This window comes from Pseudomonas sp. LRP2-20, from assembly GCF_024349685.1.
Classification (GTDB): domain Bacteria; phylum Pseudomonadota; class Gammaproteobacteria; order Pseudomonadales; family Pseudomonadaceae; genus Aquipseudomonas.
Genome location: NZ_AP025944.1, coordinates 4,691,081 through 4,746,304, shown reverse-complemented (window position 1 = coordinate 4,746,304; position 55,224 = coordinate 4,691,081). Strand labels below are relative to the sequence as shown.

At 64.2% G+C, this 55,224-nt stretch carries 57 protein-coding genes and 1 riboswitch (2 of these 58 only partly in view); of the genes, 39 read left to right on the top strand and 18 right to left on the bottom strand.

The genetic code is table 11. From position 1 onward, the window contains the following. On the bottom strand, window positions 1-1,301 hold the start of the coding sequence (locus OCX61_RS21285; protein WP_261941256.1) for a ribonucleoside-diphosphate reductase subunit alpha. 1,579 nt of this gene lie to the left of the window's left edge; the window shows 1,301 of its 2,880 coding nt (coding positions 1-1,301); its start codon is at window positions 1,299-1,301; its stop codon lies beyond the left edge, outside the window. A 661-nt stretch (window positions 1,302-1,962) separates the two neighbouring features. Here OCX61_RS21285 and OCX61_RS21280 point away from each other — a divergent pair. Together OCX61_RS21280 and OCX61_RS21275 are read left to right on the top strand one after the other, a co-directional pair. Continuing rightward, on the top strand, window positions 1,963-2,661 hold the full coding sequence (locus tag OCX61_RS21280) for a response regulator (protein WP_261941255.1): 699 nt from the start codon (window positions 1,963-1,965) through the stop codon (window positions 2,659-2,661). After that, window positions 2,658-4,259 (top strand): ATP-binding protein, encoded by a 1,602-nt coding sequence (locus OCX61_RS21275; protein WP_261941254.1) that lies wholly within the window; start codon window positions 2,658-2,660, stop codon window positions 4,257-4,259. Before OCX61_RS21280 ends, OCX61_RS21275 begins: the two co-directional genes overlap by 4 nt. Window positions 4,260-4,262: 3 nt before the next feature. Here the strand turns inward: OCX61_RS21275 and OCX61_RS21270 are convergent, their stop codons facing one another. Then, window positions 4,263-4,964: a 4'-phosphopantetheinyl transferase family protein gene (locus OCX61_RS21270; RefSeq protein WP_261941253.1), complete on the bottom strand. Its 702-nt coding sequence runs from the start codon at window positions 4,962-4,964 to the stop codon at window positions 4,263-4,265. Window positions 4,965-4,983: 19 nt separating this feature from the next. Here OCX61_RS21270 and OCX61_RS21265 point away from each other — a divergent pair, with 19 nt between their 5' ends. After that, window positions 4,984-5,139, top strand: a complete 156-nt coding sequence (locus OCX61_RS21265; RefSeq protein WP_261941252.1) for a hypothetical protein — start codon at window positions 4,984-4,986, stop codon at window positions 5,137-5,139. Here the strand turns inward: OCX61_RS21265 and OCX61_RS21260 are convergent. Beyond that, window positions 5,132-5,926 (bottom strand): dienelactone hydrolase family protein, encoded by a 795-nt coding sequence (locus OCX61_RS21260; protein WP_261941251.1) that lies wholly within the window; start codon window positions 5,924-5,926, stop codon window positions 5,132-5,134. The two genes, OCX61_RS21265 and OCX61_RS21260, sit on opposite strands and share 8 nt — an antisense overlap. 129 nt (window positions 5,927-6,055) lie before the next feature. Between OCX61_RS21260 and OCX61_RS21255 the strand changes: the two genes are divergently transcribed. The 4 genes from OCX61_RS21255 to OCX61_RS21240 all read left to right on the top strand — a co-directional run bounded on the left by OCX61_RS21255 (window position 6,056) and on the right by OCX61_RS21240 (window position 10,544). After that, entirely contained in the window at window positions 6,056-6,661 is a 606-nt protein-coding gene (locus tag OCX61_RS21255) for a porin family protein (RefSeq protein ID WP_261941250.1), read from the top strand. 124 nt (window positions 6,662-6,785) lie between these two features. Continuing rightward, window positions 6,786-7,463: a response regulator gene (locus OCX61_RS21250; RefSeq protein ID WP_261941249.1), complete on the top strand. Its 678-nt coding sequence runs from the start codon at window positions 6,786-6,788 to the stop codon at window positions 7,461-7,463. Continuing rightward, window positions 7,460-8,806, top strand: coding sequence for an ATP-binding protein (locus OCX61_RS21245; RefSeq protein ID WP_261941248.1), 1,347 nt, complete (start codon window positions 7,460-7,462; stop codon window positions 8,804-8,806). Before OCX61_RS21250 ends, OCX61_RS21245 begins: the two co-directional genes overlap by 4 nt. 415 nt (window positions 8,807-9,221) lie before the next feature. Next, window positions 9,222-10,544, top strand: a complete 1,323-nt coding sequence (locus OCX61_RS21240; RefSeq protein ID WP_261941247.1) for a dicarboxylate/amino acid:cation symporter — start codon at window positions 9,222-9,224, stop codon at window positions 10,542-10,544. A gap of 57 nt (window positions 10,545-10,601) precedes the next feature. On the opposite strand, the gene OCX61_RS21235 is transcribed toward OCX61_RS21240, so the two are convergent. Both OCX61_RS21235 and OCX61_RS21230 read right to left on the bottom strand, forming a co-directional pair. Then, the gene (locus tag OCX61_RS21235) at window positions 10,602-11,096 is read right to left on the bottom strand and encodes a SprT family zinc-dependent metalloprotease (RefSeq protein WP_261941246.1); all 495 of its coding nucleotides are present in this window, start codon (window positions 11,094-11,096) and stop codon (window positions 10,602-10,604) included. Window positions 11,097-11,241: 145 nt separating this feature from the next. Then, a complete protein-coding gene (locus OCX61_RS21230) occupies window positions 11,242-11,841 on the bottom strand; it encodes a Yip1 family protein (RefSeq protein ID WP_261941245.1) in 600 nt (199 codons plus the stop codon). Window positions 11,842-12,104: 263 nt separating this feature from the next. On the opposite strand from OCX61_RS21230, the gene ttcA reads away from it, so the two are divergent. Together ttcA and OCX61_RS21220 are read left to right on the top strand one after the other, a co-directional pair. Continuing rightward, window positions 12,105-12,929, top strand: coding sequence for a tRNA 2-thiocytidine(32) synthetase TtcA (gene ttcA / locus OCX61_RS21225; protein ID WP_027918067.1), 825 nt, complete (start codon window positions 12,105-12,107; stop codon window positions 12,927-12,929). Between the two features lie 4 nt (window positions 12,930-12,933). Continuing rightward, window positions 12,934-13,605: a DNA-3-methyladenine glycosylase I gene (locus OCX61_RS21220; RefSeq protein ID WP_261941244.1), complete on the top strand. Its 672-nt coding sequence runs from the start codon at window positions 12,934-12,936 to the stop codon at window positions 13,603-13,605. Between the two features lie 103 nt (window positions 13,606-13,708). Here OCX61_RS21220 and OCX61_RS21215 read toward each other — a convergent pair whose 3' ends face one another. Genes OCX61_RS21215 through arsC form a run of 3 tightly spaced genes read right to left on the bottom strand, consistent with a single transcriptional unit; the run spans window position 13,709 to window position 15,070 of the window. Further along, complete coding sequence (locus OCX61_RS21215) at window positions 13,709-14,122, bottom strand: DUF2069 domain-containing protein (protein WP_261941243.1); 414 nt, start codon at window positions 14,120-14,122, stop codon at window positions 13,709-13,711. Further along, window positions 14,115-14,720, bottom strand: coding sequence for an NAD(P)H:quinone oxidoreductase (gene wrbA / locus OCX61_RS21210; RefSeq protein WP_054885569.1), 606 nt, complete (start codon window positions 14,718-14,720; stop codon window positions 14,115-14,117). The genes OCX61_RS21215 and wrbA overlap by 8 nt, the downstream gene beginning before the upstream one ends. After that, entirely contained in the window at window positions 14,717-15,070 is a 354-nt protein-coding gene (gene arsC / locus OCX61_RS21205) for an arsenate reductase (glutaredoxin) (RefSeq protein WP_261941242.1), read from the bottom strand. The genes wrbA and arsC overlap by 4 nt, the downstream gene beginning before the upstream one ends. 85 nt (window positions 15,071-15,155) lie before the next feature. Between arsC and OCX61_RS21200 the strand changes: the two genes are divergently transcribed. Beyond that, a complete protein-coding gene (locus OCX61_RS21200) occupies window positions 15,156-15,620 on the top strand; it encodes a TlpA disulfide reductase family protein (RefSeq protein WP_261941241.1) in 465 nt (154 codons plus the stop codon). Between the two features lie 36 nt (window positions 15,621-15,656). On the opposite strand, the gene OCX61_RS21195 is transcribed toward OCX61_RS21200, so the two are convergent. The 4 genes from OCX61_RS21195 to OCX61_RS21180 form a co-directional block, all read right to left on the bottom strand. Then, a complete protein-coding gene (locus tag OCX61_RS21195; protein WP_261941240.1) occupies window positions 15,657-16,061 on the bottom strand; it encodes an META domain-containing protein in 405 nt (134 codons plus the stop codon). Further along, on the bottom strand, window positions 16,058-16,495 hold the full coding sequence (locus tag OCX61_RS21190; RefSeq protein ID WP_054885565.1) for a hypothetical protein: 438 nt from the start codon (window positions 16,493-16,495) through the stop codon (window positions 16,058-16,060). The genes OCX61_RS21195 and OCX61_RS21190 overlap by 4 nt, the downstream gene beginning before the upstream one ends. 31 nt (window positions 16,496-16,526) lie before the next feature. Continuing rightward, window positions 16,527-17,516 carry a 2-hydroxyacid dehydrogenase gene (locus OCX61_RS21185; RefSeq protein ID WP_261941239.1) on the bottom strand — a complete coding sequence of 330 codons (990 nt, stop codon included), beginning with the start codon at window positions 17,514-17,516 and terminating at the stop codon, window positions 16,527-16,529. A 162-nt stretch (window positions 17,517-17,678) separates the two neighbouring features. Next, complete coding sequence (locus tag OCX61_RS21180; RefSeq protein ID WP_261941238.1) at window positions 17,679-20,438, bottom strand: response regulator; 2,760 nt, start codon at window positions 20,436-20,438, stop codon at window positions 17,679-17,681. Between the two features lie 194 nt (window positions 20,439-20,632). Here OCX61_RS21180 and OCX61_RS21175 point away from each other — a divergent pair, with 194 nt between their 5' ends. The 7 genes from OCX61_RS21175 (at window position 20,633) to OCX61_RS21145 (ending at window position 28,982) form a co-directional block, all read left to right on the top strand. Next, entirely contained in the window at window positions 20,633-21,349 is a 717-nt protein-coding gene (locus OCX61_RS21175; RefSeq protein WP_261941237.1) for a response regulator transcription factor, read from the top strand. A 3-nt stretch (window positions 21,350-21,352) separates the two neighbouring features. After that, on the top strand, window positions 21,353-22,747 hold the full coding sequence (locus tag OCX61_RS21170; protein WP_261941236.1) for a sensor histidine kinase: 1,395 nt from the start codon (window positions 21,353-21,355) through the stop codon (window positions 22,745-22,747). Window positions 22,748-22,862: 115 nt separating this feature from the next. After that, window positions 22,863-23,762 carry a cysteine synthase CysM gene (cysM, locus tag OCX61_RS21165; RefSeq protein WP_261941235.1) on the top strand — a complete coding sequence of 300 codons (900 nt, stop codon included), beginning with the start codon at window positions 22,863-22,865 and terminating at the stop codon, window positions 23,760-23,762. Beyond that, the gene (gene rlmD / locus OCX61_RS21160; RefSeq protein ID WP_261941234.1) at window positions 23,763-25,121 is read left to right on the top strand and encodes a 23S rRNA (uracil(1939)-C(5))-methyltransferase RlmD; all 1,359 of its coding nucleotides are present in this window, start codon (window positions 23,763-23,765) and stop codon (window positions 25,119-25,121) included. A gap of 96 nt (window positions 25,122-25,217) precedes the next feature. Then, window positions 25,218-27,458, top strand: a complete 2,241-nt coding sequence (relA, locus tag OCX61_RS21155; protein ID WP_261941233.1) for a GTP diphosphokinase — start codon at window positions 25,218-25,220, stop codon at window positions 27,456-27,458. A gap of 124 nt (window positions 27,459-27,582) precedes the next feature. Next, on the top strand, window positions 27,583-28,416 hold the full coding sequence (mazG, locus tag OCX61_RS21150) for a nucleoside triphosphate pyrophosphohydrolase (RefSeq protein ID WP_261941232.1): 834 nt from the start codon (window positions 27,583-27,585) through the stop codon (window positions 28,414-28,416). A gap of 26 nt (window positions 28,417-28,442) precedes the next feature. Continuing rightward, window positions 28,443-28,982, top strand: a complete 540-nt coding sequence (locus tag OCX61_RS21145) for a DUF2058 domain-containing protein (protein WP_261941231.1) — start codon at window positions 28,443-28,445, stop codon at window positions 28,980-28,982. Window positions 28,983-29,034: 52 nt separating this feature from the next. On the opposite strand, the gene OCX61_RS21140 is transcribed toward OCX61_RS21145, so the two are convergent. The 4 genes from OCX61_RS21140 to purM all read right to left on the bottom strand — a co-directional run bounded on the left by OCX61_RS21140 (window position 29,035) and on the right by purM (window position 31,852). After that, entirely contained in the window at window positions 29,035-29,217 is a 183-nt protein-coding gene (locus tag OCX61_RS21140; RefSeq protein ID WP_085675339.1) for a hypothetical protein, read from the bottom strand. 204 nt (window positions 29,218-29,421) lie between these two features. Beyond that, window positions 29,422-30,132 (bottom strand): DUF3108 domain-containing protein, encoded by a 711-nt coding sequence (locus OCX61_RS21135; RefSeq protein ID WP_261941230.1) that lies wholly within the window; start codon window positions 30,130-30,132, stop codon window positions 29,422-29,424. An 8-nt stretch (window positions 30,133-30,140) separates the two neighbouring features. Then, window positions 30,141-30,794, bottom strand: coding sequence for a phosphoribosylglycinamide formyltransferase (gene purN, locus OCX61_RS21130; protein ID WP_261941229.1), 654 nt, complete (start codon window positions 30,792-30,794; stop codon window positions 30,141-30,143). Further along, on the bottom strand, window positions 30,794-31,852 hold the full coding sequence (gene purM / locus OCX61_RS21125) for a phosphoribosylformylglycinamidine cyclo-ligase (RefSeq protein WP_261941228.1): 1,059 nt from the start codon (window positions 31,850-31,852) through the stop codon (window positions 30,794-30,796). Before purM ends, purN begins: the two co-directional genes overlap by 1 nt. 255 nt (window positions 31,853-32,107) lie before the next feature. Between purM and OCX61_RS21120 the strand changes: the two genes are divergently transcribed. From OCX61_RS21120 to OCX61_RS21095, 6 genes are all read left to right on the top strand, one after another. Further along, window positions 32,108-33,178, top strand: a complete 1,071-nt coding sequence (locus tag OCX61_RS21120; RefSeq protein WP_261941227.1) for a DUF2066 domain-containing protein — start codon at window positions 32,108-32,110, stop codon at window positions 33,176-33,178. A 12-nt stretch (window positions 33,179-33,190) separates the two neighbouring features. Next, window positions 33,191-34,264, top strand: coding sequence for an AI-2E family transporter (locus tag OCX61_RS21115; RefSeq protein ID WP_261941226.1), 1,074 nt, complete (start codon window positions 33,191-33,193; stop codon window positions 34,262-34,264). A gap of 153 nt (window positions 34,265-34,417) precedes the next feature. Next, on the top strand, window positions 34,418-35,125 hold the full coding sequence (gene hda / locus OCX61_RS21110; protein WP_008092169.1) for a DnaA regulatory inactivator Hda: 708 nt from the start codon (window positions 34,418-34,420) through the stop codon (window positions 35,123-35,125). Between the two features lie 127 nt (window positions 35,126-35,252). Then, complete coding sequence (locus OCX61_RS21105) at window positions 35,253-35,891, top strand: C40 family peptidase (protein WP_261941225.1); 639 nt, start codon at window positions 35,253-35,255, stop codon at window positions 35,889-35,891. A gap of 139 nt (window positions 35,892-36,030) precedes the next feature. After that, complete coding sequence (locus OCX61_RS21100) at window positions 36,031-36,564, top strand: C40 family peptidase (RefSeq protein ID WP_261941224.1); 534 nt, start codon at window positions 36,031-36,033, stop codon at window positions 36,562-36,564. A gap of 122 nt (window positions 36,565-36,686) precedes the next feature. Further along, complete coding sequence (locus OCX61_RS21095) at window positions 36,687-39,233, top strand: dermonecrotic toxin domain-containing protein (protein WP_261941223.1); 2,547 nt, start codon at window positions 36,687-36,689, stop codon at window positions 39,231-39,233. 12 nt (window positions 39,234-39,245) lie between these two features. On the opposite strand, the gene OCX61_RS21090 is transcribed toward OCX61_RS21095, so the two are convergent. Continuing rightward, window positions 39,246-40,163 carry a LysR family transcriptional regulator gene (locus OCX61_RS21090; RefSeq protein WP_261941222.1) on the bottom strand — a complete coding sequence of 306 codons (918 nt, stop codon included), beginning with the start codon at window positions 40,161-40,163 and terminating at the stop codon, window positions 39,246-39,248. Between the two features lie 124 nt (window positions 40,164-40,287). Between OCX61_RS21090 and OCX61_RS21085 the strand changes: the two genes are divergently transcribed. From OCX61_RS21085 to OCX61_RS21010, 16 genes are all read left to right on the top strand, one after another. Further along, window positions 40,288-41,349 carry a tartrate dehydrogenase gene (locus tag OCX61_RS21085; protein ID WP_261941221.1) on the top strand — a complete coding sequence of 354 codons (1,062 nt, stop codon included), beginning with the start codon at window positions 40,288-40,290 and terminating at the stop codon, window positions 41,347-41,349. Between the two features lie 130 nt (window positions 41,350-41,479). Continuing rightward, window positions 41,480-41,701: riboswitch (cobalamin riboswitch) on the top strand. Window positions 41,702-41,820: 119 nt separating this feature from the next. Continuing rightward, entirely contained in the window at window positions 41,821-42,432 is a 612-nt protein-coding gene (cobO, locus tag OCX61_RS21080) for a cob(I)yrinic acid a,c-diamide adenosyltransferase (protein ID WP_152954129.1), read from the top strand. After that, entirely contained in the window at window positions 42,429-43,724 is a 1,296-nt protein-coding gene (locus OCX61_RS21075; protein WP_261941220.1) for a cobyrinic acid a,c-diamide synthase CobB, read from the top strand. Before cobO ends, OCX61_RS21075 begins: the two co-directional genes overlap by 4 nt. Continuing rightward, entirely contained in the window at window positions 43,721-44,371 is a 651-nt protein-coding gene (gene bluB, locus OCX61_RS21070; RefSeq protein WP_261941219.1) for a 5,6-dimethylbenzimidazole synthase, read from the top strand. The genes OCX61_RS21075 and bluB overlap by 4 nt, the downstream gene beginning before the upstream one ends. After that, the gene (cbiB, locus tag OCX61_RS21065; protein WP_261941218.1) at window positions 44,368-45,276 is read left to right on the top strand and encodes an adenosylcobinamide-phosphate synthase CbiB; all 909 of its coding nucleotides are present in this window, start codon (window positions 44,368-44,370) and stop codon (window positions 45,274-45,276) included. Before bluB ends, cbiB begins: the two co-directional genes overlap by 4 nt. After that, window positions 45,269-46,261, top strand: a complete 993-nt coding sequence (gene cobD, locus OCX61_RS21060; RefSeq protein ID WP_261941217.1) for a threonine-phosphate decarboxylase CobD — start codon at window positions 45,269-45,271, stop codon at window positions 46,259-46,261. Before cbiB ends, cobD begins: the two co-directional genes overlap by 8 nt. Then, window positions 46,258-47,712, top strand: a complete 1,455-nt coding sequence (locus OCX61_RS21055; protein ID WP_261941216.1) for a cobyric acid synthase — start codon at window positions 46,258-46,260, stop codon at window positions 47,710-47,712. Before cobD ends, OCX61_RS21055 begins: the two co-directional genes overlap by 4 nt. Before the next feature lies 1 nt (window position 47,713). Next, a complete protein-coding gene (cobU, locus tag OCX61_RS21050) occupies window positions 47,714-48,235 on the top strand; it encodes a bifunctional adenosylcobinamide kinase/adenosylcobinamide-phosphate guanylyltransferase (protein ID WP_261941215.1) in 522 nt (173 codons plus the stop codon). After that, on the top strand, window positions 48,232-49,287 hold the full coding sequence (gene cobT, locus OCX61_RS21045; protein ID WP_261941214.1) for a nicotinate-nucleotide--dimethylbenzimidazole phosphoribosyltransferase: 1,056 nt from the start codon (window positions 48,232-48,234) through the stop codon (window positions 49,285-49,287). Before cobU ends, cobT begins: the two co-directional genes overlap by 4 nt. Next, window positions 49,284-49,841, top strand: coding sequence for a histidine phosphatase family protein (locus tag OCX61_RS21040; RefSeq protein ID WP_261941213.1), 558 nt, complete (start codon window positions 49,284-49,286; stop codon window positions 49,839-49,841). Before cobT ends, OCX61_RS21040 begins: the two co-directional genes overlap by 4 nt. Window position 49,842: 1 nt before the next feature. Continuing rightward, entirely contained in the window at window positions 49,843-50,571 is a 729-nt protein-coding gene (locus OCX61_RS21035) for an adenosylcobinamide-GDP ribazoletransferase (protein WP_261941212.1), read from the top strand. Window positions 50,572-50,783: 212 nt separating this feature from the next. Next, window positions 50,784-51,896 carry a glycoside hydrolase family 5 protein gene (locus OCX61_RS21030; RefSeq protein ID WP_510177788.1) on the top strand — a complete coding sequence of 371 codons (1,113 nt, stop codon included), beginning with the start codon at window positions 50,784-50,786 and terminating at the stop codon, window positions 51,894-51,896. 42 nt (window positions 51,897-51,938) lie between these two features. Beyond that, window positions 51,939-52,343 carry a MarR family winged helix-turn-helix transcriptional regulator gene (locus tag OCX61_RS21025; RefSeq protein WP_261941210.1) on the top strand — a complete coding sequence of 135 codons (405 nt, stop codon included), beginning with the start codon at window positions 51,939-51,941 and terminating at the stop codon, window positions 52,341-52,343. A gap of 63 nt (window positions 52,344-52,406) precedes the next feature. Beyond that, window positions 52,407-53,609, top strand: coding sequence for an MFS transporter (locus tag OCX61_RS21020; protein WP_409261116.1), 1,203 nt, complete (start codon window positions 52,407-52,409; stop codon window positions 53,607-53,609). After that, window positions 53,606-53,728: a hypothetical protein gene (locus OCX61_RS21015; RefSeq protein WP_261941209.1), complete on the top strand. Its 123-nt coding sequence runs from the start codon at window positions 53,606-53,608 to the stop codon at window positions 53,726-53,728. The genes OCX61_RS21020 and OCX61_RS21015 overlap by 4 nt, the downstream gene beginning before the upstream one ends. A 46-nt stretch (window positions 53,729-53,774) precedes the next feature. Then, window positions 53,775-54,326, top strand: a complete 552-nt coding sequence (locus OCX61_RS21010; RefSeq protein ID WP_261941208.1) for a glutathione peroxidase — start codon at window positions 53,775-53,777, stop codon at window positions 54,324-54,326. An 816-nt stretch (window positions 54,327-55,142) separates the two neighbouring features. On the opposite strand, the gene OCX61_RS21005 is transcribed toward OCX61_RS21010, so the two are convergent. Further along, window positions 55,143-55,224 carry the 3' end of a DUF2798 domain-containing protein gene (locus tag OCX61_RS21005; RefSeq protein WP_261941207.1) on the bottom strand. It continues 179 nt past the right edge of the window, so only the last 82 of its 261 coding nucleotides appear in the window; the start codon falls outside the window, past its right edge — the gene reads right to left on this strand; the stop codon is at window positions 55,143-55,145.

The window sequence follows — 55,224 nt, the reverse complement described above, 5'->3', positions numbered from 1 at the left end:
TTGACCACTTTCAGGAACGGTACCACGCCCTGGGACTTGCCGTTGGTGCCCTTGATGTAAGAGCCCAGTGCGCGCACAGGGGTCCAGTCGTTGCCCAGGCCACCGGCGAATTTCGACAGCATGGCGTTGTCGTGGATCGCGTGGTAGATGCCCGACAGGTCATCCGGCACGGTGGTCAGGTAGCAGCTCGACAGCTGCGGACGCAGGGTACCGGCGTTGAACAGGGTCGGGGTCGACGCCATGTAGTCGAACGACGAGAGCAGGTTGTAGAACTCGATCGCACGGGCTTCTTTGTCTTTCTCTTCCAGCGCCAGGCCCATGGCCACACGCATGAAGAACACCTGCGGCAGCTCGAAGCGCACGCCATCCTTGTGGATGAAGTAACGGTCGTACAGGGTCTGCAGGCCCAGGTAGGTGAACTGCTGGTCGCGCTCGTGGTTGATCGCCTTGCCCAGTTTTTCCAGGTCGAAGTCGGCCAGTGCCGGGTTCAGCAGCTCGAACTCGATACCTTTGGCGACGTAGGCCGGCAGGGCCTTGGCGTACAGGTCGGCCATCTCGTGGTGGGTGGCGCTGTCGGCGACGTTGAGGAAGCCCAGGCCTTCGGCGCGCAGGGTGTCCATCAGCAGGCGGGCGGTGACGAACGAGTAGTTCGGTTCACGCTCGACCAGGGTACGGGCGGTCATCACCAGGGCGGTGTTGACGTCCTTGATGGCCACGCCGTCGTACAGGTTCTTCAGGGTTTCGCGCTGGATCAGCTCGCCATCGACTTCGGCCAGGCCTTCGCAGGCTTCGCTGATGATGGTGTTCAGGCGCGCCATGTCCAGCGGCGCCAGGCTGCCGTCGGCCAGGGTGATGCGGATGCTCGGGTGCGGCTCGACCACGGACTCGGTGTTGACACGGGTGGCACGCTCCTTGGCGCGCTGCTCGCGGTAGATCACGTAGTCACGGGCGACTTTCTGCTCGCCGGCACGCATCAGGGCCAGTTCGACCTGGTCCTGGATTTCTTCGATGTGGATGGTGCCACCCGATGGCATGCGACGCTTGAACGTGGCGGTGACCTGCTCGGTCAGGCGCGCGACGGTGTCGTGGATGCGCGACGAGGCAGCGGCGGTGCCGCCTTCAACTGCGAGGAACGCCTTGGTGATGGCAACGGTGATCTTGTCGTCGGTGTAGGGGACGACAGTGCCGTTGCGCTTGATCACGCGCAGTTGGCCCGGAGCGGTGGCGGCCAGATCCTGGTTGGAATCGGCGGCCTGCGGCGCCTTGGCCTGCGGGTTCTCGCGAGTTGTGTCGGTTTGCATGGGTGGGTGTCTCCACAGTTTCTATAGTGTTCAGGCGCCTTTTGGGCGCCCACCGTTCCGTCCGCTTGCTCGATGGCCTTCACGGGGATGCGGCATGCACGCGCATCCGCCCGCTCGGGCGTACCGACTTCGGGACAGATCAGGAATATGGGGCAATAACCTGCCGCTCCCTGGCCGAAGTCAAATGCTCAAGGGGCTGACCCCTAAAGCTGTTGCTCTCAATGCTTCCGCTGGAGCGGTTTGGCTGATGAAACCACGTAAAGTTCTGCCAGAAATTTCGCTTGAATTTCTGTGCTGACTGGTGTTGGAGACTGGAGGTCAAACCCAACATCTAGTGGTTCGTTGCGATGGGGATACAAGATAATGCGGTATCAGGCCCTTTGCAAGGCGATCGCCTGTGGATAAGTTGTGCGTACTTTGTGAGTGAATAGTGGGTATTCGCTGTAGGCCTTGTGCCAAGAGGTTTGCACTATTTTTCACAGGGCTGCAGGCCCTAGGCAGAAATTTTCGGGGGCGCACCTTATCACAAGAATCGCTTCAGTCGAGGCTGGGCCAGGCAGGTTGGCAGTGCCTGGGGACGGCACGTAGTATCCGGGGGTGGTGTTGCCTTTTGGTTAAAGGCCGGTACCGACAGAAAAACAACAAGCAAAAGGCAGGGGCCATGGACCAACCCAGCAACCGCATCCTTATCGTCGAAGACGACCAGCGCCTGGCTGAACTCACCGCCGAATACCTGCAGGCCAACGGCTACGAGGTCGCCGTAGAGGGTGATGGCGCCCGGGCCGCCCGGCGCATCATCGACAGCCAGCCGGACCTGGTGATTCTCGACCTGATGCTGCCCGGCGAAGATGGCCTGAGCATCTGCCGGCGCGTCCGCGGCCAATACCCCGGTCCGATTCTGATGCTGACGGCCCGTAGCGACGAACTTGATCAGGTCCAGGGCCTGGACCTGGGGGCCGACGACTATGTGTGCAAGCCGGTGCGCCCGCGCTTGCTGCTGGCGCGGATTCAAGCCCTGCTGCGGCGCAGCGAAAGCCCGGACAGCAAGCGCCACGACCTGGCCTTCGGCCCGCTGCGCATCGACAACCGACTGCGCGAAGCCTGGCTCGACGCGCAGCAGATCGACCTCACCGGCGCTGAGTTCGACCTGCTCTGGCTGCTGGCCAGCAACGCCGGGCGGGTGCTGTCGCGCGAGCAGATCTTCACTGCATTGCGCGGGGTCGGCTACGACGGCCAGGACCGCTCCATCGACGTGCGCATTTCCAGGATTCGCCCGAAGATCGGCGACGACCCGATCCACCCGCGGCTGATCAAGACCCTGCGCAGCAAGGGCTACCTGTTCGTTGGCGATGCCCCATGAACCACTCGATCTTCCTGCGCATCTACGGCGGCATGCTGGCCGTGCTGGTGCTGGTGGCCCTGCTGGGCGTGCTCAGCCTGCACCTGGTCAACGAAGTGCGCGCAGCCCAGCACCGCGAGCGCCTGGCCCAGGGCACGTTCAGCCTGATGGCTGACAACCTGGCGCAGCAGAACGACACCGAGCGCAAGCGTTCATTGCTGATGTGGGAGCGTTTGCTGGGCGTGCCGCTGGCGTTGCAGCCCATGTCGGCCCGCTCGCTGGAGGGTGGCCAGCGCGCGCGCCTGTACCGCGGCCTGGTGGTGGTGGAGAAGACCGGGCCGCACGCCGCCCAGGTGCTGCGCAAGGTCGGCCAGGAAGACCTGTTGCTGGTGGCCCAGGTCAAGCAGATCAGCGAGCAGCTGGCGCGTGCCACGCTTTATCTGCTGGCCGATGAACTGGTGCGCTACCCGGTGACCGAGCAGCAGCAGCGCCTGGCGGAAATCACCCAGAGCAAGGGCTTCGGCTTCGGCGTCGCCCTGCAGCGTATCGAGCGGGTCGGCCTGGACGATGACCAGCGGCGCCGGGTGGAGGAGGGCGACACAGTGATGGCGCTGGGCGGCGACGGTGATTCGATCCGTGTGTTCGCCGGCCTGCCGGGCTCGCCGCTGGTGCTGGAGATTGGCCCGCTGTATCAGCTCAACCCCTATCCGCCGCAGTTGCTGATCCTGATCGCCTTCCTCGGCCTGTGCCTGATTGGCCTGGTGGTGTACCTGCTGGTGCGCCAGCTGGAGCGGCGCGTGTCGGGCATGGCAATCGCCGCCACACGCATCGCCCAGGGCAGCCTGGACACGCGCGTGCCGGCCGGTGATGCCGATTCGGTGGGGCGCCTGGCCGCTGCGTTCAATGGCATGGCCGAGCACCTGCAGCGCTCGCTGAACATGCAGCGCGAACTGGTGCGCGCGGTGTCCCACGAACTGCGCACCCCCGTGGCACGCCTGCGCTTTGGCCTGGAGATGATCGAAAGCGCGACCACCGAGCAGGCCCGCGCCAAGCACCTGGCCGGCATGGATGGCGATATCCAGGACCTGGACAAGCTGGTCGACGAGATGCTGACCTACGCACGCCTGGAGCAGGGCGCCCCGGCGTTGAAGTTCCAGCGTGTCGAGCTGGATGCCTTGTTCGACCGGGTGATCGAAGAGCTGGCGCCGCTCAACAGCAAGGTCCGCTTGTTGCGTGGGGCGTGCCAGGGCAACGATGGCTGCTGGGTCGAGGCCGAACCGCGTTACCTGCACCGCGCGCTGCAGAACCTGGTGAGCAACGCCCTGCGCCATGCCGGCAGCGAGGTGCGCCTGAGCTACCAGCTGGGCCAGCAGCGTTGCCGTATCGATGTGGACGACGATGGCCCGGGCATCCCGGAAGGTGTCTGGGATCGCATCTTCACCCCCTTCACCCGGCTCGACGACAGCCGTACCCGCGCTTCCGGCGGGCATGGCCTGGGCCTGTCGATCGTGCGGCGGATCATCTATTGGCACGCTGGCCGCGCTACGGTGGGGCGCAGCGAGGCGCTGGGCGGTGCCTGCTTCAGCCTCAACTGGCCGCGCGAGCAGGCGCCGCAGTAGGGCTCAGACGCTTATCAGGCTGAGCAGGTGGCCGTCTTGCAGGCAGAACTGGCCTTCGACCTCGGCGCCGTCTCGCCATTGCGCTGACAGGTCGGTGAGCAGGCGCAGGCGCGCCAGGCCATCGGCAGACCACGCCAGTACCTCGGCGTGCTCGAAATAGAAGCGCTGCCGGGTCAGTGGGTAGAGCGCCTTGAACAGGCTTTCCTTGAGCGAGAAGGTCAGGGTGACTGTCAGGCCAAGCTGGCTGCGGTCCAGGCGCTCGCGTTCGGCGGGCGTCAGGATCTCGCCCATCAGCCGTTCGGCGCGCGCGTCATCGAGCAGCGCTTCCTGATCCAGGCCCAGGCTGCGGCACGCGCCATCGGTTGCCACCACAGCCGCAGCCCAGCCTTTGCCATGGGTGATCGAGCCATGGATGCCTGGGGGCCAGATCGGCGAGCGGTCCTCGTGGGTGCCGGGAACGTAGTCGCGGCCATCCAGGCGCTGCAGCGCAGCACGGGCGCAGACCCGCCCGGCCAGGTATTCCGCCTGGCGTTTGGCCACCGAGCGCTGCAGGCTGGCGCTGGGCACGATGCCAGCTCGCTGAAAGTCATCGGCGTCCAGGTGGGCGGGGTCGAAGGCACAACTGACCAGCACCGCACCGGGCAGCGGGCGGGGCAGGGGCCAGTGGTGCTGGAGTGGGGCGCAGCAGGCGGGGAGTCTGTTCATGGCGGGTATTGTGCCAGCCGTGAGTCCTGTGTGGGAGCCGGGGGCTGCTTCGCACCCCATCGCCGGCAAGCGCGGCACCCACAGGGAATCACCGACCCCGGGCATGATGCAGTACCTGTGGGAGCCGCGCTTGCCGGCGATGGGGTGCGAAGCAGCCCCGGCGTTCGTCACTTGAACACTTGCTTGAAGAACGCCTGCATGTCCGCCCAGGAACTTTTGTCTGCCGCCTCGTTGTAGCCAATGTCAGGCCCACCATGTTCGCCATGGCTCAGGCGGTCCGCATCCGGGTTGGTGAACCCGTGCTTGGCCCCGGGAATACTGACGAACTGATAGTTGACCTTGGCCGCGTCCATTTCTTTCTTGAATGCGTCCACCTGCTGCGGGGTGACCATGCTGTCTGCAGCACCGTGTTCGACCAGCACGTAGGCTCGCACAACGCCTGGCTTGGTGACCGGTGTCTGGGTGGCCAGCGCGCCATGGAAGCTCACCACGCCATCAAGCCTGGCGCCGCGGCGTGCGGCATCGAGCACCACCTTGCCACCGAAGCAGTAACCCACCGCGCCGAGCTTGTGTTTGTCGGTGTAGGGCTGTTTCTTCAACAGGTCCAGCCCGGCGTCGAAGCGCTTGGCCGATGCTGCCGCATCCTTCATCGCCTCGGCCATGAACTTCTGGGCATCCTGTGGATGCTCGGTGTGCTTGCCATCGCCATACATGTCGATGGCCAGCGCGCTGTAGCCCAGCGCGGCAAGGTCGCGGGCACGGCGTTTGGCATAGTCGTTCAGCCCCCACCATTCGTGCACCACCAGTACGCCTGGGCGCTCGCCCTTCACGGCATCGTCGTAAGCGTAGTAGCCGATCAGCGCGGTGCCGTCGGCATCCTGGTAACGAATTTCACGGGTCTGCACTGCCGCTTGGGCGAGGGCGGCGCTGCACATCAGGGTCAGGGCCAGCAGGGCGCGCATGTTCACTACTCCTTGTTTTGCAAACAGATCGTTCAGCCGAGGTTCAGTCAAGGTTCAGCCGCGGTTCAGGGCACCCTGCTTACTCTAGCTTCCAGACCGCAACAGTGCCTTCATCTGGAGTATGACAGCATGAAAACCTTCAATTCCCTGCTCGCTGCCATGGCCGTGTGCGCCGCTGGCATGACCACCGCCCAGGCCGCCGATGACAACTTCGCCAGCCTGACCTACGGCCAGACCAGCGACAAGGTGCGCAAGTCTGGCTTGCTGCAGCGCAACACCGACCACCTGAACGCCGACGGCATCATCGGCAAGGACGATACCTGGGGCGTGCGCCTGGGCAAGGTCAACGACCAGGGGCGCTACTACATGACGTATGACAACGTTTCTGGCGACCACAGCGGCCTCAAGCTGCGCCAGGAAAACCTGCTTGGCAGCTACGACCTGTTCCTGCCGGTGGGCGACACCACCAAACTGTTCGGCGGTGGCAGCCTGGGCATGACCAAGCTGACCCAGGATTCGCCAGGGGCCAGCCGTGATACCGACTACGGTTATGCAGTGGGCCTGCAGGCCGGGGTGATTCAGGAAATCACCGATAATGCTTCGATGGAGCTGGGGTACCGTTACCTGCGCACCAATGCCGCCACTGAAGTGGGTGCCAGCGGCGGGCCGAAGGAAGGTACCCTGCGCCTGACCAGCAGTGCCCAAACTTACCTGGCCGCAACCTACAAGTTCTGACCGGCGAGCCGAGTTATCCTGTACTGGCCTCTTCGCGGGTAAACCCGCTCCCACAGGGACTGCTGTGGGAGCGGGTTTACCCGCGAACGGGCCAGCACAGGCAATACATGAATAGGAGTTCTACATGAAACTGCTGGTGGTCGAGGACGAAGCCCTGCTGCGGCACCACCTCCACACGCGCCTGGGCGAAAGTGGCCATGTGGTCGAAGCCGTGGCTGATGCTGAAGAAGCCCTGTACCAGTCCGAACACTTTCATTTCGACCTGGCCATCGTCGACCTTGGCCTGCCCGGCATCAGCGGGCTTGAGCTGATCGGCCGCCTGCGCAGCCAGGGCAAGGCGTTCCCCATCCTCATTCTTACTGCCCGCGGCAACTGGCAGGACAAGGTCGAAGGCCTGGCCGCCGGTGCCGACGACTATCTGGTCAAGCCGTTCCAGTTCGAAGAGCTCGAAGCGCGCCTGAACGCCTTGCTGCGCCGCTCCAGCGGTTTCACCCAGTCGACCATCGCCGCCGGCCCCCTGGTCCTGGACCTCAACCGCAAGCAGGCGACCCTGGGGGAGCAGCCGCTGGCGCTGACTGCCTACGAGTACCGCATCCTCGAATACCTCATGCGTCATCACCAGCAGGTGGTGGCCAAGGACCGGCTGATGGAACAGCTCTATCCCGGTGACGAGGAGCGCGACCCCAATGTCATCGAAGTGCTGGTCGGCCGCCTGCGCCGCAAGCTGGAAGGCGAGACCGGTTTCAAACCGATCGACACGGTACGCGGCCTGGGCTACCTGTTCACCGAGCGCTGCCGATGATCCGCTCGCTGCGGGTGCGCCTGATGCTCGCGGCGGCCGTGCTGGCGCTGCTGTTCATGCTGGCCCTGCTGCCGGCCTTGCAGAAGGCCTTCAGCCTGGCGCTGAAGGAATCGATCGAGCAGCGCCTGGCCTCTGACGTGACCACGCTGATCTCCGCCGCGCGCATCGAACATGGCCAGCTGCAGATGCCCGAATTGCTGCCGGACGAACGCTACAACCTGCCGTATACCGGCCTGCTGGGTTACATCTTCGACCGTGACGGCAATCTGGTCTGGCGCTCGCGCGCCACTGCCGACCGGCACATCAATTACCGCCCGCGCTACGACGGGCTCGGCAACGAGTTCGCCCGAATCCATCAGAACGATGGCGAAGAGTTCTTCGTCTATGACGTCGAGATCAAGCTGCTCGGCGGCCAGAGTGCGGCCTACAGCATCGTGGCGCTGCAGCCGGTGAGTGAATACAAGGCCACCCTCGATGGCCTGCGCGAAAAACTCTACCTGGGATTTGGCGCGGCCCTGCTGGCCTTGCTGGCGCTGCTCTGGGCCGGCCTGACCTGGGGGCTGCGCTCGTTGCGTCGGTTGAGCCTTGAGCTGGATGAGGTGGAGTCTGGCGCACGTGATGGCCTCAGCGGCGAGCACCCGCGCGAACTGCTGCGCCTGACCCGCTCGCTGAACCGGCTGCTGAGCAGCGAACGCGAGCAGCGCACCCGCTATCGCGATTCGCTGGGCGATCTGGCGCACAGCCTGAAAACGCCGCTGGCGGTGTTGCAGGGGGTGGGCGAGAGCATGCAGCAGCGTGCTGGCGAACGCGAGCAGGCACGGGTGCTGCAAAGCCAGATCGAGCGCATGAGCCAGCAGATCGATTACCAGTTGCAGCGCGCCAGCCTGCGCAAGAGCGGCCTGGTGCGCCACAGCGTGCTGTTGCTGCCGGTGCTGGAGAGCTTGTGCAGTACCTTGGCCAAGGTCTATCGCGACAAGCAGGTCGAAGTCGAGCTGGACGTGCTTGCGCAGTCGCGAGTGCCGGTGGAGCAGGGGGCGTTGCTGGAGCTATTGGGTAATCTGCTGGAAAACGCCTACCGGCTGAGCCTGGGGCATGTGCGGGTGAGCCTGCAGGAGGCGCCCGGCACGCTGGCGCTGTGTATCGAGGATGATGGCCCCGGGGTGCCGGCCGACCAGCGCGAGCGGATCCTCGAACGCGGCGAGCGACTGGACCGGCAGCATCCGGGGCAGGGAATCGGGCTGGCGGTGGTCAAGGATATCGTCGACAGCTACGGCGCTGGGTTGAGCCTGGAGGATTCGCCATTGGGGGGCGCAGCGTTCCGCATCATTTTTCACCTTGATTGATCCGTAACCCGCACCGGGCCTTTTCGCGGGCAAGCCCGCTCCCACAGGTGTCCACAAGATTCAGCATCTGCAGGTGCCCCTGTGGGAGCGGGCTTGCCCGCGAAAAGGCCGGTACAGGAGCGTAATGACAGGGCGGATTCCCGCCATATCCCTTGTACATTTCCCGCCACTGGGCGGAAATCCGCCATCCTTCCTCAGCAAAATTGCCCTGTCGTTGGGCATTCAACCCCCGTAAACATTAGCGCTGCACTCAATATGGGCATTTTGGCATCGCCCTTGCTACCTCAGTTGGCAGAGGCCTGCCCAGGCAGCTCGAACACAACGACAAATCCCTCCAGGTGCAGGAGGGTTAGCGATTCAGGTGCCCAAACACCCTGGGAAGGGTGAAGCTGGCACACTTGAGGAAAAATGAGCCATGACGACACGTCAGCCGCTGTACAAATCCCTGTATGTCCAGGTGTTGGTCGCCATCACCATCGGCATCCTGCTCGGCCACTTCTACCCCGAGACCGGCGTCGCCCTTAAGCCTTTGGGTGATGGTTTCGTCAAACTGATCAAGATGGTCATCGCGCCCATCATCTTCTGTACCGTGGTCAGCGGCATCGCCGGCATGCAGAGCATGAAGTCGGTCGGCAAGACTGGCGGCTACGCGCTGCTGTACTTTGAAATCGTCTCCACCATCGCCCTGATCATCGGCCTTGTGGTCGTCAACGTGGTTCAGCCGGGCGCTGGCATGCACATCGACGTCAGCACCCTGAACGCCAGCAGCGTGGCCGCCTACGCCGCCGCCGGCGCGCAGCAGACCACTGTCGGCTTCCTGCTCAACATCATCCCCAACACCGTGGTAGGTGCCTTCGCCAACGGCGACATCCTGCAAGTGCTGATGTTCTCGGTGATCTTCGGTTTCGCCCTGCACCGCCTGGGCAGCTACGGCAAGCCGGTGCTGGACCTGATCGATCGCTTCGCCCACGTGATGTTCAACATCATCAACATGATCATGAAGCTGGCGCCTGTCGGTGCCTTCGGCGCCATGGCCTTCACCATCGGCCAGTACGGCGTGGGTTCGCTGGTGCAGCTGGGCTACCTGATGGCGTGCTTCTACATCACCTGCCTGCTGTTCGTGCTGGTGGTGCTGGGCGGTATCTGCCGTGCCCACGGCTTCAGTGTCCTCAAGCTGATCCGCTACATCCGTGAAGAGCTGATGATCGTGCTGGGCACTTCTTCCTCGGAATCGGCCCTGCCACGCATGCTGGCCAAGATGGAGCGCCTGGGTGCCAAGAAGTCGGTCGTCGGCCTGGTGATCCCGACCGGTTATTCGTTCAACCTCGACGGTACCTCGATCTACCTGACCATGGCTGCGGTGTTCATCGCCCAGGCCACCGACACCCACATGGACATCACCCACCAGATCACCCTGCTGCTGGTGCTGCTGGTGGCGTCCAAAGGCGCTGCCGGCGTCACCGGTTCGGGCTTCATCGTCCTGGCTGCCACCCTGTCGGCGGTCGGCCACCTGCCGGTTGCCGGCCTGGCGCTGATCCTCGGTATCGACCGCTTCATGTCTGAAGCCCGCGCACTGACCAACCTGGTCGGCAACGCCGTGGCCACCGTGGTCGTGGCCAAGTGGGTGAAGGAAATGGACAACGACAAGCTGGCTTCGGAGCTGGCCTCCGGTGGCGCGCCGCTGGAATTGTCGGTTCCTACCGATGACCTGGGTGTCGCAGAAACCCCGGTTCGTTGAGCCTGATGCGGTAACAAAGAAGGCGACCCTCGGGTCGCCTTTCTTGTGCCTGGCGCTTTATTCGACGCGGGTTTCGCCGCTGTATACCAATATCTCCCGGCAGCGCCGGCACAGGTAGCGCCGCCCCTGGCGCACCAGCTTGTGCCGCTGTGCGGTGAAGGGGAAATCACCTTCCGGGCATGGGCAGCGGTAGATGTAGCGGGTTACCACCCGCCGCTGCACTGCATAGTTGTGGCAGCGATTGGGCGGCAGTTCATACACCCCGCGCATGATCAGCTGCCATTCCTCGCCATGGGCCTGGATCCGCTCGCCAAACAACTGATGGGCCACCAGGTGTGCCACTTCGTGGGCCACGGTCTGGCGCAGGAAGTCGTCCTGGTTCTCGCGATACAGTTGCAGGTTGAAGCGCAGCAGGTTCTCGTGCAGGTGGGCGACGCCGGCCTTCTGGCCGCGCAGCTTGAAGCTGATTTCCGGGCGTGGGAAGGGGCGTTTGAAGAAGGCTTCGGCTTGCTGGTAACAGGTTTCGACGCGTTGTTTGAGCAGCTCGGGCATGGCGGGGTGGTTCTCCTGACCGGGCATTATGCCGCAAGCATGGCGCAGCTGCCGAGCCGCCGGTCAGCAGGCAGGTATCAGCTGGCAGACAAAGGCCGCCTTGCGGCGGCCTCTGGCTTGATGCCCTATGTTGGCTGGATCTGATCTAGTTGGTGTATACGGGCCCCACGCCCAAACCCCAGATGATCACGGTTGCGGCCATGATCGCCACCAGTACCACGAGGCCCACCGCCAGCACCGAGCTGGAGAACAGGAAGCCTTCATCTGACGGTATGTTCATGAAGGTCGGCAAGCCGACATACAGCAGGTACACGGTGTAGCAAATGGCAGCGGTCCCCACCAGCATGCCCAGCCACAGGTGCGGATAGAGCGCCGCCAGGCCGCCGAGGAACAGCGGGGTGGCGGTATAGGTGGCAAAGGCGATGCATTGCGCCATGGATGGGGTGGCGTCGTAGGTGCGGGCCATCCAGTGAATGAATGCCCCCATTACCGCGACGCCGGCGAGCATCGCCAGGTAGGACATGATGCTCATCCAGATCGCGCTATCCATGGTCAGCATCACTGCCGGTCGGCCGCCGATCACCCAGCCCACCTGGGTGGTGCCGATAAAAGCCGAAATGGCGGGAATCGCCGCCAAGATGAGGGTATGAGTCAGGTACATGTGGCTGATGCTTTCTTCTTCGCCACGAATCTCCCGCCATTCCTGGTCGGGATGGGTAAACAGCCCCACAACGTGATGAATCATGCCGGTCACTCCTCTCAATGTTGCCAATCGCCCCCCACATGGAGCGCAAGCGGCCCGAGGCCAAGGCACCGAAGCAGAACGGTAATGTGGCCTTATGTCGCAGTATAGGAAGTCAATCCCCGCACAAAGCCGGCTTTTTAGAGCAAATTGCGCTGTCAGGGCCGTTGTTGATTACCTTGAAGTCTTTATCGGAATCCCTACAGGTGCGCGTCGTTTGTGCGTAAAATAGCCGGCTTTTGTCACACCTCGCGGATCCAAGCGCTATGGGCACCCTCTCGGTCAACCAGAACAAACTGCAAAAACGCCTGCGTCGTCTCGCTGGCGAAGCCATCACCGACTACAACATGATCGAGGATGGCGACAAGGTCATGGTCTGCCTGTCCGGCGGCAAGGACAGCTACACCATGCTCGACGTTCTGTTGCACCTGCAGAAGGTGGCACCGATCAAGTTCGAGATCGTCGCGGTGAACATGGACCAGAAGCAGCCAGGCTTCCCCGAGCATGTGCTGCCGGCCTACCTCAAGGAACTGGGCGTCGAGTACCACATCGTCGAGAAGGACACCTACTCGGTGGTCAAGGAGCTGGTGCCCGAGGGCAAGACCACCTGCTCGCTGTGCTCGCGCCTGCGCCGTGGCACCCTGTACACCTTCGCCGATGAAATCGGTGCGACCAAGATGGCCCTGGGGCATCACCGCGACGACATCGTTGAAACCTTCTTCCTCAACATGTTCTTCAACGGCGCGCTCAAGGGCATGCCGCCAAAGCTGCGCGCCGACGATGGCCGCAACGTGGTGATCCGCCCGCTGGCCTACTGCAGCGAAAAGGACATCCAGGCCTACTCGGACATGAAGGAATTCCCGATCATCCCGTGCAACCTCTGCGGCTCGCAAGAGAACCTGCAGCGCCAGGTGGTCAAGGACATGCTGGTGGAGTGGGAGCGCAAGCACCCGGGCCGTACCGAGAGCATCTTCCGCGCCATGCAGAACGTGGCGCCGTCGCAACTGGCCGACCGCAACCTGTTCGACTTCACCAGCCTGAAGATCGACGAGAATGCCACCCCGCGCTTCCTCGACGTGGTGAACATCTGAGGCCATGCGCGATTACCAGTGGCTGCACGCGTATTGCCTGAACCGCTTCGGCTCGGCCCAGGCGCTGGAGGCGTTCTTGCCGCAGCCGCGCACGCCGGCGCAGTTGCGCGAGATCGCTGACGACCGCTATCTGTCGACCTTGGCCCTGCGCGTGTTCCGCGCCGGGCTCAAGCACAGCCTGGTGGATGCCAAGTGGCCGGCGTTCGAGCAGGTGTTCTTTGGCTTCGACCCGGAAAAGGTCGTGCTGATGGGCGCCGAGCATCTGGAGCGGCTGATGCACGACGAGCGCATCATCCGCCACCTGGGCAAGCTCAAGAGCGTGCCGCGCAACGCGCAGATGATCCTGGACGTGGCGAAGGAAAAGGGCAGCTTCGGTGCGTTCATCGCCGACTGGCCGGTGACCGATATCGTGGGGTTGTGGAAATACCTGGCCAAGCACGGTAACCAGCTGGGTGGGTTGTCGGCGCCGCGCTTCCTGCGCATGGTCGGCAAGGACACGTTCATCCCTACCGAAGACATGGCGGCGGCGTTGATCGCGCAGAAGGTGATCGACAAGCAGCCGACCAGCCAGCGCGACCTGGCCCTGGTGCAGCAAGCGTTCAACCAATGGCACGAAGAGAGCGGCCGGCCGCTGTGCCAGTTGTCGGTGATGCTGGCGCATACCGTCAACCACTGAGTTTTTGCAGTGCTTTCTTCGCGGGCAAGCCCGCTCCCACAGGTATTGCACCGCGCCTGAGAGCGGTGAAGATCCTGTGGGAGCGGGCTTGCCCGCGAAGAAGTTAACTGCCTTCGCCTGCCATGCGCCGTTCGAACTGGAACTTCCAGCGCACATACAGCAACCCGGCAATGAACAACCCCAGGCTCACCAGCACTTCGACCCAGCCAAACACCGCCCGCGCCGGGTCGAACGCTGCCAGCACACCCTTGATGAAATAGATATTCACCACGAAGCAGGTCCAGGCATGTGCCCGGGCGCTGCCCATCAGCATGCCCGGCAGCAACAGCAGCAGCGGCACCAGTTCGATTGCCAGGATCACTTCGACCCGCGCCCCATGCAGGTTGGCGAACCACAGGTTGTTCACCACCAGCAGGGCGATCAGGCCGAGGAAGAACGCCAGGCTCAACGCCCGCGTCAGGCGCAGACGCGGCGCCAGCCATTCGAGTGGCGGCAACACCTTGGGCTTTTTAGCCACGCGCGGCCTCCAGGGCCTTGGCGGTGGTCGCCAGGCGTTGGCCAAGGGCGCGGCACAAAGCGATTTCATGTGGGTCCAGCTCGCGCTTGCCATCGGCGCCGGCATGGTGGCTGGCGCCGTATGGGGTGCCGCCGCCACGGGTCTCCAGCAGCGCCGATTCACTGTACGGCAGGCCCATCACCAGCATGCCGTGGTGCATCAGCGGCAGCATCATCGACAGCAGGGTGGTTTCCTGGCCGCCGTGCAGGCTGGCGGTGGAGGTGAACACGCCAGCCGGCTTGCCGACCAGTTCGCCACCCAGCCACAGGCTGCTGGTGCCATCGAGGAAGTACTTCAGCGGTGCGGCCATATTGCCGAAGCGGGTCGGGCTGCCCAGCACCAGACCGGCGCAGTGGCGCAGGTCGTCGAGGGTGGCGTACAGCGCACCGCTGGCCGGGATGTCCGGGGCCACCGCTTCGCACTCGGTAGAGATCGCCGGTACCGTGCGCAGGCGCGCTTCCATGCCGGCCAGCTCGATGCCGCGGGCAATGTGCCGGGCCATCTCGCTGGTCGAGCCATGGCGGCTGTAATACAGCACCAGAATATACGGCGCGCTCACGGCAGGATCTCCAGCACCTTCTCCGGCGGGCGACCGATGACGGCCTTGTCGCCGGCGATCAGGATCGGCCGTTCGATCAGCTTGGGGTGCTGGACCATGGCGTCGATCAGCTGCGCGTCGGTCAGCGCCGGGTTGGCCAGGTCGAGGGTCTTGTATTCGTCCTCGCCGTTGCGCAGCAGCTGGCGCGGGGCGATGCCCAGCTTGCCGAGCAGGGCCTTGAGGGCGGCAGCGTCGGGCGGGGTTTCCAGGTAGCGCACGATGGTCGGTGCCAGGCCGCGTTGTTCGAGCAGTTCCAGCGCGCCGCGGGATTTCGAGCAGCGCGGGTTATGATAGAGCGTCAAGTCAGTCATGTCGGGTCGCATCCAGCTGGGTGTGGCGGCTATTCTAACCGCAGCGACTGACCTATTTGCTTGAAACTTCGAGAAGGATTGACCCATGGCAAGGCGTCTGGCAGCAGTACTGGCCATCACCGCGAGCCTTTTGCTCGGTGGTTGCGGTGCCGATTACGGCGTGGACCAAGATGGCAAGACGGTAAAGGCGGAGCAGCTCGACGGGCACTGGGTAGTGCTCAATTACTGGGCCGAATGGTGTGGCCCGTGCCGAACCGAGGTCCCTGAGCTGAATCAGGCGGCCAAACAGTGGGCGGGCGATGGCATCAAGGTGGTCGGGGTGAACTTCGATGGCCTGCAGGGCCCGGAGCTGAAACAGGCGGCGCAGGCCCTGGGCATCGGTTTCACCGTGCTGGCCCAGGACCCGGCCGAGCGCTATGACCTGCCACGCAGCGAAGCGCTGCCGGTGACCTACATCATCGATGACAAGGGCAAGGTGCGTGAACAGTTGATGGGCGAGCAGACCCTGGAAGGGTTGCAGGCCAAGATCAAGGCCCTGAAAGGCGCCTGATGCATTTGGGGCCGCCATGTGGCGGCCCCAAGGTCTTCAGCCTTCTTCAGGCCAGAAGCGCAGCGGCTTGCCTTCGGCCGGCCAGAAGCGCAACTGCTCGATGGGCGACACATCCCAGCGCTGCACGGTCTCCAATGCCTGCAGGAAATGCTTTTCCTGCTCCATCAGTGCTGGCGCGCACAGCTTGCGGGTCTTGCCGACCTTGCCGAAGCTCAGGTGCTCGCCGTCCAGCGTGTAGGGCGCAAACCAGTGGTTGCAGCCGGCATTGCCGTAGGCACGGCCATCAGTGGCCAGGGTCAGGGTCAGGTGGCTGTAGTCGATCAGCGGGCGCTCGCCGATCCACTCCAGCACGTAGCTGCGTTCCTGTTGCAGCTTCGAAGGTTCCGCGGCACAGCCGAGCAGGCCGGTGGCAATCAGCACGCCGGTCAGCAGATTCTTCACTCGGCGCTCTCCTGGCAACGCGGGCACAGGTGCTTGTCGCCACGGCTGGCCCAGCCCAGCTCGGCGACACGGGCGCTGGCTGCCGGCTGACGGGCCGCCTTGCCGAGTTTGGCGTCGACGGCGAACTCGAAGTCCAGCACCGCGTCGCAGCTGTCGCACTCGACCTTCCAGGTAAGAATCTCCAGCTCGTTGAACACCGGGCCACTGGCCACGGCAACCCACTGGCCGCGTGGGTTGATCAGGTGGCGCACGCTCTCCACGGTCAGGCGCATGGCCAGGTCCTTGCTGCCCTTGAGGGTCACGATCAGGACGTCGCCTTTGTGCATCGAGCCGCCGTTGCCGGTCACCTGGTAACGGCCCGGCACCAGGGCGCGGCACTCGATCAGGGTGTGTTGCGGGTTGAAAAGGGTGTAGCGGAAATCGTGCTCGACCATGGGTCCTCCAGAAATGCCGCGTATCCTAGCATCAACCGCTGACCAGATTCTGCGGTTTACCCGCCGCCCAGCGGATGATGTTGTCCAGGGTGGTGGCGGCGATTGCCTCCAGTGCCTCGCGGGTCAGGAATGCCTGGTGGGCGGTGATGATCACGTTGGGGAAGGTCAGCAGCCGCGCCAGCACATCATCCTGCAGCGGCAGGTCGGAACGGTCCTCGAAGAACAGCTGGGCTTCCTCTTCATACACGTCCAGGCCCAGGTAGCCAAGCTGGCCGCTTTTCAGGGCATCGATCAGCGCCGGCGTGTCGACCAGTGCACCACGGCCGGTGTTGATCAGCATCGCGCCCGGTTGCAGCTGGTTCAGGCTTTGCGCATTGATCAGGTGCCGGGTGTGCTCGGTCAGCGGGCAGTGCAGGCTGATGATCCGCGCCTCGCGCAGCAGTTCGGGCAGGTCCAGGTAGCGGGCCCCCAGGGCCAGCAGCTCCGGGTTGGGGTAGGGGTCGTACGCCAGCAGCTGGCAGCCGAAGCCGGCCATGATGCGGGCGAAGGCCGCGCCGATCTGGCCAGTGCCGACCACGCCGACGGTCTTGCCATGCAGGTCGAAGCCGGTCAGCCCGTGCAGCGTGAAGTCACCTTCGCGGGTGCGGTTGTAGGCGCGGTGCAGGCGGCGGTTGAGCGCGAGGATCAGGGCCACGGCGTGCTCGGCCACGGCATGGGGCGAATAGGCCGGCACGCGCACCACTGCCAGGCCAAGGCGCTGCGCGGCGGCCAGGTCGACGTGGTTGTAGCCGGCCGAGCGCAGGGCGATCAGCCGCGTGCCGCCAGCGGCCAGGCGCTGCAGCACCTGGGCATCGAGTTCATCGTTGATGAAGGCGCAAACCACCTCGTAGCCATGGGCCAGGGCGGCCGTGTCGAGGGTCAGGCGGGCGGACTGGAAATGCAGGTCCAGGGCGCAGTCGCTGGCGGCCTGGGTGAAGCTTTCCTGGTCGTAGTGCTGGCAGCTGAACAACAGGGTGCGCATGGTGCAGTCCTCAACGTTCTTGCTCAATTTCCAATGGCCGGCGCGATCCCTGTGGGAGCGGGTTTACCCGCTAACACGGGCGTAGCCCGTGCCAACCACCGCGTCGCCTGTTTCGCGGGTGAACCCGCTCCCACAGGGGGCTTTGTTGCCTGAGTGCAGGTGTCAGGCGCTCAGTCGCGCCTGCGCGGCCAGCCGGTTGATCGCCGCATCCAGCTCATCCAGCGCCTGCCTGGCCAGCGGGCTGTCCTGCTTGAGCAGCGTCTCGCTGCGCTGACACGCCGCACGCAATTGCGGCACCCCACAATAACGCGAGGCACCGTTGAGCCGGTGCACCTGCTCGATCAATGTCGACGGGTCATCCGCCTCGCGTGCGGCGCGAATCGCCTGGCGGTCGCTTTCCAGCGACGCCAGCAGCATGGCCAGCATGTCGGCAGCCAGGTCCGGCTTGCCAGCGGCCAGGCGCAAGCCTTCGTCCGGGTCCAGCACCGGCAGCTCCTGGCTGTCGCCCTGCTGCTCGCTGGCGTGCTCCAGCGGCGACGCGCCCAGGCTCAGCCCGGTCCACTTCATCACCACCTGGGCCAGCTGCCGCTCGCTGATCGGTTTGGTCAGGTAGTCGTCCATGCCGCTGTGCAGCAGGGCGCGTTTCTCGTTGGCCATGGCATGGGCGGTCAGGGCGACGATCGGCAGCGCGCTGCCACTCTGGGTCTTTTCCCACAGGCGGATCTGCTCGGTGCAGGCGCGGCCGTCCATGCCAGGCATCTGCACGTCCATCAGCACCAGATCGAAGGGCTCGGCCTGTACCGCCTGCACGGCAGCATAGCCGTTGTCGACCGCCAGCACGTCGGCGCCCAGGTCTTCGAGCAGCGTCTGCACCAGCAGCAGGTTGGCGGCATTGTCGTCGACGCAGAGTATCTTTGCCCGGCGTTGGCCACTGCTGGCCAGGCCCGGTTCGCTCAGCGGCCGGCGCGGTTGCACCAGCTCCAGCAGCAGGCGGCGCAACTTGCGCGTGCAGGTCGGCTTGGACAGCAATTGACCATGGCCGTTAGGCAGGTAGGGGTGGTACAGCGCCTGCTCGGTGGTCGGGCACAGCACCACGCACTGGCAGTGCAAACGCTCCAGCTGCTGGTTGTACTGGCCGAGCTGTTCCGGCGAAAGCGTGCCGAGGTTGGCGCCGAGCACCGCGAACTCGAAGGGCATGCCGGCCTGCAAGCCTGCCTGTACTCCTTGCAGCAACTGGTCGTAGGAGGCAAACAGGCTGACGCTCAGGCCGCAATCTTCAAGTTGGTGCTCCAGTGCCTGGCGCGCCAGCTCATGGCCATCGACGATTGCCGCGCGGCGGCCCAACAACGGTTGCAGCGGCTGCTCCTCGAGGTCGTCGTGGGCCTTGGGCAGGCTCAGGCTGATCCAGAACTGCGAGCCTTCCCCCGGTGTGCTGTCGACGCCGATCTCACCGCCCATCTGCTCGATCAGGCGCTTGGAAATCACCAGCCCAAGGCCGGTGCCACCGGGCTGACGGGCCAGCGAATTGTCGGCCTGGCTGAAGGCCTGGAACAGGGTGCGCACGTCCTGCGGCGACAGGCCGATGCCGGTGTCCTGCACGCTGATACGCAGCTGGGCGCTGTCTTCCTGTTCGTCATCGAGCATGGCCCGGACGACGATGGTGCCTTCGCGGGTGAACTTGATCGCGTTGCTCACCAGATTGGTGAGGATCTGCTTCAGCCGCAGCGGGTCGCCGACCAGTGATGATGGCGTGTCGCGGTAGATCAGGCTGAGCAGCTCGAGCTGTTTGGCGTGGGCGGCGGGGGCGAGGATGGTCAGGGTGTCCTGGACCAGGTCGCGCAAGTTGAACGGGATGCTGTCGAGCACCAGCTTGCCGGCTTCGATCTTGGAGAAGTCGAGGATCTCGTTGATGATCCCCAGCAGGTTGTCGGCAGACTTCTCGATGGTGCTCAGGTAGTCCAGCTGCCGCGGGGTCATCTCGCTCTTCTGCAGCAGGTGGGTGAAACCCAGGATGCCATTGAGCGGGGTACGGATTTCGTGGCTCATGTTCGCCAGGAACTCCGACTTGATGCGGCTGGCCTCCAGGGCCTCCTTGCGCGCCATGTCCAGCTCGATGTTCTGGATCTCGATGGTTTCCAGGTTCTGGCGTACATCCTCGGTGGCTTGGTCGATGCTGTGCTGCAGCTCCTCGTGGGCGCCATGCAGGGTCTCGGCCATGCGGTTGATGCCGCGGGCCAGTTCGTCCAGCTCATGGCTGCCCATGGCCGGCAGGCGTTCGTCGAGGTGGCCGTCCTTGAGCTGGTTGACCGCATGCTTGATGCGTGCGATCGGGTCATTGATGGTGCGGCTCATGCGCATCGCCAGCAGGCCACTGAGGGCCAGGCAGGCAAGGATCAGCAGCACGCTGGTGAACAGGTTGCGGTAGCCGCGCAGCAAGGTGCCGTCGTGGGACAGCTCGATCTCGACCCAGCCGAGCAGGCGCTCGGCCTCGGCCGGCACGGCATCGGTGGCCAGGTCGCGGTGGTGGCCGAACACCGGCATCAGGTAACGGGTGGCGTCGTTGCCGGTGCGCTGCAGCAACTGCGTGCCGGTACCGCCGCTGGGGGCCTGGTTGATCATGCTCGGGCCGGCGTGGGCCAGGCGGCTGCGGTCGGGGGCAAGGAAGGCCACGGCACGTACGTCGGCCTGCTCCAGGGTCTGCGCGGCAATCCGCTCCAACTGGGCCGGCGTCTGCCGTGCCAGGGCCGGCGCGGCCAGCGGCGCCAGTTGCTCGGCGAGCATCTTGCCGCGCTGCAGCAGCTGGGTGCGCAACTGGTCTTGCTGCAGCCAGGTAAAATAGCTGCCCAGCACCAGCGCCATCAGGCTGGCCGGCAGCAGTGCCAGCAGCAGCACCCGGCTTCTGATTCCCAAACGATCGAGCACACTCGCCTCCTGTGATGTGCCTGGACGCCGTCGTCATTGCGACGGAACTAAAGCGGAAAGTTACTCCGCTGGCTGCGCTAATGCACCCTTTGTATATGATTTCATTGCCTGGCCAAGGCATTGGTCGCAGGGCGGTTGCCTGGAAGGTGAGCATGCACAATAATTGCGCAACTGAGAATGAATGGCAGTTGCCAATGAATCCTGTAACTAATTACGCCTCCCACATCCTGGCCATCGAGGACGATCCAGTCCTGGGTGCCTACCTGCACGAAGAGCTGCAGCGTGGCGGCTTCCGGGTCACCTGGTGCCGCAATGGCCTGGAAGGCCTGGAGGCGGCCGGCCGGCAAGCCTTCGATGTGGTGCTCATGGATATCCTGCTGCCTGGTCTCAGCGGCCTGGAGGCCTTGGCCCGGCTGCGTCAGCGCAGTGCCACCCCGGTGATCCTGATGTCGGCGCTGGGCGCCGAGGCCGACCGCATCAGCGGTTTCCAGCGCGGTGCCGACGATTACCTGCCAAAGCCCTTCAGCATGGCCGAACTGCAGGTGCGGATCGAGGCGATCCTGCGCCGGGTTGCCCTTGAGCGCCGCCATCAGCCGCCGCTGGAGGCTGATGGCGGCGAGTTGCAGTTCGACGAAGGCCTGTGCGACATCAGCCTGGGCGGTCATCCAGCCGGCATGACCCCCAGCGAATACCGCCTGTTCGACATTCTCTACCGCAATGCCGATGAGGTGCTGAGCAAGCCCTTTCTTTATCAGCAGGTGCTGCAGCGTGGCTACTCGCGGCACGATCGCAGCCTCGACATGCACGTCAGCCAGATCCGCCGCAAGCTCAAGGGTATCGGCTACCACGAGCGGCAGATCCGCACCGTGTGGGGCAAAGGCTACGTGCTCAGCGCCAGCGAAGCGGAGTAAACCATGCTCGACCGCCATTCGCTGTTCTGGAAGCTGGCCATCCTGCTGGTGGGCTTCTGTCTGTTGATGATTGGCCTGAGCTACACCTGGGGCCGCCATATGGAAACCCAGAACGCCTTTCTCGACGAGCCGGCGCGCCAGGTGCTGCGGGACTATGCCCGCGAGGCGGAGCAGGCCTGGCGCGACGGCGGGCGTGAGGGCCTGGACCGCTGGATGGCGGCGATGCACGCGCGCGAGCGCGGCTGGATCGGTGTGCTCGACCTCAACCTGAGGCCCCTGGACAGTGCCATTCTCGGCCCCGAGATCATGCAGCGGCTCACCCGCCTGCGTGGCGTCGACTGGCCCATGAGCCAGCGCAGCGTCGGCCAGCCGTGGTTGCGCATTCCGTTCCCCGGCGCGCCGGAGCAGGGCATGCTGGTGATCGAGCTGCCGCAGCGGCTCAATCCTGGTCGCTATCGGGTGTTCTGGCAGGTCGTCACCAACGGCATCATCCCCGGCCTGTTCACCTTGCTGCTGTGCGTTGGGCTGTACCGCATGCTGATCGTCCCGCTCAACCAGCTGCGCGAGCAGGCCAATGCCTGGCGCGCCGACCAGCTTTGCGCACGTCTGGATTCCCGCACCACCGCCCGGCACGACGAGCTGGGCGAACTGGCCCGAGCCTTCGATCAGATGGCCGAGCGCCTGCAGGGCACGGTGATGCTGCAGCAGCAACTGCTGCGCGACCTGTCCCACGAAATGCGCACGCCGCTAAGCCGCCTGCGCGTGGCCTGCGATGGCGAGACCGACCTGGCGCGCCTGCGTGAGCGCCTGAGCCGTGAGGTGGACGGCATGCAGCGGCTGGTGGAGAACACGCTGCAACTGGCCTGGCAGGATGCCGAACGCGCGCCGATGAACCTTGAGCCAATCCAGGTTCAGGCGCTGTGGGACCTGCTGAGCGAAGACGCCAGCTACGAAAGCGGTTGGTCGCCCGAGCGCCTGCGCTGCGAACTGCCGGGCCATTGCTGGGTGCAGGGCAACCTCAACTACCTGGCCCAGGCGGTGGAGAACATGCTGCGCAATGCCATCCGCCATTCGCCGGAGAACGGCCTGGTGCGCTTGGGTGGGCAGCGCGAGGGGGGGTATTGGCGCTTGTGGCTGGAAGATGAGGGCAGCGGTGTGGCCGATGAAGACCTGGAGCGGATCTTTGCACCGTTTTCCCGCCTCGAAGGTTCACGACCGGGGGATGGTGGATTTGGCCTGGGCTTGAGCATCGCCAGAAGCGCTATCCAGCGCCAGGGTGGAACCCTGTGGGCGGAAAACGGCAAGCGGGGGCTGCGGCTGTGCATGAGGTTGCCGATTCATGTGCCGGCCTCTTCGCAGGACAAGCCCACTGCCACAGGGCCATTGCTCACATCATGATCAATGCCGGGCTTCTTATAGCCTGTAGCTATACCGACCACAGATTGCGTGATATGGCCGCGAAGGGTTTGCCGGTATGATAGGCACCCCTGCCGTCCGGATTGTGAAATACGCCATGACCTTGCAGTACCCAACCATCGCCGATTGCGTCGGCAATACGCCCCTGGTTCGCCTGCAGCGCATCGCTGGCGAAACCAGCAATATCCTCCTGCTCAAGCTCGAAGGTAACAATCCCGCCGGCTCGGTGAAGGACCGCCCGGCACTGTCGATGATCACCCGCGCCGAACTGCGCGGCCAGATCAAGCCAGGCGACACCCTGATCGAGGCCACCTCCGGCAACACCGGCATCGCTCTGGCGATGGCGGCGGCGATCAAGGGTTACAAGATGATCCTGATCATGCCCGACAACTCCACCGCCGAACGCAAGGCAGCGATGACCGCCTACGGCGCCGAGCTGATCCTGGTGACCAAGGAGCAGGGCATGGAAGGCGCCCGCGACCTCGCCGAGAAACTGCAGGCCGAAGGCCGCGGCCTGGTCCTCGACCAGTTCGCCAACGGCGACAACCCGATCGCCCACTACAGCAGCACCGGCCCGGAGATCTGGCAGCAGACCCAGGGCACCATTACCCATTTCGTCAGCTCCATGGGCACTACCGGCACCATCATGGGCTGCTCGCAGTACCTCAAGGAACAGAACCCCGACGTGCAGATCGTCGGCCTGCAGCCGATGGAAGGCTCGGCCATTCCGGGTATCCGCCGCTGGCCCGAGGAATACCTGCCGAAGATCTTCGATGCCACGCGTGTCGATCGCGTGATGGACATGTCCCAGCAAGAGGCCGAGGACACCACTCGCCGTCTCGCTCGCGAAGAGGGCATTTTCTGTGGTGTGTCTTCCGGTGGTGCGGTGGCAGCCATGCTGCGCCTGTCCCGCGAAGTGGAAAACGCCGTGATGGTCGCGATCATCTGTGACCGCGGCGACCGCTACCTGTCCACCGGCCTGTTCGACCCGAGCTAAATGTCCAAGAAAAAGAGCAACAGCGGCCTGCGCTTTCAGCCGGCCGGCGGCAACCGCACGCCCCAGGTCCCCGTGGGCAAGAAGCAGCGCCTGGAGATCGAGCGCCTGGCCGGTGACGGCCGCGGCATCGCCTTCCTTGAGGGGCGCACCTGGTTTGTCAGTGGCGCCCTGGCCGGCGAAGCCGTCGAAGCACGCGTGCTCAATGCTCGCGGCAAGGTGGTCGAAGCGCGCCTGGAGCGGGTGCTGCAAGCCAGCCCTGAGCGCCGCCAGGCGCCGTGCCGTCATTACGACCGTTGCGGCGGCTGCAACCTGCAACACCTGCCGCACGACGCCCAGCTGGCGCTCAAGCAACGCACCCTGGCGGAACAGTTGCAGCGGGTGGCCGGCGTGCAGCCCGAAGAATGGGCCGCGCCCTTGAGCGGGCCGGAGTTCGGCTACCGGCGCCGGGCGCGGGTAGCGGTGCGCTGGGACGTCAAGGCCAAGCACCTGGATGTCGGTTTCCGCGCTGAAGCCAGCCAGGAAATTGTCGCCATAGATGACTGCGCCGTGCTGGTACAGCCTTTGCAAACTATTCTTCGCCACTTGCCGACGGTGTTGCGCTCGCTGGGCAAGCCGCAGGTCATCGGCCACGTGGAGCTGTTCAGTGGCACTGCCGAAGCCGTACTGGTGCGCCATGTGGCGCCGCTGCCGGCGGACGACCTGGCGCGCCTGCAGGCATTTTGCGACGAGGCCAGGGCGCAGCTCTGGCTGCAAGGCGAGGGTGAGCCGGCCCCCGTCGATGCCGAGGCGAAACTGGGCTTTGCCCTGGCGCCTTGGCAGCTGGAGCTGGCCTGGCGCCCGGGCGATTTCGTCCAGGTCAACGCCCAGGTCAACACGGCGATGATCGAGCAGGCCCTGGCCTGGCTCGCACCGCAGGCTGACGAGCGTGTGCTGGACCTGTTCTGCGGCCTGGGCAACTTTGCCCTGCCGCTGGCGCGCCAGGCACGTGAAGTGGTGGCGGTGGAAGGTGTGCAGGCCATGGTCGAGCGGGCCGCGGCCAACGCCCGGAACAACGATGTGCATAACGCCGCGTTTTTTCAGGCCGATTTATCGCAGCCTTTGGCAGGTGCCGGATGGGCCGCCGAAGGCTTTTCTGCGGTACTCTTGGATCCACCGCGCGACGGTGCTTATGAGGTGGTGCAAGGCATCGCCCGCCTCAATGCCAAGCGGTTGGTGTATGTATCGTGCAACCCGGCCACGCTGGCGCGAGACGCCCAGGTGCTGGTTGGCCAGGGGTACCGGTTAAAAAGGGCCGGGATTCTCGACATGTTTCCTCAGACGGCGCATGTCGAAGCCATGGCGTTATTCGAAGCGGGCTAGCAGGCTGGCCCCTTGGTGCGGCTTCCACGGAAGCGAAGTCGCACGGTGATAGCCAGCGCACCCGTGTGGTGCGCTGTATGGAAAGGTAAAACAAAGATGGTACAGGTGAGAGTGCACCAGCCGGTCAACACAGACGGCAGTATCAATCTCGAAGCATGGCTGGATCATGTGGTGAGCGTCGATTCGGCACTGGATCGCGTGGCGCTGAAAGAAGCCTGCGAGTTCACCCAGGAAATCGAAAAGAAGGGCAACCCGGCCAAGCATTCGTGGGCCGATGGTACGTCCAGTTTTCAGGCCGGCCTGGAAATCGCCGAGATCCTTGCCGACCTCAAGCTCGACCAGGATTCGCTGGTCGCGGCGGTGATCTACCGTTCGGTCCGTGAAGGCAAGGTGACCCTGGCCGAAGTCGGCCAGCGCTTTGGCCCGGTGGTGTCCAAGCTGATCGACGGCGTGCTGCGCATGGCCGCCATCAGCGCCAGCCTCAGCCCGCGCCAGTCGCTGGTGCTGGGCTCGCAGGCGCAGGTCGAGAACCTGCGCAAGATGCTCGTGGCCATGGTCGACGACGTGCGCGTGGCGCTGATCAAGCTGGCCGAGCGTACCTGCGCGATCCGAGCGGTCAAGTCTGCCGATGACGAAAAACGCCTGCGCGTGGCGCGCGAGGTGTTCGACATCTATGCGCCGCTGGCCCACCGTTTGGGCATCGGCCACATCAAATGGGAGCTGGAAGACCTGTCCTTCCGCTACCTGGAACCCGACCAGTACAAGCAGATCGCCAAGCTGTTGCACGAGCGCCGGCTGGACCGTGAGCGCTTCATCAGCGATGTGATGAACCAGCTGCAGAACGAGTTGCTGGCCACCGGGGTCAAGGCCGACATCAGCGGCCGGGCGAAGCATATCTATTCGATCTGGCGCAAGATGCAGCGCAAAGGCCTGGAGTTCAGCCAGATCTACGACGTACGTGCGGTGCGCGTGCTGGTGCCAGAAGTGCGCGATTGCTATACCGCGCTGGGTATCGTGCACACCCTGTGGCGGCACATCCCCAAGGAATTCGACGACTACATCGCCAACCCCAAGGAAAACGGCTATCGCTCGCTGCACACCGCGGTGATCGGCCCCGAGGGCAAGGTGCTGGAAGTGCAGATCCGCACCCACGGCATGCACGAGGAGGCCGAGCTCGGCGTTTGCGCCCACTGGCGTTACAAGGGCACCGACGTCAAGCCGAGTTCCAACCACTACGAAGAGAAGATCTCCTGGCTGCGCCAGGTACTCGAATGGCATGAAGAGCTGGGCGACATCGGTGGCCTGGCCGAGCAGCTGCGGGTCGATATCGAGCCTGATCGGGTCTACGTGTTCACCCCCGATGGCCACGCCATCGACCTGCCCAAGGGTGCCACGCCGCTGGACTTCGCCTACCGCGTGCACACCGAGATCGGCCACAACTGCCGTGGCGCCAAGATCAACGGGCGCATCGTGCCGCTCAACTACAGCCTGCAGACCGGCGAGCAGGTGGAGATCATCACCAGCAAGCACGGCAACCCGAGCCGCGACTGGCTGAACTCCAACCTGGGCTATGTCACCACCTCGCGGGCCCGGGCCAAGATCGTCCACTGGTTCAAGCTGCAGGCGCGGGACCAGAACGTCGCCGCCGGCAAGACCTTGCTCGAGCGCGAGCTCAGCCGCCTGGGCCTGCCGCAGGTGGACTTCGAGCGCCTGGCCGAGAAGACCAACGTCAAGACCGCCGAGGACATGTTTGCCTCGCTCGGTGCCGGTGACCTGCGCCTGGCGCACCTGGTCAACGCCGCTCAGCAGTTGCTCGAGCCCGAGCGCATCGAGCAGATCGAGCTGGTGCCGCGCAAGCCTACCGGCCCGCGTACCGGCAAGCGTGGCGACATCCAGATCCAGGGCGTCGGCAACCTGCTCACGCAGATGGCCGGCTGCTGCCAGCCGCTGCCGGGCGATGCCATTGTCGGCTACATCACCCAGGGTCGCGGCGTCAGCATCCACCGCCAGGACTGCGCTTCGGCGCTGCAACTGGCCGGCCGCGAGCCGGAGCGGATGATCCAGGTAAGTTGGGGCCCGATTCCGGTGCAGACCTACCCGGTCGACATCGTCATCCGTGCCTACGACCGCCCGGGGTTGTTGCGCGACGTGTCGCAGGTGCTGCTGAACGAGAAGATCAACGTGCTGGCGGTCAACACCCGCTCGAACAAGGAAGACAACACTGCGCTGATGTCGCTGACCATCGAGATTCCGGGCCTGGATGCGCTGGGGCGCTTGCTGGGGCGGATTTCGCAGTTGCCGAACATCATCGAGACGCGGCGTAACCGTACCCCTTGAGACCGTGGCGCCTGCTTCGCGGGCAAGCCCGCTCCCACAGGATGAGTGCAATCCGTCTGATGTGCGCTCTATCAGTGGGAGCGGGCTTGCCCGCGAAGAAGGCTTCACCGAAGGACCTGCTTAAATGACCTACACCCTCGAAGACCTGCTGCACCTCATGGCCCGCCTGCGCGACCCGCAATACGGCTGCCCGTGGGACCTCAAGCAGAACTACGCGAGCATCGTCCCGCATACCATCGAAGAGGCGTACGAAGTCGCCGACACCATCGAGCGCGGCGATTTCGAGCACCTGCAGGGTGAGCTTGGTGACCTGTTGTTCCAGGTGGTCTACTACAGCCAGCTGGCCCGGGAAGAAGGGCGTTTCGAGTTCGATGGCGTGGTCGACAGCATCACCCGCAAGCTGATCCGCCGTCACCCCCACGTATTCCCGACTGGCGAGCTTTACGCGCCGCTGGACACCCCCAGCCTGAACGAGGCCGAGGTCAAATCCCGTTGGGAGCAGATCAAGGCCGAGGAGCGCGCCGAGAAAAGCACCCCTGAACAGTTGTCGCTGCTCGATGACGTGCCGGCGGCATTGCCGGCGCTGTCGCGGGCGGCCAAACTGCAGAAGCGTGCGGCCACCGTCGGTTTCGACTGGCCAGCGGCACTGCCGGTGCTGGACAAGGTGCGCGAGGAACTCGACGAAGTGTTGCAGGCCATGGCCGACAACGACGCCGACGCCCTCGAGGACGAAGTCGGCGACTTGCTGTTTGCCGCCGTGAACCTGGCCCGCCACCTCAAGCAAGACCCGGAAAACGCCCTGCGCCGCGCCAACCGCAAGTTCGAGCGGCGTTTCCGCTTCATCGAACAGGCATTGCGCGACAGCGGTCGGCCGATTGAAGATTGTAACCTTGACGAGCTGGACGCCCTCTGGGGCGAAGCCAAGCGTCAGGAAAAGAACCTGCCCAGCTGCGGCTGAGCTGTTGCATAAGTGAGTGAACATTCATGAGCCTTTCCCTTCGCGACCAATTGCTCAAAGCCGGTCTGGTCAACCAGAAACAGGTCTCGCAGACCAACAAAGCCGAGAAGAAACAAAAACGCCTGGAGCACAAGGGCCAGGTCGAGGTCGACGACAGCCAGCAGCGCATGGCCAAGGAAGCCATGGCCGAGAAGGCCAAGCGTGACCAGGAACTGAATCGCCAGCAGCAGGAAAAGGCCGAGCAGAAGGCCCGTGTGGCGCAGATCAAGCAATTGATCGAAGCCACCCGCTTGCCCAAGCTGACCACCGAGGATTACTACAACTTCGTCGACGACAAGAAGGTCAAGCGCATTGCCGTCAACGCCCTGATGCGCACCCGCCTGAGCAACGGCGCGCTGGCCATCGTCTCGCATGCCGGCGGCTACGAAGTGATCCCGCGCGAGGCGGCGGTGAAGATTCAGGAGCGTGACCCGAGCCGCATCCTGCTGCTCAATACCCATGTCGAGGAAGCCGACGAGGACGATCCGTACGCGGCCTACAAGATCCCTGACGATCTGATGTGGTAAACACGAAAAACCCCGCTCAGGCGGGGTTTTTTATTGAAGGCTGTGTCATTCGTCATTGGGTAGTGCGCTGGTTTTCCAGGTCTTCCAGCTCTGCCCGATACTGGTGGGCTTCATGTTCATTGTGGAACATCCCGACCAATTGGCCCTGCTGGTGCACATCCCAGATCCGCACGCCAGCGGCCAGGCCTTCGTGGGACATTTTCGATTCGTCACGTTCGGTTACTTGGACTGTCATCGGTAAACTCCACTGCTAGGGTTTGCTGCGACACTCTGTCGCACACCCCCTTTATAGAGTTTGTTAGCAGGCTAAGTAAATAAAATGGCCATGAAACAAGTTTCATCAAGACCCGAATGCGGTCAATTTTCTAGGAGCGGCCATCAGCCGGGCACAAAAAAGCCCCGCACTGGCGGGGCTCCGGATATTGCGGGCTGTAGCGGATCAGTTACCCTTCACCGACTTGCCATCGACCGTGCCATCCTGCAGCACGATGACGTATTCCTTGCCATCGGTTTCGACCTGGCGTAATTGCACCAGCAAGTAGTCCCAGTCCTTGGCGAACCAAAGCTCGGTTATGCGCTTGCTCTGGCTCGGATCGCGCACGCGCTCGACCTTCACCGCATCGACCTGGCCGGTCTTGGTGGTGACTTTCTCGGTACCCAGTACGCGGAAATCGTAGGCGTCGATCTCGTCACCATCGACCACCTGGTAGGTCATGCTCTTCTTGCCGGCAGCCACATCGTGTTGCAGGGCCAGCTGGTAGGACGACTTGTCCAGCACGCCGCGGTTGAGCGGCAGGTTGATGGGGTCCTTGCGGTCGGTGCCGGTGATCTTCTTGCTGTTCCAGTCGAAGGTCAGGTCGACAGTCTTGGCCTTGCCCAGGCCACCACGCTCGAAGTGGTACTTCTGCGGCAGCAGGGTGTCGTTGTCCAGGCGCAGGGTGCTTTGCTCGGTCAGGCTGGCGATCATCATGGAAGCCTTGAAATTCAGGTCCCAGGTACCGTTGGCATTCTTGACCAGGCTGCGCTCGGCAGTACCGCTCATGGGCAGTTGCTTCCAGTCGGCGGTGTAGCTTGCCGAGAACGGCTTCAGGTCAGCTGCCTGGAGGGGCAGGGCGAGCACGGTGAGAGCCAATAGCAGGGCGCGACGCATAAGTTCTCCTAGGGTCGAATCAAGTGACCACTGGCCGGCAGCGGTTGTTCGTCCAGTAACGCACCCTGTTCACCCAAGCGCAAGCGACCTTGGGCAAACCAGTGCACCGCCAGCGGGTAGATCTGGTGTTCCTGATGGTGGACCCTTTGGGCCAGGCTTTCCACCGTGTCATCAGCCAGCACCGGGACCACAGCCTGTACGACCAGAGGCCCGCCATCGAGTTCCTCGGTGACGAAGTGTACGCTGCAGCCATGCTCGGCGTCGCCTGCCTCCAGTGCCCGGCGGTGGGTATGCAGGCCCTTGTAGCGGGGCAGCAGCGACGGGTGGATGTTGAGCAGGCGGCCCTGGTAGTGGCGCACGAAGTCGCCACTGAGGATGCGCATGAATCCGGCCAGCACCACCAGGTCCGGGGTGAAACCGTCGATGCGCGCCATCAGCGCGGCATCGAAGGCTTCACGGCCGTCGAACTGGGTGTGGTCGAGCACCACGGTGTCGATACCGGCCGCCTGGGCCCGTTGCAGGCCATAGGCATCGGCGCGGTTGGAGACCACCGCGGCGATGCGCACCTGGCTGTCCTGCGCGTGGCAACTGTCGATCAAGGCTTGCAGGTTGCTGCCGGAACCCGACAGCAGTACCACTACATTGCAGGGCTTGCTCGGCATCAGTGTGCCTTGAGGTTCTGCAGTTGGACCTGGGCAGCGCCTTCGGCGGCTTCGGCGATGTGGCCGATGACCCAAGGCTGCTCACCGGCGGCGCGCAGTTCGTTCAGGGCGGCTTCGACCTGATCCTGGGCAACGCAGATGACCATGCCGACGCCGCAGTTCAGGACGCGGTGCATTTCGTGCTCGTCGACGTTGCCTTTTTCCTGCAGGAAGTCGAACACCGCCGGGCGCTGCCAGCTGGCCACGTCAACCACGGCCTGGGCATTCTTCGGCAGTACGCGCGGGATGTTGTCCAGCAGGCCGCCACCGGTGATGTGGGCCATGGCCTTGACAGCACCGGTGTTCTTGATCAGTTGCAGCAGTGGCTTGACGTAGATGCGGGTCGGCGCCATCAGCAGGTCGGTCAGTGGCTTGCCATCGAGCTGGGTGTTCTCGATGTCGGTGCCGGACACTTCGAGGATCTTGCGGATCAGCGAGTAGCCGTTGGAGTGCGGGCCGGAGGACGGCAGGGCGATCAGCGCGTCACCGGTGGCAACCTTGGAGCCGTCGATGATCTCGGCCTTTTCCACCACGCCGACGCAGAAGCCGGCCAGGTCGTAGTCTTCGCCTTCGTACATGCCTGGCATTTCGGCGGTTTCGCCGCCGACCAGGGAGCAGCCGGCCAGTTCACAGCCAGCGCCGATGCCGGTGACCACGGTCGCGGCGACGTCGACGTTCAGCTTGCCGGTAGCGTAGTAATCGAGGAAGAACAGCGGCTCGGCGCCGCAGACCACCAGGTCGTTGACACACATGGCGACCAGGTCCTGGCCGATGCTGTCGTGCTTGTTCAGGTTCAGTGCCAGGCGCAGCTTGGTGCCGACGCCATCGGTGCCGGAGACCAGCACCGGCTGCTTGTAGCCGGCCGGGATCTCGCAGAGGGCGCCGAAGCCGCCCAGGCCACCCATGACTTCAGGGCGTGCGGTGCGTTTTGCCACGCCCTTGATGCGTTCGACCAGTGCTTCGCCGGCGTCGATGTCTACACCGGCGTCCTTGTAGCTCAGGGAGGGTTGCTTGCTCATTGATCCAGGCCTTTAAGAGGGAGGGATTCGTAAAAACGACCATGACGGCCAAGGCCGGCTTGGAAGCGGCGGCTGCCTGAAACGTCAGTGGTCTGTGAAGGCGCGCGATTTTATCAGGGTTGCCGTGCAGCGGCCATCCTCAGGCCGACGGGCAGGGCGGTAAATTGCTGAAAAAGGTGTGCGGGTGGTTGATACGCCGCCTTCTGTATAAGCTGCAAACCACATGCTTCATGCGCAATTGGACAGGAATCCCCCATGCGACTTCTCAATTATCTGGCAGCAGGGTGCCTTGCACTGGCCAGCCTCACTGCGCAGGCCGAAACCGTCTCCGGGCTCTATCAAGTGCGCGAACCAGTCGAAGGGCAGGGCGCCGAAGCCCGTACCGCAGCCACTGCCAAGGCCCTCGATACCTTGGTGCTGCGCCTGACCGGCGACCCCAAGGCGGCGCAGAACCCGGCGCTGGCCGAGCTGCGCAAAGACCCGCAACAGATCATCAACCAGGTCGGCACCGAAGCCGGGCCGCCGGAGTCGGTGCTGGTCGAATTCGACCCCGGCAGCACCGATCGTACCTTGCGCAAGGCTGGCCTGGCGTTGTGGGGCAGCAACCGGCCATCCATCCTCGGCTGGTGGCTCAACGACAGCGCCGAAGGCAGCAACCTGGTCGGTGACGGCCAGGCCAGCGCCCAGCCGCTGCGCCGTGCTGCCCAGCACCGGGGCTTGCCGCTGCGCTTGCCACTGGCCGATCTGCAGGAGCAACTGCTGGCCAACGCCAAGCAACTCGAAGGCAACGATCCGGCACCGTTGCGCGATGCCGCCGAGCGCTATGGCGCCGATGCCATGCTGGCGGTGCACGCCCAGGAAGCCGATGGCAAATGGCAAGGCAAATGGCAGCTGTGGCTGGGCGGCCAGCGTGAGCAGGGCAACGCCGAGGGCGCTGACCAGGCTGCCCTGGCGGACGCTGTCATGCTGGCGGTCAGCAGCCGCCTGGCGCCGCGCTACGTGATCAAGGCCGGTGCCAGCAGCCAGTTGCAGTTGCAGGTGCAAGGCATGAACCTGCAGCGCTATGCCGAGCTGAGCCGGGTGCTGGAACCCTATGGCCCACGCCTGCAGCTGGCCGATGGCGGCACGTTGACCTATGCGGTCACCGGCAATCGCGAGCAACTGCGTGCCCAACTGGGCCTGGCCAAGCTGCAGGAGGTGCCGGTCGAGCAGGTGCCGGCTACCCCGGTCACACCCGCGCCCGGCGCAGGTGCTGCGCCGGGCCAGCCAGCCGCGCCTGCACCTGTTGCAGCCAAGCCGTTCGACGGCCTGCGATTCCGTTGGTAAGGGGCGCTAACGATGACTGACATGCGTCGCTGGATCGGCTGGGGGGCTGCACTGCTGATCGCCGTGCTTCTCTATAGCCTGCACAATATTCTTACGCCGTTCCTGGTCGGCATCTTGCTGGCCTACCTGGCCGACCCGCTGGTCGACCGCCTGGAGCGCCTGGGCCTGTCGCGTACCTGGGGTGTGGTCGTGGTGTTCGGCCTTTTCACCCTGCTGCTGCTGGCCTTGCTGCTGGTGCTGGTGCCGTTGCTGGCCAAGCAGTTGCTGCGCCTGTACGAACTGGCGCCACAGATGCTCGACTGGCTCGAACATGTGGCGCTGCCCTGGGTGCAGGGCCGGCTGGGCCTGGCCGACGGGTTCTGGAAGTTCGACAAGATCAAGGCCGCCATCGGCGCGCACATGGGGCAGACCACCGATATCGTCGGCATGCTGCTGTCCCATGCCACCGCTTCGAGCCTGGCGCTGATTGCCTGGCTGGCCAACATGGTGCTGATCCCGGTGGTTGGCTTCTACCTGCTGCGCGACTGGGACCTGATGATGGCCAAGCTGCGTGGCCTGCTGCCGCGCCAGCGTGAGCCGCAGGTTGTAGGGCTGGCTGGCGAATGCCATGAAGTGCTGGGGGCATTTGTCCGTGGCCAGCTGATGGTGATGGTCGCACTGGGCGTCATCTATTCCGCCGGCCTGATGTTGGTCGGGCTTGAGCTGGGCCTGCTGATCGGCATGCTCGCGGGCCTGGCCGCCATCGTGCCGTACATGGGTTTCATCATTGGTATTGGCGCGGCGTTGGTGGCGGGGCTGTTCCAGTTCGGGGGAGAGCTGTACCCGATGCTCGGCATCGTCGCGGTGTTCATGGTCGGGCAGGCGCTGGAAGGCATGGTGCTGACACCGCTGCTGGTCGGCGACCGTATCGGCTTGCATCCGGTGGCGGTGATCTTCGCCATTCTCGCTGGCGGCGAGCTGTTCGGCTTCACGGGTGTGTTGCTGGCGTTGCCGGTGGCTGCAGTGATCATGGTCCTGCTGCGCCATGTGCATGACCTGTACAAGGAATCGGACATGTACGCCGGGGATGTCGATCCGGATCTGTGAGCGTTGGGGGCTGCAGGGCAGCCCCGCAACAGCGCAACTCGTTGATTTTACTTGTGCTATCCGCCTGCATGATTGTGCGCCCTGCGATGCGGGTATAGACTTTGCAGATTGTTCACCAAAGGCCCCCTGCGGTCCCGCCGACCGCCCGCGAGCATGAAACCACCGATCCAGTTGCCCTTGGGTGTGCGCCTGCGCGATGACGCCACCTTCATCAACTACTATCCGGGCGCCAATGCCGCGGCGTTGGGCTATGTCGAACGGCTTTGCGAGGCCGACGCCGGCTGGACCGAGAGCCTCATCTATCTGTGGGGCAAGCAGGGCGTCGGTCGCAGCCACCTGCTGCAGGCGGCCACCCATCGCTTTCAGCAGCGTGGCGAACCCGCTGTGTACCTGCCGCTGGCGCAATTGCTCGATCGTGGCGTGGAACTGCTCGATTACCTGGCGCAATACGAACTGGTGTGCATCGACGACCTGCATGTGATCGCCGGCAAGGCAGACTGGGAAGAGGCGATGTTCCACCTGTTCAACCGCCTGCGTGACAGCGGCCGCCGCCTCTTGCTGGCTGCCTCGGCCTCGCCCCGCGAATTGCCGATCAAGCTGCCCGACCTCAAGTCACGCCTGACCCTGGCCCTGGTCTTCCAGATGCGCGGCCTGTCCGACGAAGACAAGCTGCGTGCCCTGCAATTGCGGGCCTCGCGCCGCGGCTTGCACCTGACCGACGAAGTCGGCCATTTCATCCTGACCCGCGGCACGCGCAGCATGAGCGCGCTGTTCGACCTGCTCGAACGCCTCGACCAGGCCTCCCTGCAGGCTCAGCGCAAGCTCACCATCCCTTTCCTGAAGGAAACCCTCGGCTGGTAAGCCCCGTAAACACTGGGCTTTGAAGGGCAAAACAAAAAAGTCACATCTTTTTCGATAAAATTTGCAAATGGCCATGATAGAGGGCATAGTTTCATCCTTCTAAAGGATTACAGACACGGTCGTGCCCATGCTGAAGCGCTTCGCACCCCTCGTGCCACTCGCACTCGTGACCCTGCTTATTGGCTGCGCGGCTCAAGGCCCGGTTTCCCAGCCTCAGGATCACACCCCGGTTGCCTCGCAATCGGTCAACAAGGCCAAGGCTTCGCCTTCGTCGGTCTTCGGCGAAGAAGAACAGGCCACTGAAGATGACCTGGAGGCCTTCTCCAGCAGCAAGCCTTATCAGCTCCCGGTGCTGGCAGACAGCATCCTTGAGCGCGGCATGTCGCTGATCGGCACCCGCTACCGCTTCGGTGGTACCTCGGAAGCCTCCGGTTTCGACTGCAGCGGTTTCATCGGCTACCTGTTCCGCGAAGAGGCTGGCATGAACCTGCCGCGCTCGACCCGCGAAATGATCAACGTCGATGCACCCAAGGTAGCTCGCAACAAGCTTAAACCAGGTGACCTGCTGTTCTTCAGCACCAATGGCCGTGGCCGTGTCAGCCATGCCGGCATCTACCTGGGTGACAATCAGTTCATCCACTCCAGCAGCCGCCGCAGCGGTGGTGTGCGCATCGACAGCCTCGGTGATCGCTACTGGAGCAAGACCTTCATCGAAGCCAAGCGTGCCTTGGCCATGGCGCCGACCACCAATATCGCGCGCAACTGATATCAAAATGATGTACCCTGCCACGGCGGCGTAGCTTGAAAAAAGCTCGCCGCCGTGCGCATTTACAGAAAGCGTCTAATCTAAATTCTCAACTATTTTTCGGCTGCGGCCGTTCGGTCTCAGACAGGAAGTTCTGGCCATGGCGATGATGGCGCGCTTCGCATTCCTTTCCCTGGTGGCATTGCTTGCCGCCTGCTCCAGCCGTGCCCCGGCACCGGTCCCTGTGGTGCAGCCGCAGATTACCTTCAGCCAGCCCGAAGGCTCGCCGCTCGCCGATGACGTGTTGATGCGCGCGATCGGCCTGGTCGGCACACCGTATCGCTGGGGCGGCAACACGCCGGACTCCGGTTTCGACTGCAGCGGCCTGATCGGTTATGTGTACCGCGATGCCGCGGGCATCAGCCTGCCGCGCTCCACGCGCGAAATGATCGTCATGCGCGCGCCCACCGTGGACATCAACTCGCTGCAGTCGGGTGACCTGGTGTTCTTCGCCACGGGTGGCGGTTCGCAGGTCAGCCATGCTGGCATCTACGTCGGCGAAGGGCGCTTCGTGCATGCGCCCCGCACAGGCGGTACGGTTCGCCTGGATTACCTGTCCAACAGCTACTGGTCCAAAGCCTACCTGCAGGCCAAGCGGGTCATCCCGCAGGGGAATCTGGCGCAGAACCGCTGAGCCTCGTGCCACGCCCCGCTGTCCTGGGCGGCTGATTGCGCCGACGGCAGCATACATCTACCTCTGCGCTCTCGCTCGGCGGTGCCAGGCTGGTTGCCCGAATGCAACCGCCTGGAGAGACCATGAGCACAATCGATCAACGCATGAAACGCAGCCTTGCGGCGCTGGACGCTGGGCGCCCGTTGGTGCGCCTGGTAGACAAGCTGCTGGGTGATTACCCTGATCCTTATCTGCTGGCGAGCGAACATGCGCAGCAGATCATGCTCAAGCACACCGGCAAAAAGATGGATCCCCGGTTCGTCTGGTGGCACCAGTTCAACACGGCAGGCTCCAGCAGCACCAGCTTCACGGGTTGGCGTCACAGTGGGCCACCGCAGAAGTCGATGGTGATGACCGAACTGGTGATCGAGCGATTCGACCTGTATTTCCAGGACGCGTCCGACCAGCTCGATCAGGTGGGTGGCTTTTATTTCCAGGGGCCGCATGCCGCTGCGTACGACCAGCGAAACGAAGTCCGGATGCTGGGCAGCGATGTGCAGAAGGACTTGTGGCAGCTGGATTTCGCGGTGCTCTACCGTGACCAGGTGGAACGGTTCTGGTCCGTCAATGGTGCCCGTTTTGCCGTGATTGCCAAGATCAACCTGCTGGGGCAAGGGGCGAAAGCACTGCGCGACGGCAACATCAGCAGGCTCGATTGGCAGCGTCTGCGCGCCTTGGTGGCTGACGATCTCAGCGAAGATGAACTGCCGACCCTGGCCAAGCTGCAGCGTGATAGCTCGAGCAATGCCCTGGCCGTAGACCGTTATGTGTTCGCCGAGGGTGACAGGGGAGGGCTGTTCACCTTGCAGGCCGAGGATGGCCGAACCTTGGTCTACATGCCCTGGGCCAGCGAGGCGCTCATGGGGTTCGATTCCGGGCTGGCGATGGCACGTTGGCTGCGAGTGCAACTGCAGTCTGCGGCGACACTGGAGGCGTTCATCGAGGGCTGCCACAGCAACCCGCGTGACAGGGCCATCAACCAGCTGATTCGCGTTCACCTGCAAGGTATTGCCGACAGCCGAACGGATCAGGCTGGGTTGATCGCCTTGTCTCTTTTCAAGCGCCGGCTGGGCACCAATCTCTTCGCCTGGGTGGCCAGCCAGGCCGCCGAGGAAATGCGCCGCAATGCCCTGCTGCTGCAGGACAACAGCAGGCTGCGCAAGGCGATGTGCAGCAGTTATCTGTCGGCGTTTCTCGGCGTTTTTGGCGGGCTTGCCCCATTGGGTTGGCCCATGTCGCTGATCCTGCTGGGCGCCAGCATCAGCAAGGTTGGGCTGGATGTCGATGAAGCGTTGCATGCCGTCGACGAGCAGGGGCGCCAGGACGCCCTGCGCTCGGCGATGGTCGAAAGCATCTTCGCCACCTTGAACATGATCGATATCGGCTTCCAGTCGACCTTGGCTGCCCTGGCCTACCCGACACCGCCCCATGAGCAAGGCGTCGTCGTGGAGGACTGGGAGGTCGTGGAGTCCGCGACCTTGGCTGTGCAGGGGCAGGAAAGCAATGCACTGCCCGATACCGTGGCGGCGACTAGCGGGCGCTTGCAAGGCATCAGGGTCCGAGCGGACGGCAGCTGCTGGATCGACCTAAACGGTTTTACCTACCGGGTGCGATACAGCCACGAACTCGAAGTCTGGCTGGTGGTGCCGGCAGACAACCCGTTTGCTTTCGGGCCGTTGCGGCCTGTGCGCCTGAATCAAGGGGGGGAGTGGGAGCTGCTGCAATCGCCACGGCTGGCTGGTGGTACGCCACCGGCCGTGGAAGGCATGGGCAGCACATCGTCTTCGTTCTGGGATACCTACACATCCATCAATGCAGAGCAGAGCAAGCGCCTTTCAAGCCGTGCCCTGCAACGGCAGAAGGCGTTGCTCAAGCACTGGTCGGTGGCCGAGCTCCAGCTCGGGCAAGCACCTGCCAGCGATGCCAATGGGCTGGAGTGCGTCATGGTGGATGGCCGCCCCAGCTACTCCTATCGCTACGGGAATGAATACTTCAACGTCCTGATCGAGTACTACACCAGTGATGAATCAAGGGTAAACGACGTTTTCCGTTCAGGTATCTATAGATACGGCGATGAAGACAGCTATATAAACAATCTGGCCGATAGCTTGGGGCAACTGCCCAAGAGCAACGAAGTCACGCTCTATCGCGGTGGGCACCGGTCGCGCGGTACCAGCGGTGAGTTCTATCGCAATGGCCATCTGCGGCTCGGTGATGTGCTAGTGAATACCGATTTCACTTCATTTACCGAAAACCCCTACAAGGTCGCCGAGTTCGCCTCCTTGCCTTTCGCCGAGGCTCCGGGCGGATTGCCGGGGTTGTTCGATGACAGTTCAGTGGTGTTCGAGCTGCCAGCCGGGGCTTATCGCGAAGCGACGCCGGTCAGCGCATTCTCCATCTACTGGGACGAAGCCGAGTCGATGTTCATGCCCGGCAACTACTTCCGCATCGAAGGCCTGGAGCAGGTCTATGGTGAGCATTACCGCTTCATCAAGGTCACGCTCAGGCAGATCAGCGCGCCTGCTTCTGGCGCGGTTCATGATCTGCGCACCGGGCTTGCCTTCGACCTTGCTGCCTATCGCGCACGGTTCAAGTCGGCGCAACTGCCTCAGCGATTCTTCCCGGCATGACCGCGCAAGCGCTCAAGGCACGTCTTCCAGGTCGAGATGGTCGATGCGTTCGAAACGTTCGATGAGGAAGTCGATCAGGCGCCGAACACGCGCCGAGAGGTGCAATTGCTGCGGGTAAACCGCATAGACATCGGCGCGGGTGGGTGTCTGGTCCTCCAATAGCAGGCGCAGGCGCCCGCTGCGCACGTAGCGGGCGATGTCCCATTCGGCGCGCAGCAGAATGCCGTGACCCTGCAAAGCCCAGTTCAACGCCACCTCGCCGTCATTGCAGCTTAATGCGCCACGCACCTTGATGTTCTGGGTGCGGCCGCCATTGGTGAAGGTCCACACGCCATAGGGCGATTCGTTCTGGCGCAGGAAAATGCAGTTGTGCTGGCTCAGGTCCGTCAGCTTCTGCGGCGTGCCGTGCTTCTCCAGATACAGCGGGGAGGCGCACAGCAAGCGGCGGTTGGAGGCGATCTTGCGGGCGTGGAAGGACGCATCCGGCAGGCTGCCGAAACGAATGCCCAGGTCGAAGCCATGGCTGGCCAGGTCCAGCGGATGGTCGCTGATCTCCAACTGCACCTCGATGTCGGGGTGGCGGGCATAGAAGTCGGCCAGTGCCGGGCCGATGTAGCGGCGGCCGAAGCCCAGCGACGCGTTGACCCGGATCAGCCCCTTGGGTTCGGCACGGTGCTGGCCGATCAACTGCTCCACTTCGTCGACCTGGGCGAGGATCCGCGCGGCATGAGCGAAGTACAGCTCGCCCTCGGCGGTCAAGCTCATGGAGCGGGTGGTGCGGTTGACCAGGCGGATGCCCAGGCGTGCTTCCAGCGTGGCCAGTCGCTTGCTCACGGCGGGTGGCGTCACGCCCAGCTCACGGGCCGTGGCGGCCAGGCTGCCTTGCTTGGCCAGCAGATGGAAGAAGCCCAGGTCCTGTGTCGGATTCATCATTAACCCATGGTTACTTAAGAGGTAATCCAGGGTTAACTGCTGCCCTGATTTCACTACATATACTCGCCCCATCCCCGCTGGCACAAGCCCGGCGGGCCACAGCAAGCATGGGAGTCGAAACATGAACAACTACAAGATCGCCGCCATCCCGGGTGATGGCATCGGGGTCGAAGTGATTGCGGCGGGAGTGGAAGTGCTGCAGGCCCTGGCGGCCAGGCGCGGTACCTTCGGCATTGATTTCCAGCACTTCGACTGGGGCTCGGAACGCTACCTGCGTGAGGGCCAGTACATTCCCGAGGGTGGCCTGGAATCGCTCAAGGCCTTCGACGCCATCTTCTTCGGCGCCGTGGGCAGCCAGCAAGTGCCCGATCATGTGTCGCTGTGGGGCCTGCGCCTGCCGATCTGCCAGGGCTTCGACCAGTACGCCAACGTACGCCCGGCGCGCGTGCTGCCTGGCATTGCCAGCCCGCTGGCCAAGGGCAAGGCAATCGACTGGGTGATCGTGCGCGAGAACTCCGAAGGCGAATACTCCGGCAGCGGTGGCCGGGTGCACCAGGGGCTGCCGATCGAGGTGGCTACCGAGGTCTCGACCTTCACCCGCGTGGGCGTGGAGCGCATCCACCGTTTCGCCTTCGAACTGGCCCGCACTCGCCCGGCGAAGCACCTGACCCTGGTGACCAAATCCAACGCCCAGCGCCACGGTATGGTGCTGTGGGACGAAGTGTTCGCGGACGTGGCCAAGGATTACCCGGATGTGCGCACCACCCGTGAGCTGGTGGACGCGGTGACCACCACCATGGTGCTCAAGCCCGAGCAGCTGGATGTGGTGGTGGCGACCAACCTGCATGCCGACATCCTCTCGGACCTGGCCGCCGCACTGTCCGGCAGCCTGGGCATCGCGCCCACTGCAAACCTCAACCCGAGCCGCGAATTCCCGTCGATGTTCGAACCGATCCACGGCTCGGCCTTCGACATCACCGGCAAGGGCGTGGCCAACCCGATCGCGACATTCTGGACGGCGGTGATGATGCTTGAACACCTGGGCGAGGCCGCCGCTGCGCGCGAGCTGATGGCGGCTATCGAAGCGGTGACCGAAAGTGGCCTGCACACGCCGGACCTGGGTGGCAAGGCAACCACTCGCGAGGTGACCGACGCAGTGCTGGCGTTGCTCCGCCGCGGGTAGTGTCTGTCGGTGTTTTTGTAGCGCCTGTGAGATCGAGCGCCGCGCGGGCGGCGCTCGATTCATGCCCTGGCGCAAAAACCAGGCCAGACACCCCGCATATCGATTTGACGCTCCCGGTGCAACCCTCTAACCTTCGCGGCGTGTTTCAGGTGCCCTGCCAGCCCCGACTGGGCAGGGTGAAACTGGGAAGCCGGTGGTCGCCAACAAGGCGCGATTCCGGCGCTGCCCCCGCAACGGTAGGTGAGTAACGGCCGCGCAGGGCCACTGGGTACAGGTACCCGGGAAGGCGCGCAGGCTTGGGCCGGATGGCTCGCTCACAAGCCCGGAGACCGGCCTGATACTGCCAACGGCATCACGGAGGGTGATGCGCGGTGCACCGTGGCTCCGGCCATGGCTCCTGCGCGTTCTCCGTCTGCCCGCCTATTACCTGTCGCCGCTGTTCATGTGGTGCCAGCCTGCGGAGAACCCTTCATGAGCGAATCCACCGAACGCGACGAACGCCACCTGGCGCGCATGCAGCGCAAGAAGGCGGTCATCGACGAACGCATCGCCAATTCCCCCAACGAATGCGGGCTGCTGCTGGTGCTCACCGGCAACGGCAAGGGTAAGAGCAGCTCGGCCTTCGGCATGCTCGCCCGGGCCCTGGGCCATGGCATGCAGTGCGGTGTGGTGCAGTTCATCAAGGGCCGCAACAGCACCGGCGAGGAGCTGTTCTTCCGCCGCTTCCCAGAGCAGGTGCGCTACCACGTGATGGGCGAAGGCTTCACCTGGGAGACCCAGGACCGCCAGCGTGACATCGCAGCCGCCGAAGCGGCCTGGGCGGTATCGCGCCAGCTGCTGCAAGACCCGAGCGTGCAGTTCGTGGTACTCGATGAGCTGAACATCGCCCTCAAGCACGGCTACCTCGACCTCGACCAGGTGCTGAGTGACATTCAGGCCCGGCCACCGATGCAGCATGTGATCGTCACCGGTCGCGCAGCCAAGCCTGAAATGATCGAACTGGCCGACACCGTCACCGAGATGGGCATGCTCAAGCACGCCTTCCAGGCCGGTATCCGTGCGCAGAAGGGCGTCGAACTGTGAGTGAAGCGCGCAGTTGCCCGGCGGTGCTGATCGCGGCACCCGCTTCTGGCCAGGGCAAGACCACCGTGACTGCAGCCCTGGCCCGCCTGCACCGCAACCTTGGGCGTAACGTCCGGGTGTTCAAGTGCGGCCCCGATTTCCTCGACCCGATGATCCTTGAGCGGGCCAGTGGCGCGCCGGTGTACCAGCTCGATCTGTGGATGATCGGCGCCGAAGAAAGCCGCCGGCTGCTCTGGCAAGCCGCAGAAGAAGCCGACCTGATCCTGATCGAAGGGGTGATGGGGCTGTTCGATGGCACCCCGTCGAGCGCCGATCTGGCCCGCCACTTCGGCGTGCCGGTGCTGGCGGTGATCGACGGCACGGCCATGGCCCAGACTTTCGGTGCCCTGGCCCTGGGCCTGGCGCGTTACCAGGCCGACCTGCCGTTCGCCGGGGTGCTGGCCAACCGGGTCGGTAGCCTGCGCCACGCGCAACTGCTCGAAGGCAGCCTGACCGAGGGCCTGCGCTGGTATGGCGGGCTGTCACGCGAGCGCGGTATCGAGCTGCCCAGCCGCCACCTGGGGCTGGTCCAGGCTAGCGAACTGAACGACCTGGATGCCCGCCTGGACGCTGCCGCCGAAGCCCTCGGCGCCAGCTGCGATGCCACCTTGCCGCCGCCGGTGGCCTTTGCCGCGCCCGAGCCACAGCCGCGCGCTGCGTCGCTGAGCGGTGTTCGCATTGGTGTGGCGCGTGACGAAGCGTTCGCCTTTACCTACGGCGCCAACCTCGATCTGTTGCGTGATCTGGGCGCACAGCTGGCGTTCTTCTCGCCGCTGCATGATCAGGCGCTGCCGGCCGTGGACAGCCTGTATCTGCCGGGGGGATATCCTGAGCTGCATCACCAGGCGCTGGCTGCCAATACGCCGATGTGCGAAGCGATCCGTGCCCATCATGCCCAGGGCAAGCCGTTGCTGGCCGAGTGCGGCGGCATGCTGTACCTGCTCGATGCACTGACCGATGTCGCTGGCGAGCGTGCCGGACTGCTCGGTCTGCTGCCAGGCGAGGCAACCATGCAGAAGCGCCTGGCGGCCCTGGCCTTGCAGGCCGTGGACTTGCCGGAAGGCACCCTGCGCGGGCATACCTACCACCACTCGCTGACCAGCACCGAGTTGGAGCCGATCGCGCGAGGCCTGAGCCCCAATGGCGGGCGCGGCAACGAAGCGGTGTATCGACTGGGCCGGCTGACTGCCTCTTACGTGCACTTCTACTTCCCGTCCAACCCTGATGCGGCGGCGGCGCTGTTGCGGCCATGAGCGATCACGCCTACAGCGCTGCCGAGCGCGCCGCTATCTACCGCGCAATCGGTGAGCGCCGCGACATGCGCCATTTTGCCGGCGGCACGGTCGCCCCTGAGCTGCTCGGCCGCCTGCTGGCCGCCGCGCATCAGGCGCCGAGTGTCGGCCTGATGCAGCCGTGGCGTTTCATCCGCATCAGCCAGCGCGAGCTGCGTGTGCGTATTCAGGCCTTGGTCGAAGAGGAGCGGGTGCGTACTGCCGACGCGCTGGGCGAGCGCTCTGACGAGTTCATGAAGCTCAAGGTCGAAGGCATCAGCGATTGCGCCGAAGTGCTGGTAGCAGCCCTGATGGACAACCGCGAGTCGCACATCTTCGGCCGCCGCACCTTACCTGAGATGGACCTGGCTTCGCTGGCCTGCGCGATCCAGAACCTGTGGCTGGCCGCCCGTGCCGAGGGGCTGGGGCTGGGCTGGGTCTCGTTGTTCGACCCGCAAGCCCTGGCCGCGCTGCTGGGCATGCCGGCCGGGGCCAAGCCGGTGGCGGTGCTGTGCCTGGGGCCGGTCACCGCGTTCTATGCACAGCCAATGCTGGTACAGGAAAACTGGGCCGAGGAACGCCCCTTGAGTGACATGCTGTTCGAGAACCAATGGGGAGAACGCCCATGAGCGTCGCTTTGCTGACCGTGGCCGGCGTGGCCCTGGACGCGCTGCTGGGTGAGCCGCAACGCCGGCACCCGCTGGTGGGTTTCGGCAACCTGGCGTCGAGCCTGGAGCGCCGCTTGAATGCCGGTGGGCGCGGCTGGCGCAGCCACGGCGTGAGCGCCTGGTTTCTGGCTGTCGTGCCCTTGACCCTGGTGGCGCTGATTCTGTCCTGGCTGCCCTATGTAGGCTGGCTGGTGGACGTGCTGGCGCTGTATTGCGCCCTCGGCTTGCGCAGCCTCGGCGAGCACGTGCTGCCAGTGGCCAACGCCTTGCGCCAGGGTGATCTTGAGCAAGCGCGGCGCCGCGTGGGTTATCTGGTCAGCCGGGAAACCCGCGAGCTGGACGCGCCAGCGGTCGCCCGAGCAGCCACCGAATCGGTGCTGGAGAATGGCAGCGATGCGGTGTTCGCCGCGCTGTTCTGGTTCGTGGTGGCCGGTGCGCCGGGTGTGGTGCTGTACCGCCTGAGCAATACCCTGGACGCCATGTGGGGTTATCGCAACGAACGCTTCGAGCGCTTTGGCTGGTGCGCGGCGCGCATCGACGATGTGCTGAACTATATTCCCGCCAGGCTGGTGGCGTTGACTTACGCACTGCTTGGCAAGACGCGCCTGGCCCTGGCCTGCTGGCGCAAACAGGCGCCACTGTGGGACAGCCCCAACGCCGGGCCGGTGATGGCCTCCGGTGCCGGTGCGCTGGGTGTCGAGCTCGGCGGCCCTGCGGTTTACCACGGCGAGTTGCACGAGCGCCCGCGCCTGGGTGAAGGGCCAATGGCTGATGCCGATGCCATCGAGCGCGGCTGGAACCTGGTGCAGCGTGGCGTATGGCTGTGGCTATTGCTGATCTGCGTGGGGGCCTATCTGAATGCTTGAACACGGTGGCCGCCTGTTGCGGGCGGTACGGCAATACGGGATCGCCCGCGAAGACTGGCTAGATCTGTCTAGCGGCATCGCCCCTTGGCCATACCCGATTCCGTCGATTCCACTGGACGCCTGGGCCCGGCTGCCGGAAGCCGAGGACGGTCTGGAAGACGCCGCGCGGCGCTACTACGGCGTGCCGCAACTGTTGCCGGTGGCAGGTTCACAGGCGGCGATCCAGGCCTTGCCCATGCTGCGCCCGCTTGGGCGCGTTGGCGTGCTGACGCCGTGCTACGCCGAGCACCCGCATGCCTGGCGGCGAGCGGGGCACCAGCTGATCGAACTGGACGAACGCCAGGTCGAGGCGCAGCTCGACCAGCTCGACGTGTTGGTGCTGGTCAATCCGAACAACCCGACCGGGCGGCTCGTGTCGCCTGAGCGGCTGCTGGCCTGGCATGCGCGCCTCGCGCAACGCGGTGGCTGGCTGGTGGTGGACGAAGCGTTCATGGACAACACGCCCGAACACAGTGTGGCGGCTTGCGCCGAGCGCCCAGGGCTGATCGTGCTGCGTTCGTTCGGCAAGTTCTTTGGCCTGGCCGGTGTGCGCCTGGGCTGCGTGGTGGCCGAACTGCCGCTGTTGCAGCGCCTTGCCGAGCTGCTCGGCCCCTGGACAGTCAGTGGCCCGACCCGGGTGCTGGCGCAAGCCTGCTTTGCCGACCACACGGCGCATCGAGCGCAGATCGAGCGCTGCGCCCAGGCCAGTCAACGCCTGGCTACGCTGCTGCAGGCCTGTGGCCTGGCCCCCAGCGGTGGCTGCGACCTGTTCCAGTACGTGCGCAGCGCGTGCGCAGCCCACCTGCATGACTTTCTCGCCCGTCGCGGCATCCTCGTGCGCCTGTTCGAGCAGCCTGCGGCCGTGCGCCTTGGGCTGCCGGCAAATGCCGCAGACGAGCAGCGCCTGGCCCAGGCCTTGGCCGATTATCAGAAGGAAACGGCATGACCACCCTCATGGTGCAGGGCACCACCTCCGATGCCGGCAAGAGCACACTGGTCACCGCCTTGTGCCGCTGGCTGTTGCGTCAGGGCGTCAGTGTGGTGCCGTTCAAGCCTCAGAACATGGCGCTCAACAGCGCCGTCACCGCCGACGGTGGCGAAATCGGCCGCGCCCAGGCGGTACAGGCCCAGGCCTGCCGGCTGGCGCCGCACACCGACATGAACCCGGTCCTGCTCAAGCCCAACAGTGACACGGGCGCCCAGGTGATCATCCAGGGTCGAGCCGTCACCAGCATGAACGCGGTGGCCTATCACGACTACAAGGCCATCGCCATGCAAGCGGTGCTGGCCTCGCACCAGCGCCTCAGCGCGGCCTACCCGGTGGTGATGGTCGAAGGGGCGGGCTCGCCGGCGGAAATCAACCTGCGCGCGGGTGACATCGCCAACATGGGCTTTGCCGAGGCGGTCGACTGCCCGGTGATCCTGGTTGCCGACATCAACCGTGGCGGGGTGTTCGCCCACCTGGTCGGCACCCTCGAGCTGCTTTCGCCGAGCGAGCAGGCGCGGGTCAAGGGCTTTGTCATCAACCGCTTTCGCGGCGACATCGCGCTGCTGCAGCCGGGCCTGGACTGGCTGGAGCAACGCACCGGCAAGCCCGTGCTGGGTGTGTTGCCCTATGTCACCGACCTGCACCTGGAAGCTGAGGATGGCATCGACATCCGCCAGGGCGCCAAGCAGGATCGCCTGCTCAAGGTGATCGTCCCGGTGCTGCCGCGCATCAGCAACCACACCGATTTCGACCCGCTGCGCCTGCACCCGCAGGTCGACCTGCAGTTCATCGGGCCAGGCCAGCCGATCCCGGCTGCCGACCTGATCATCCTGCCCGGCTCGAAAAGCGTGCGCGGCGACCTGGCGCAGCTGTGCGAGCGTGGCTGGGACAAGGCCATCGCGCGGCACCTGCGCTATGGCGGCAAGTTGATCGGTATCTGCGGTGGCCTGCAGATGCTGGGGCGCGAAGTACACGACCCGCTCGGCCTGGAGGGGGCCGCCGGCTCCAGCCCGGGGCTGGGCCTGTTCGATTACGTCACAGTGCTCGAAGCCGACAAGCAACTGCGCAACGTTGCCGGGACCCTTAACCTGGAAGCCGCACCGGTCGCTGGTTATGAAATTCATGCCGGCGTTACCGCAGGCCCTGCGCTGGAGCAGCCTGCCGTGCAGCTTGCCGATGGCCGCTGTGACGGCGCGGTCAGCGCCGATGGCCAGATCCTCGCTACCTACCTCCATGGCCTGTTCGAGGGCAGCCAGTCATGTGCCGCGTTGCTGCGCTGGGCGGGGCTGGAGAACGCGCAGGCCATCGATTACGAAGCCCTGCGCGAACGTGATATCGAGCGCCTGGCCGACCTTGTGGAAACGCATCTGGATACCGCGAAACTGCGAAGCCTGTGTGGAGTCGCCTGACATGCTCAACCTGATCCTCGGCGGCGCCCGTTCGGGCAAGAGCCGCCTGGCTGAACAACTGGCCAGCGACAGCGGCCTGCCCGTCACCTACATCGCCACCAGCAAGCCGCTCGATGGCGAAATGAACGAACGCGTGCGCCTGCACCGTGATCGTCGGCCAGCCGACTGGGGGCTGATCGAGGAGCCCCTGGCGCTGGCCGATGTGTTGCGCGCAGAAGCCGCCGAAGGCCGCTGCCTGCTGGTGGACTGCCTGACCCTGTGGCTGACCAACCTGCTGATGCTCGAAGATCAGCAGCGCCTGGCCGCAGAGCGCGATGCGCTGCTCGACTGCCTGGAACAGTTGCCCGGCACCCTTATTCTGGTCAGCAATGAAACCGGCCTGGGCGTGGTGCCCATGGGCGAGCTGACCCGCCGTTACGTCGACCTGGCCGGCTGGTTGCACCAGGCGGTTGCCGAGCGCTGCCAGCGTGTGGTGCTGACCGTGGCCGGCCTACCTCTCATGCTCAAAGGACCCGCTCTATGAATCAAGCCTGGTGGCGTGATGCCTGCCAACCTCTCGACAACGCCGCCATGGACCAGGCCCGCGCCCGTCAGCAGCAGCTGACCAAACCTGCCGGCTCGCTTGGCCAGCTCGAAGGCCTGGCCGTGCAACTGGCCGGCTTGCAAGGGTGTGAGCGGCCAACCCTGGATCAGGTCGCCATCACGATTTTCGCGGGCGATCACGGTGTGGTCGAGGAGGGCATTTCGGCCTATCCGCAGGCGGTCACCGGGCAGATGCTGCGCAACTTCGTCGGCGGTGGCGCGGCGATCAGTGTGCTGGCGCGCCAACTGCAGGCCAGCCTCGAAGTGGTCGACCTGGGCACCATCGACCCAACGCTGGAACTGCCTGGGGTGCTTCACCTGCGCCTGGGCGCTGGCACTGCGAACTTTGCCCGCCAGCCGGCAATGACCGATGCACAACTGCAGGCTGCCTTGCAGGCTGGCCGTGAAAGTGCCCTGCGAGCGGCGGCCAAGGGGGCGCAACTGTTCATCGGTGGCGAAATGGGCATCGGCAACACCTCTGCCGCTGCCGCCCTGGCCAGCACCTTGCTGGCCTGCCCGGCACGTGAGCTGAGCGGCCCGGGTACCGGCCTGGACAGCGCAGGTGTTCGCCACAAGGCCGAAGTGATCGAGCGCGCCCTGGTGCTGCACGGCCTGCGCGCCGATGCGCCGCTGCAGGCGCTGGCTTGTGTCGGCGGCTTCGAGATCGCCGCGCTGACTGGTGCCTACCTCGCCTGTGCCCAGCAGGGTATCGCGGTGCTGGTGGATGGCTTCATCTGCAGCGTCGCTGCACTGCTGGCGGTGCGCCTCAATCCGCAGAGCCGTGACTGGTTGCTGTTCGCTCATCAGGGCGCGGAGCCTGGGCACAAGACCCTGCTCGCCGCGTTGCAGGCCGAGCCGCTGCTGGCCCTGGGGCTGCGCCTGGGTGAGGGCAGTGGCGCCGCCTTGGCGGTGCCGCTGATACGCCTGGCCTGTGCCCTGCACGGGCAAATGGCAACCTTCGCCGAAGCGGCGGTGGCGGATCGCCCGGCATGATCCTCGACCTGCTGCGCCACGGTGAAACCGAACTGGGCGGCGGCCTGCGCGGCAGCCTGGACGATGCCTTGACCGACAAGGGCTGGGGCCAGATGCGTGAAGCCCTGGTAGGTGCTGGCCCCTGGGATGTGCTGGTCAGCTCGCCGTTGCAGCGCTGTGCGCGCTTTGCCGCGCAGCTGGGCATGCCGGTACAGCTCGAAGCTGACCTGCAAGAGCTGCATTTCGGCGAGTGGGAAGGTCGCAGTGCCTTGCAGATCATGCAGATGCAGGCTGACGAGCTGGGGCGTTTCTGGGCCGATCCTTACAGTTACACACCGCCTGCAGGGGAGCCTGTCGCAGCCTTCGCCGAGCGTGTGCTGGCCGCCATCGGCCGCTTGCGCCAGCAGCATGCCGGCAAGCGCGTGCTGCTGGTCACCCATGGCGGCGTCATGCGCCTGCTGCTGGCACGTGCCCGTGGGTTGCCCAGGGAGCAGTTGCTGCAGGTCGAGGTCGGCCATGGCGCGCTGATGCGCCTGGCGGTGGATGAACATGGCGCGCTGCTCGAGGTGCTTTGACATGCTGCCGTTCTGGATTGCCTTGCAGTTTCTCAGCAGCTTGCCGGTGCGGTTACCGGGGATGCCGGAGCCTCGGGAGATGGGGCGTTCGCTGCTTTGCTATCCGCTGGTGGGCGTACTGTTCGGCCTGTTGCTGTGGCTGGCCAGCCACTTGCTGCAAGGTGTCGCGGCGCCGTTGCACGCGGCCTTGCTGCTGGCATTGTGGGTGCTGCTCAGTGGCGCGCTGCATCTGGATGGCCTGGCCGACAGTGCCGATGCCTGGCTGGGCGGCTTCGGTGACCGCGAGCGCACGCTGCAGATCATGAAGGATCCGCGCAGCGGGCCGATTGCCGTGGTTACTCTGGTGCTGGTGTTGCTGCTGAAGTTCTGTGCCTTGTGGGTGCTGGTCGAACAGGGTACGGGCATTGCATTGCTGCTGGCACCAGTGGTGGGGCGAGCGGCGATGCTCGGGTTGTTTCTCGGTACCCCCTACGTGCGCCGCGGGGGCCTGGGGCAGGCGCTGGCCGAGCACTTGCCGCGGCGTGCGGCCGGCTGGGTTTTGCTCGCCAGCGGGCTGTTGTGTGTGCTGTTGGGCGGCATGCGCGCGATATTGCCGATGCTGGCGGCGTTCGCCGTGTTCATCGGGTTGCGCCGGTTGATGTGCAAGCGCCTGGGGGGAACCACGGGTGATACGGCAGGGGCGATGCTGGAGCTTCTTGAACTTACGGTGTTATTGGGATTGGCGGTTTAGGAATACTCCTACAATACGCGGTGAGTTTTCCATTGCTTTAACCTAGTTGTGAATTTTCTGCAATTTTCTGCAAATGTTCGGCAACTGACGTAGTTCTCGCATTTTTCTAAGCTCGCGGTTTCTCCTTCATTGCCAAGGCATAGAGCATGCGAGCTTTCCTGATGGCCCTCTTGCTGGCCACCGCCAGTGGCCCCCTTGCGGCAGCCGATCTGATCGACTTCTGGGGCATCCCGCGCCATGGCGGCAATAGTTTCAACCGCTTGCCACCGGACCAGTCCTATTTCGATGCGTTGCGAGGCTATGGCGCGAGCTGGGTGCGGCTGTCCTATGACAAGTGGAAGCCGGCGCAGCGTGATTTCCTGTTGGGCAGTGCGGACCACTACGAGCAAATCCCCGCGGCCGATCTCAAGCAGTTGCGCGATGCCCTCGATCGCGCGCACAGGGCAGGGCTCAAGGTGGTCATTGCACCGCTATCGCTACCTGGCATGCGCTGGTCGCAGAACAACCAGGGGCAGTTCGATGACCGTCTGTGGCAAGGCAACGGTTACGCCCAGCAAGCGGCGCGCTTTTGGCGAGACCTGGCCCAGGCGCTGAAAGACCACCCTGCCATCGCCGCCTACAACCTGGTCAACGAGCCTGCCCCCGAGAAATTTGGCGGCCTGGCCGAACATGCGTCGGCTGAGCGCATGCAGCAATGGTACGCACTGCAGCGGGGTGGGGCGCGTGACCTGCCCGCGCTCTACACGCAATTGATAGCCGCGATTCGCGAAGTGGATGCCAGGACCCCGGTCATGGTCGATGCGGGTTGGTACGCCAGCGCCGACGCCTTCGGCTATTGGCAGGCGCCATTGCAGGATGACCGCGTGCTGTACAGCGTGCACATGTACGAGCCCTATTCGGCCACCAGTGCGCCGAACCTGTTGCGCAAAGACCCCATCCTTTACCCGGGCCCGGCGCCGTTCGGTGGTGAGGTCCAGCAGTGGGATGCCGAACGGGTGCGGCAATACCTGAACTTGCCGTTGGCCTGGATGGCGCGCATGAAGCTGCCGCCTTCCCGGCTGGTCGTTGGCGAGTTCGGGTGCATGCGCCGGTTGCCTGGTTGCAGCGAATATCTGGAGGATGTGCTTTCGGTCATGGATCGTCATCGCCTGCACTGGGCGTTCTACAGCTTCCGTGAAGACAACTGGGATGGCATGGACTACGAACTGGGATCGGCCAAGGTGCCATGGCGTTACTGGCAAGCAATCGAGCAAGGCACTCCCGACCCGCTGGCGCGCAAGGCCACGGCGGAATTCGAGCCGATTCGGCGTCGGTTGGCAGACTGAAATTTCTTGCAACAACCCTGGTGCGGGTATATACACGTATCCATGTTGACCAGTGAATGCATCTGCACCCACCTGCGTCGCGCCGCCCGAGGGGTGAGCCGGCGCTACGACGAGGCCCTTGCCGGCTTCGGCATCAATGTCGCCCAGTTTTCCCTGTTGCGCCACCTGCAGCGGCTCGATCGCCCCAGTATCACCACGCTGGCCGAGGCCATGGGGCTGGAGCGCAGCACCTTGGGCCGCAACTTGCGGGTGCTGGAGGCTGAAGGCTTGGTAGCGCTGGCTGACGGCGATGACCAGCGCAACCGCGTGGTGTTGCTGACCGAGGCGGGCGCGGCTCGCTTGCACGCGGCCCATCCAGCCTGGGAGCAGGCGCAGTTGATGCTGGTCGAGCAGCTGGGCGAAGGGCAGCGTGACGAGCTTGTGCGTTTGCTGGAGCGGCTTGCCTGATTCATTACGACTAAAAGCGGGTATATACCCGTACAACCTTGCGATGTGCTGGAGATAACGACAATGACATCGGTGTGGCGAACCAGCGGGTGGGTACTTGTGGGGGCTGCGTTGATCCTGGCGCTGTCCTTGGGTGTACGGCATGGTTTCGGCCTGTTCCTGGCGCCGATGAGCGCGGATTTTGGCTGGGGCCGCGAAGTGTTTGCCTTTGCCATCGCCCTGCAGAACCTGATCTGGGGGTTGGCGCAGCCGTTTGCCGGTGCCCTGGCCGACCGCCTTGGCGCCGCGCGGGTGGTGATTATCGGCGGCATACTCTATGCCGCTGGCTTGCTGCTGATGAGCACCGCCGATTCGGCCTGGTCACTGTCGCTCAGCGCTGGCCTGTTGATCGGTATCGGTCTGTCAGGCACCTCATTCTCGGTCATCCTCGGTGTGGTCGGCCGTGCCGTCCCGGCGGAAAAACGCAGCATGGCCATGGGCATCGCCAGCGCTGCCGGTTCCTTCGGCCAGTTCGCAATGCTCCCCGGAACCCTCGGCCTGATCGAATGGCTCGGTTGGTCGTCGGCGCTGTTGGTGCTTGGCTTGCTGGTGGCGTTGATCGTGCCCTTTGTCGGCCTGCTGCGTGACCGGCCGCTGTCCAGTCATGGTGCGGAGCAGACGTTGGGCCAGGCCCTGCGCGAGGCGTGCTCGCACTCCGGTTTCTGGCTGCTTGCCTTGGGCTTCTTCGTCTGCGGTTTCCAGGTGGTATTCATTGGCGTGCATCTGCCTGCTTACCTGGTCGACCAGCATCTGCCCGCGACCACTGGCACCACGGTGCTGGCACTGGTCGGGTTGTTCAATATCGTCGGAACCTATACCGCTGGCTGGCTGGGAGGGCGCATGTCCAAGCCGCGCCTGCTCACCGCGCTGTATTTGCTGCGTGCTGTAGTGATCGTACTGTTCCTGTGGGCGCCGGTGACTCAGGTCAGTGCCTACCTGTTTGGTATTGCCATGGGCCTGCTGTGGCTTTCCACCGTGCCTTTGACCAATGGCACCGTGGCAACGGTATTTGGCGTGCGCAACCTGTCGATGCTGGGTGGCATCGTCTTCCTGTTCCACCAGCTGGGTGCATTCCTGGGTGGCTGGTTGGGTGGTGTGGTGTACGACCAGACCGGCAACTATGACCTGGTCTGGCAGATTTCGATTCTGCTCAGCCTGCTGGCTGCCGCGCTCAACTGGCCGGTACGTGAACGCCCGGTCGCCCGTTTGCAGGCGCAAGCAGCATGAACCGCTTCCTGGTCCGCGGGCTGTTGCTGGCGGCCGTGGCGGTGTTGCTGGCATTGGTATGGTGGGGCTGGCAGCGGGGCGGGTTGGCGTTGATGCAGCTGGGCATGAGCGTTTGTTAAGCGCTACCCTGCAAGTTCAAGGATTGTCTTGCAGGAGGTATGAACAATGCGTGCTCATTGGTTGACGATGCCGTTGCTGGCGCTGCTGGCTGTCAGTTCCAGCTGGGCTGCCGATTGCCCGGCGCTGTTGCAGGGCAGCTTGCCCGAATTGCGTGGCAAGGAGCAGGTCGACTTGTGCCAGCGCTTTGCCGGCAAGCCGCTGGTGGTGGTCAACACTGCCAGCTATTGCGGTTTTGCGCCGCAGTTCGAGGGGCTGGAGGCGACCTACAAGGAGTATCACGAGCAGGGCCTGGAGATGCTTGGTGTCCCATCCAACGATTTCAAGCAGGAAGACGCCGATAGCGAGAAGACGGCCAAGGTCTGTTACGCCAACTACGGTGTGACCTTCACCATGACCAAGACCCAGGCGGTGCGCGGCAAGGATGCGATACCGCTGTTTGCCGAGCTGGCGCAGCAGAGCAGTGCGCCAAAGTGGAATTTCTACAAGTACGTGGTGGATCGCAAGGGCAAGGTGATCGGCAACTTCTCGAGCCTGACCAAGCCCGATGATCCCGCCTTCAGGGCCGCTATCGAGAAAGCGATAGCTTCACACCCATAGTACCGTCGGCTTTTCGCTTTTCGCTTTTCGCTTTTCGCTTTTGCTCTGCTTTTGCTTCTAAGCGCGCGATAGTTCAGGCGACGCAGAGTGCGACTTCAGGAGGCCGAACGCAGGCGTCTGGAGGGCCAGGGTGCGCAGCACCCCTTCGGCGTAGCCGAAGGCGCGAGATGTAGACTTGCGCAGCAAGTCGTAGGCCGCGCGGGCCCGGAAGGCGCCGGAGTGAGGGGACCCCGGAGCGCAGCGTAGGGGCCGGATGATGGGAGCGGGGGTTTTTGCCTACTTTTTGCCCAGTCAAAAAGTAGGTCGCCGTAAAGGCGAAAAGGTGATTCAGCGCCACCATGGCGACTGTATGTAAACCTGATTTGAAAGCCCACTTTTTAAAGCCAAAAGCGAAAAGCTCACACGCGGTGGTTTTGATTGTTCCGAGTACATTCATTTGCGATGGCGACGCACAGTCACCTTTCCGCCCTTACGGCGGGTCACTTTTTGTCAAACGCGACAAAAAGTAACCAAAAAACGCTGGCTCCTATCATCCGGCCCCTGCGCTGCGCTCCGGGGTTCCCTCACTCCGGCCTTGCTCCCGGGAGGACCGCGCTGAACGGCCCATCCTGGGCCGCAGCGCTTGACGGGCATCCATGCCCGTCACCTCCCTCCGCAAGACCTGCGTTCGGCCTCCTGAAGTCGCATTCGGCGTTTGCTGAACTACCGCGCGCTTAGAAGCAAAAACAGAGCAAAAGCAGAGCAAAAGCAGAGCAAAAGCAGAGCAAAAGCAGAGCAAAAGCAGAGCAAAAGCAGAGCGAGAGCCAGGCAGGGCGGTTAGTGTGGGTGCACTGTAATTGCCACCAGTTTTAGCACCACCGGCCTCACCATCAGTACGCATACGAATGCCACTGGCATC

Bases quoted from the DNA above. Each gene is read 5' to 3' on its own strand.
- OCX61_RS21280 (WP_261941255.1), top strand. From the start codon at position 1,963: ATGGACCAACCCAGCAACCGCATCCTTATCGTCGAAGACGACCAGCGC.
- OCX61_RS21275 (WP_261941254.1), top strand. From the start codon at position 2,658: ATGAACCACTCGATCTTCCTGCGCATCTACGGCGGCATGCTGGCCGTG.
- OCX61_RS21270 (WP_261941253.1), bottom strand. From the start codon at position 4,964: ATGAACAGACTCCCCGCCTGCTGCGCCCCACTCCAGCACCACTGGCCC.
- OCX61_RS21260 (WP_261941251.1), bottom strand. From the start codon at position 5,926: ATGCGCGCCCTGCTGGCCCTGACCCTGATGTGCAGCGCCGCCCTCGCC.
- OCX61_RS21255 (WP_261941250.1), top strand. From the start codon at position 6,056: ATGAAAACCTTCAATTCCCTGCTCGCTGCCATGGCCGTGTGCGCCGCT.
- OCX61_RS21250 (WP_261941249.1), top strand. From the start codon at position 6,786: ATGAAACTGCTGGTGGTCGAGGACGAAGCCCTGCTGCGGCACCACCTC.
- OCX61_RS21245 (WP_261941248.1), top strand. From the start codon at position 7,460: ATGATCCGCTCGCTGCGGGTGCGCCTGATGCTCGCGGCGGCCGTGCTG.
- OCX61_RS21240 (WP_261941247.1), top strand. From the start codon at position 9,222: ATGACGACACGTCAGCCGCTGTACAAATCCCTGTATGTCCAGGTGTTG.
- OCX61_RS21235 (WP_261941246.1), bottom strand. From the start codon at position 11,096: ATGCCCGAGCTGCTCAAACAACGCGTCGAAACCTGTTACCAGCAAGCC.
- OCX61_RS21230 (WP_261941245.1), bottom strand. From the start codon at position 11,841: ATGATTCATCACGTTGTGGGGCTGTTTACCCATCCCGACCAGGAATGG.
- ttcA (WP_027918067.1), top strand. From the start codon at position 12,105: ATGGGCACCCTCTCGGTCAACCAGAACAAACTGCAAAAACGCCTGCGT.
- OCX61_RS21220 (WP_261941244.1), top strand. From the start codon at position 12,934: ATGCGCGATTACCAGTGGCTGCACGCGTATTGCCTGAACCGCTTCGGC.
- arsC (WP_261941242.1), bottom strand. From the start codon at position 15,070: ATGACTGACTTGACGCTCTATCATAACCCGCGCTGCTCGAAATCCCGC.
- OCX61_RS21200 (WP_261941241.1), top strand. From the start codon at position 15,156: ATGGCAAGGCGTCTGGCAGCAGTACTGGCCATCACCGCGAGCCTTTTG.
- OCX61_RS21190 (WP_054885565.1), bottom strand. From the start codon at position 16,495: ATGGTCGAGCACGATTTCCGCTACACCCTTTTCAACCCGCAACACACC.
- OCX61_RS21185 (WP_261941239.1), bottom strand. From the start codon at position 17,516: ATGCGCACCCTGTTGTTCAGCTGCCAGCACTACGACCAGGAAAGCTTC.
- OCX61_RS21175 (WP_261941237.1), top strand. From the start codon at position 20,633: ATGAATCCTGTAACTAATTACGCCTCCCACATCCTGGCCATCGAGGAC.
- OCX61_RS21170 (WP_261941236.1), top strand. From the start codon at position 21,353: ATGCTCGACCGCCATTCGCTGTTCTGGAAGCTGGCCATCCTGCTGGTG.
- cysM (WP_261941235.1), top strand. From the start codon at position 22,863: ATGACCTTGCAGTACCCAACCATCGCCGATTGCGTCGGCAATACGCCC.
- rlmD (WP_261941234.1), top strand. From the start codon at position 23,763: ATGTCCAAGAAAAAGAGCAACAGCGGCCTGCGCTTTCAGCCGGCCGGC.
- relA (WP_261941233.1), top strand. From the start codon at position 25,218: ATGGTACAGGTGAGAGTGCACCAGCCGGTCAACACAGACGGCAGTATC.
- mazG (WP_261941232.1), top strand. From the start codon at position 27,583: ATGACCTACACCCTCGAAGACCTGCTGCACCTCATGGCCCGCCTGCGC.
- OCX61_RS21145 (WP_261941231.1), top strand. From the start codon at position 28,443: ATGAGCCTTTCCCTTCGCGACCAATTGCTCAAAGCCGGTCTGGTCAAC.
- OCX61_RS21140 (WP_085675339.1), bottom strand. From the start codon at position 29,217: ATGACAGTCCAAGTAACCGAACGTGACGAATCGAAAATGTCCCACGAA.
- OCX61_RS21135 (WP_261941230.1), bottom strand. From the start codon at position 30,132: ATGCGTCGCGCCCTGCTATTGGCTCTCACCGTGCTCGCCCTGCCCCTC.
- purN (WP_261941229.1), bottom strand. From the start codon at position 30,794: ATGCCGAGCAAGCCCTGCAATGTAGTGGTACTGCTGTCGGGTTCCGGC.
- purM (WP_261941228.1), bottom strand. From the start codon at position 31,852: ATGAGCAAGCAACCCTCCCTGAGCTACAAGGACGCCGGTGTAGACATC.
- OCX61_RS21120 (WP_261941227.1), top strand. From the start codon at position 32,108: ATGCGACTTCTCAATTATCTGGCAGCAGGGTGCCTTGCACTGGCCAGC.
- OCX61_RS21115 (WP_261941226.1), top strand. From the start codon at position 33,191: ATGACTGACATGCGTCGCTGGATCGGCTGGGGGGCTGCACTGCTGATC.
- hda (WP_008092169.1), top strand. From the start codon at position 34,418: ATGAAACCACCGATCCAGTTGCCCTTGGGTGTGCGCCTGCGCGATGAC.
- OCX61_RS21105 (WP_261941225.1), top strand. From the start codon at position 35,253: ATGCTGAAGCGCTTCGCACCCCTCGTGCCACTCGCACTCGTGACCCTG.
- OCX61_RS21100 (WP_261941224.1), top strand. From the start codon at position 36,031: ATGGCGATGATGGCGCGCTTCGCATTCCTTTCCCTGGTGGCATTGCTT.
- OCX61_RS21095 (WP_261941223.1), top strand. From the start codon at position 36,687: ATGAGCACAATCGATCAACGCATGAAACGCAGCCTTGCGGCGCTGGAC.
- OCX61_RS21090 (WP_261941222.1), bottom strand. From the start codon at position 40,163: ATGAATCCGACACAGGACCTGGGCTTCTTCCATCTGCTGGCCAAGCAA.
- OCX61_RS21085 (WP_261941221.1), top strand. From the start codon at position 40,288: ATGAACAACTACAAGATCGCCGCCATCCCGGGTGATGGCATCGGGGTC.
- cobO (WP_152954129.1), top strand. From the start codon at position 41,821: ATGAGCGAATCCACCGAACGCGACGAACGCCACCTGGCGCGCATGCAG.
- bluB (WP_261941219.1), top strand. From the start codon at position 43,721: ATGAGCGATCACGCCTACAGCGCTGCCGAGCGCGCCGCTATCTACCGC.
- cbiB (WP_261941218.1), top strand. From the start codon at position 44,368: ATGAGCGTCGCTTTGCTGACCGTGGCCGGCGTGGCCCTGGACGCGCTG.
- cobD (WP_261941217.1), top strand. From the start codon at position 45,269: ATGCTTGAACACGGTGGCCGCCTGTTGCGGGCGGTACGGCAATACGGG.
- OCX61_RS21055 (WP_261941216.1), top strand. From the start codon at position 46,258: ATGACCACCCTCATGGTGCAGGGCACCACCTCCGATGCCGGCAAGAGC.
- cobU (WP_261941215.1), top strand. From the start codon at position 47,714: ATGCTCAACCTGATCCTCGGCGGCGCCCGTTCGGGCAAGAGCCGCCTG.
- cobT (WP_261941214.1), top strand. From the start codon at position 48,232: ATGAATCAAGCCTGGTGGCGTGATGCCTGCCAACCTCTCGACAACGCC.
- OCX61_RS21040 (WP_261941213.1), top strand. From the start codon at position 49,284: ATGATCCTCGACCTGCTGCGCCACGGTGAAACCGAACTGGGCGGCGGC.
- OCX61_RS21035 (WP_261941212.1), top strand. From the start codon at position 49,843: ATGCTGCCGTTCTGGATTGCCTTGCAGTTTCTCAGCAGCTTGCCGGTG.
- OCX61_RS21025 (WP_261941210.1), top strand. From the start codon at position 51,939: ATGTTGACCAGTGAATGCATCTGCACCCACCTGCGTCGCGCCGCCCGA.
- OCX61_RS21020 (WP_409261116.1), top strand. From the start codon at position 52,407: ATGACATCGGTGTGGCGAACCAGCGGGTGGGTACTTGTGGGGGCTGCG.
- OCX61_RS21015 (WP_261941209.1), top strand. From the start codon at position 53,606: ATGAACCGCTTCCTGGTCCGCGGGCTGTTGCTGGCGGCCGTGGCGGTG.
- OCX61_RS21010 (WP_261941208.1), top strand. From the start codon at position 53,775: ATGCGTGCTCATTGGTTGACGATGCCGTTGCTGGCGCTGCTGGCTGTC.